Annotated in this window: 59 protein-coding genes and 2 pseudogenes (1 of these 61 only partly in view); 39 read left to right on the top strand and 22 right to left on the bottom strand. The window is 63.0% G+C overall.

The genetic code is table 11. The annotated features are described in order from the left end of the window. On the top strand, window positions 1–633 hold the final stretch of the coding sequence (gene ligA, locus BLR34_RS13720; protein WP_092704012.1) for an NAD-dependent DNA ligase LigA. The gene continues 1,437 nt to the left of window position 1, outside the view; 633 of the gene's 2,070 nt are visible here — the last part of the coding sequence; its start codon lies off the left edge, out of view; the stop codon is at window positions 631–633. Here the strand turns inward: ligA and BLR34_RS13715 are convergent, their stop codons facing one another. Next, window positions 634–903, bottom strand: coding sequence for a DUF7967 family protein (locus BLR34_RS13715; RefSeq protein ID WP_092704010.1), 270 nt, complete (start codon window positions 901–903; stop codon window positions 634–636). 111 nt (window positions 904–1,014) lie between these two features. Here BLR34_RS13715 and BLR34_RS13710 point away from each other — a divergent pair, with 111 nt between their 5' ends. After that, the gene (locus BLR34_RS13710; protein ID WP_092704008.1) at window positions 1,015–1,698 is read left to right on the top strand and encodes a TIGR00266 family protein; all 684 of its coding nucleotides are present in this window, start codon (window positions 1,015–1,017) and stop codon (window positions 1,696–1,698) included. Between the two features lie 75 nt (window positions 1,699–1,773). Next, complete coding sequence (locus BLR34_RS13705) at window positions 1,774–2,424, top strand: hypothetical protein (RefSeq protein WP_092704006.1); 651 nt, start codon at window positions 1,774–1,776, stop codon at window positions 2,422–2,424. Here the strand turns inward: BLR34_RS13705 and BLR34_RS13700 are convergent, their stop codons facing one another. After that, on the bottom strand, window positions 2,425–3,135 hold the full coding sequence (locus tag BLR34_RS13700) for an alpha/beta fold hydrolase (protein ID WP_092704004.1): 711 nt from the start codon (window positions 3,133–3,135) through the stop codon (window positions 2,425–2,427). 84 nt (window positions 3,136–3,219) lie between these two features. Here BLR34_RS13700 and BLR34_RS13695 point away from each other — a divergent pair, with 84 nt between their 5' ends. Further along, window positions 3,220–4,968, top strand: coding sequence for an excinuclease ABC subunit C (locus BLR34_RS13695; RefSeq protein WP_092704002.1), 1,749 nt, complete (start codon window positions 3,220–3,222; stop codon window positions 4,966–4,968). Between the two features lie 183 nt (window positions 4,969–5,151). Here the strand turns inward: BLR34_RS13695 and BLR34_RS13690 are convergent, their stop codons facing one another. Next, the gene (locus tag BLR34_RS13690) at window positions 5,152–5,613 is read right to left on the bottom strand and encodes a deoxyuridine 5'-triphosphate nucleotidohydrolase (protein WP_092704000.1); all 462 of its coding nucleotides are present in this window, start codon (window positions 5,611–5,613) and stop codon (window positions 5,152–5,154) included. 217 nt (window positions 5,614–5,830) lie between these two features. Between BLR34_RS13690 and BLR34_RS13685 the strand changes: the two genes are divergently transcribed. Beyond that, entirely contained in the window at window positions 5,831–7,795 is a 1,965-nt protein-coding gene (locus tag BLR34_RS13685) for an aconitate hydratase (protein WP_092703998.1), read from the top strand. A 122-nt stretch (window positions 7,796–7,917) separates the two neighbouring features. Here the strand turns inward: BLR34_RS13685 and BLR34_RS13680 are convergent, their stop codons facing one another. Continuing rightward, window positions 7,918–8,874 (bottom strand): cation diffusion facilitator family transporter, encoded by a 957-nt coding sequence (locus BLR34_RS13680; protein WP_092703996.1) that lies wholly within the window; start codon window positions 8,872–8,874, stop codon window positions 7,918–7,920. 91 nt (window positions 8,875–8,965) lie between these two features. Between BLR34_RS13680 and BLR34_RS13675 the strand changes: the two genes are divergently transcribed. The 4 genes from BLR34_RS13675 (at window position 8,966) to BLR34_RS13660 (ending at window position 12,454) form a co-directional block, all read left to right on the top strand. Then, window positions 8,966–10,354: a bifunctional metallophosphatase/5'-nucleotidase gene (locus BLR34_RS13675; RefSeq protein WP_092703994.1), complete on the top strand. Its 1,389-nt coding sequence runs from the start codon at window positions 8,966–8,968 to the stop codon at window positions 10,352–10,354. Window positions 10,355–10,425: 71 nt separating this feature from the next. Next, entirely contained in the window at window positions 10,426–11,406 is a 981-nt protein-coding gene (locus tag BLR34_RS13670) for a WD40/YVTN/BNR-like repeat-containing protein (protein ID WP_092703992.1), read from the top strand. A gap of 245 nt (window positions 11,407–11,651) precedes the next feature. After that, window positions 11,652–12,260 carry a XylR N-terminal domain-containing protein gene (locus BLR34_RS13665; RefSeq protein WP_092703990.1) on the top strand — a complete coding sequence of 203 codons (609 nt, stop codon included), beginning with the start codon at window positions 11,652–11,654 and terminating at the stop codon, window positions 12,258–12,260. Between the two features lie 2 nt (window positions 12,261–12,262). Next, entirely contained in the window at window positions 12,263–12,454 is a 192-nt protein-coding gene (locus BLR34_RS13660) for a hypothetical protein (RefSeq protein WP_092703988.1), read from the top strand. Window positions 12,455–12,489: 35 nt separating this feature from the next. Here BLR34_RS13660 and BLR34_RS17095 read toward each other — a convergent pair whose 3' ends face one another. The 3 genes from BLR34_RS17095 to BLR34_RS13645 form a co-directional block, all read right to left on the bottom strand. After that, window positions 12,490–12,666: a hypothetical protein gene (locus BLR34_RS17095; RefSeq protein ID WP_176765332.1), complete on the bottom strand. Its 177-nt coding sequence runs from the start codon at window positions 12,664–12,666 to the stop codon at window positions 12,490–12,492. A 57-nt stretch (window positions 12,667–12,723) separates the two neighbouring features. Then, window positions 12,724–13,041, bottom strand: a complete 318-nt coding sequence (locus tag BLR34_RS13650) for an RPA12/RPB9/RPC11 RNA polymerase family protein (protein WP_092703984.1) — start codon at window positions 13,039–13,041, stop codon at window positions 12,724–12,726. Window positions 13,042–13,172: 131 nt separating this feature from the next. Next, window positions 13,173–15,287, bottom strand: coding sequence for a (Fe-S)-binding protein (locus tag BLR34_RS13645; RefSeq protein ID WP_092703982.1), 2,115 nt, complete (start codon window positions 15,285–15,287; stop codon window positions 13,173–13,175). A gap of 130 nt (window positions 15,288–15,417) precedes the next feature. Between BLR34_RS13645 and BLR34_RS13640 the strand changes: the two genes are divergently transcribed. The 6 genes from BLR34_RS13640 (at window position 15,418) to BLR34_RS13615 (ending at window position 19,296) form a co-directional block, all read left to right on the top strand. Then, window positions 15,418–16,023 (top strand): hypothetical protein, encoded by a 606-nt coding sequence (locus tag BLR34_RS13640; protein WP_092703980.1) that lies wholly within the window; start codon window positions 15,418–15,420, stop codon window positions 16,021–16,023. Between the two features lie 63 nt (window positions 16,024–16,086). After that, window positions 16,087–16,662, top strand: a complete 576-nt coding sequence (locus BLR34_RS13635) for a DUF7504 family protein (RefSeq protein WP_092703978.1) — start codon at window positions 16,087–16,089, stop codon at window positions 16,660–16,662. A gap of 47 nt (window positions 16,663–16,709) precedes the next feature. Continuing rightward, window positions 16,710–17,057, top strand: a complete 348-nt coding sequence (locus BLR34_RS13630) for a DUF7855 family protein (RefSeq protein WP_092703976.1) — start codon at window positions 16,710–16,712, stop codon at window positions 17,055–17,057. Then, complete coding sequence (locus BLR34_RS13625; RefSeq protein WP_143414172.1) at window positions 17,038–17,874, top strand: DUF7856 family protein; 837 nt, start codon at window positions 17,038–17,040, stop codon at window positions 17,872–17,874. Before BLR34_RS13630 ends, BLR34_RS13625 begins: the two co-directional genes overlap by 20 nt. Before the next feature lie 25 nt (window positions 17,875–17,899). Next, window positions 17,900–18,628: a DUF7857 domain-containing protein gene (locus tag BLR34_RS13620; protein WP_092703971.1), complete on the top strand. Its 729-nt coding sequence runs from the start codon at window positions 17,900–17,902 to the stop codon at window positions 18,626–18,628. After that, entirely contained in the window at window positions 18,625–19,296 is a 672-nt protein-coding gene (locus BLR34_RS13615; RefSeq protein ID WP_092703969.1) for a nucleotide-binding protein, read from the top strand. The genes BLR34_RS13620 and BLR34_RS13615 overlap by 4 nt, the downstream gene beginning before the upstream one ends. On the opposite strand, the gene rnz is transcribed toward BLR34_RS13615, so the two are convergent. Together rnz and BLR34_RS13605 are read right to left on the bottom strand one after the other, a co-directional pair. Next, window positions 19,293–20,243 carry a ribonuclease Z gene (gene rnz, locus BLR34_RS13610; RefSeq protein WP_092703966.1) on the bottom strand — a complete coding sequence of 317 codons (951 nt, stop codon included), beginning with the start codon at window positions 20,241–20,243 and terminating at the stop codon, window positions 19,293–19,295. The two genes, BLR34_RS13615 and rnz, sit on opposite strands and share 4 nt — an antisense overlap. A 51-nt stretch (window positions 20,244–20,294) precedes the next feature. Then, a complete protein-coding gene (locus tag BLR34_RS13605) occupies window positions 20,295–21,539 on the bottom strand; it encodes an erythromycin esterase family protein (protein ID WP_092703964.1) in 1,245 nt (414 codons plus the stop codon). A gap of 101 nt (window positions 21,540–21,640) precedes the next feature. Here BLR34_RS13605 and BLR34_RS13600 point away from each other — a divergent pair, with 101 nt between their 5' ends. The 11 genes from BLR34_RS13600 (at window position 21,641) to cysS (ending at window position 32,881) form a co-directional block, all read left to right on the top strand. Further along, window positions 21,641–22,114, top strand: coding sequence for a DUF7523 family protein (locus BLR34_RS13600; RefSeq protein ID WP_092703962.1), 474 nt, complete (start codon window positions 21,641–21,643; stop codon window positions 22,112–22,114). A gap of 218 nt (window positions 22,115–22,332) precedes the next feature. Continuing rightward, window positions 22,333–23,526 (top strand): argininosuccinate synthase, encoded by a 1,194-nt coding sequence (locus tag BLR34_RS13595; RefSeq protein WP_092703960.1) that lies wholly within the window; start codon window positions 22,333–22,335, stop codon window positions 23,524–23,526. Between the two features lie 4 nt (window positions 23,527–23,530). Further along, a complete protein-coding gene (gene argH, locus BLR34_RS13590) occupies window positions 23,531–24,991 on the top strand; it encodes an argininosuccinate lyase (protein WP_092703958.1) in 1,461 nt (486 codons plus the stop codon). A gap of 247 nt (window positions 24,992–25,238) precedes the next feature. Continuing rightward, window positions 25,239–25,403, top strand: a complete 165-nt coding sequence (locus BLR34_RS13585; RefSeq protein WP_092703956.1) for a lysine biosynthesis protein LysW — start codon at window positions 25,239–25,241, stop codon at window positions 25,401–25,403. A gap of 33 nt (window positions 25,404–25,436) precedes the next feature. Continuing rightward, window positions 25,437–26,309 (top strand): lysine biosynthesis protein LysX, encoded by an 873-nt coding sequence (gene lysX, locus BLR34_RS13580; protein WP_092704075.1) that lies wholly within the window; start codon window positions 25,437–25,439, stop codon window positions 26,307–26,309. A gap of 1 nt (window position 26,310) precedes the next feature. Beyond that, the gene (gene argC / locus BLR34_RS13575; RefSeq protein ID WP_092703954.1) at window positions 26,311–27,345 is read left to right on the top strand and encodes an N-acetyl-gamma-glutamyl-phosphate reductase; all 1,035 of its coding nucleotides are present in this window, start codon (window positions 26,311–26,313) and stop codon (window positions 27,343–27,345) included. Between the two features lie 49 nt (window positions 27,346–27,394). Next, complete coding sequence (locus BLR34_RS13570; protein ID WP_092703952.1) at window positions 27,395–28,249, top strand: acetylglutamate/acetylaminoadipate kinase; 855 nt, start codon at window positions 27,395–27,397, stop codon at window positions 28,247–28,249. Beyond that, window positions 28,246–29,373, top strand: coding sequence for an aspartate aminotransferase family protein (locus tag BLR34_RS13565; protein ID WP_092703950.1), 1,128 nt, complete (start codon window positions 28,246–28,248; stop codon window positions 29,371–29,373). The genes BLR34_RS13570 and BLR34_RS13565 overlap by 4 nt, the downstream gene beginning before the upstream one ends. Continuing rightward, entirely contained in the window at window positions 29,370–30,416 is a 1,047-nt protein-coding gene (locus BLR34_RS13560) for a [LysW]-lysine hydrolase (protein ID WP_092703948.1), read from the top strand. The genes BLR34_RS13565 and BLR34_RS13560 overlap by 4 nt, the downstream gene beginning before the upstream one ends. A gap of 17 nt (window positions 30,417–30,433) precedes the next feature. After that, a complete protein-coding gene (argF, locus tag BLR34_RS13555; RefSeq protein WP_092703946.1) occupies window positions 30,434–31,345 on the top strand; it encodes an ornithine carbamoyltransferase in 912 nt (303 codons plus the stop codon). A gap of 45 nt (window positions 31,346–31,390) precedes the next feature. Then, a complete protein-coding gene (cysS, locus tag BLR34_RS13550) occupies window positions 31,391–32,881 on the top strand; it encodes a cysteine--tRNA ligase (protein ID WP_092703944.1) in 1,491 nt (496 codons plus the stop codon). Here the strand turns inward: cysS and BLR34_RS13545 are convergent. Then, a complete protein-coding gene (locus tag BLR34_RS13545; RefSeq protein WP_092703942.1) occupies window positions 32,878–33,729 on the bottom strand; it encodes a DUF6159 family protein in 852 nt (283 codons plus the stop codon). The two genes, cysS and BLR34_RS13545, sit on opposite strands and share 4 nt — an antisense overlap. Before the next feature lie 265 nt (window positions 33,730–33,994). Between BLR34_RS13545 and BLR34_RS13540 the strand changes: the two genes are divergently transcribed. The 4 genes from BLR34_RS13540 (at window position 33,995) to BLR34_RS13525 (ending at window position 37,871) form a co-directional block, all read left to right on the top strand. Next, the gene (locus BLR34_RS13540) at window positions 33,995–34,819 is read left to right on the top strand and encodes a transcriptional regulator TbsP domain-containing protein (protein ID WP_092703940.1); all 825 of its coding nucleotides are present in this window, start codon (window positions 33,995–33,997) and stop codon (window positions 34,817–34,819) included. 291 nt (window positions 34,820–35,110) lie between these two features. Continuing rightward, window positions 35,111–36,163 carry a metal ABC transporter substrate-binding protein gene (locus BLR34_RS13535; protein ID WP_092703938.1) on the top strand — a complete coding sequence of 351 codons (1,053 nt, stop codon included), beginning with the start codon at window positions 35,111–35,113 and terminating at the stop codon, window positions 36,161–36,163. Next, the gene (locus BLR34_RS13530; RefSeq protein ID WP_092703936.1) at window positions 36,163–36,918 is read left to right on the top strand and encodes a metal ABC transporter ATP-binding protein; all 756 of its coding nucleotides are present in this window, start codon (window positions 36,163–36,165) and stop codon (window positions 36,916–36,918) included. The genes BLR34_RS13535 and BLR34_RS13530 overlap by 1 nt, the downstream gene beginning before the upstream one ends. Then, window positions 36,915–37,871 carry a metal ABC transporter permease gene (locus tag BLR34_RS13525; RefSeq protein WP_092703934.1) on the top strand — a complete coding sequence of 319 codons (957 nt, stop codon included), beginning with the start codon at window positions 36,915–36,917 and terminating at the stop codon, window positions 37,869–37,871. Before BLR34_RS13530 ends, BLR34_RS13525 begins: the two co-directional genes overlap by 4 nt. Before the next feature lie 4 nt (window positions 37,872–37,875). On the opposite strand, the gene BLR34_RS13520 is transcribed toward BLR34_RS13525, so the two are convergent. Next, on the bottom strand, window positions 37,876–38,337 hold the full coding sequence (locus BLR34_RS13520; protein WP_218120893.1) for a pyruvoyl-dependent arginine decarboxylase: 462 nt from the start codon (window positions 38,335–38,337) through the stop codon (window positions 37,876–37,878). Window positions 38,338–39,199: 862 nt separating this feature from the next. Here BLR34_RS13520 and ilvA point away from each other — a divergent pair. Further along, window positions 39,200–40,444: a threonine ammonia-lyase gene (ilvA, locus tag BLR34_RS13515; RefSeq protein WP_092703932.1), complete on the top strand. Its 1,245-nt coding sequence runs from the start codon at window positions 39,200–39,202 to the stop codon at window positions 40,442–40,444. On the opposite strand, the gene BLR34_RS13510 is transcribed toward ilvA, so the two are convergent. The 3 genes from BLR34_RS13510 to BLR34_RS13500 form a co-directional block, all read right to left on the bottom strand. Beyond that, window positions 40,445–40,783 (bottom strand): glutaredoxin family protein, encoded by a 339-nt coding sequence (locus BLR34_RS13510; protein ID WP_092703930.1) that lies wholly within the window; start codon window positions 40,781–40,783, stop codon window positions 40,445–40,447. A gap of 55 nt (window positions 40,784–40,838) precedes the next feature. After that, a complete protein-coding gene (locus BLR34_RS13505) occupies window positions 40,839–42,392 on the bottom strand; it encodes a S41 family peptidase (RefSeq protein WP_092703928.1) in 1,554 nt (517 codons plus the stop codon). 105 nt (window positions 42,393–42,497) lie between these two features. Further along, window positions 42,498–42,743: a BolA family protein gene (locus BLR34_RS13500; protein WP_092704071.1), complete on the bottom strand. Its 246-nt coding sequence runs from the start codon at window positions 42,741–42,743 to the stop codon at window positions 42,498–42,500. Between the two features lie 85 nt (window positions 42,744–42,828). On the opposite strand from BLR34_RS13500, the gene BLR34_RS13495 reads away from it, so the two are divergent. From BLR34_RS13495 to BLR34_RS13485, 3 genes are all read left to right on the top strand, one after another. Next, entirely contained in the window at window positions 42,829–43,755 is a 927-nt protein-coding gene (locus tag BLR34_RS13495) for a WD40/YVTN/BNR-like repeat-containing protein (protein WP_092703926.1), read from the top strand. Window positions 43,756–43,809: 54 nt separating this feature from the next. Then, the gene (locus tag BLR34_RS13490; protein WP_092703924.1) at window positions 43,810–44,772 is read left to right on the top strand and encodes an NAD-dependent epimerase/dehydratase family protein; all 963 of its coding nucleotides are present in this window, start codon (window positions 43,810–43,812) and stop codon (window positions 44,770–44,772) included. A gap of 383 nt (window positions 44,773–45,155) precedes the next feature. Further along, complete coding sequence (locus BLR34_RS13485; protein ID WP_092703922.1) at window positions 45,156–45,746, top strand: hypothetical protein; 591 nt, start codon at window positions 45,156–45,158, stop codon at window positions 45,744–45,746. Window positions 45,747–45,918: 172 nt separating this feature from the next. On the opposite strand, the gene BLR34_RS13480 is transcribed toward BLR34_RS13485, so the two are convergent. From BLR34_RS13480 to BLR34_RS16695, 5 genes and pseudogenes are all read right to left on the bottom strand, one after another. Beyond that, complete coding sequence (locus BLR34_RS13480) at window positions 45,919–47,076, bottom strand: multicopper oxidase domain-containing protein (RefSeq protein ID WP_092703920.1); 1,158 nt, start codon at window positions 47,074–47,076, stop codon at window positions 45,919–45,921. Between the two features lie 192 nt (window positions 47,077–47,268). Continuing rightward, window positions 47,269–47,763 (bottom strand): hypothetical protein, encoded by a 495-nt coding sequence (locus BLR34_RS13475; RefSeq protein ID WP_143414171.1) that lies wholly within the window; start codon window positions 47,761–47,763, stop codon window positions 47,269–47,271. 90 nt (window positions 47,764–47,853) lie between these two features. Continuing rightward, a complete protein-coding gene (locus tag BLR34_RS13470; protein WP_092703916.1) occupies window positions 47,854–48,513 on the bottom strand; it encodes an SDR family oxidoreductase in 660 nt (219 codons plus the stop codon). Window positions 48,514–48,698: 185 nt separating this feature from the next. Beyond that, entirely contained in the window at window positions 48,699–49,544 is an 846-nt protein-coding gene (locus BLR34_RS13465; RefSeq protein WP_143414170.1) for a hypothetical protein, read from the bottom strand. Between the two features lie 332 nt (window positions 49,545–49,876). Further along, a pseudogene (locus tag BLR34_RS16695) lies at window positions 49,877–49,984 on the bottom strand (NAD(P)-dependent oxidoreductase); the annotation flags it as partial. A gap of 60 nt (window positions 49,985–50,044) precedes the next feature. Here BLR34_RS16695 and BLR34_RS13455 point away from each other — a divergent pair. Beyond that, on the top strand, window positions 50,045–51,082 hold the full coding sequence (locus tag BLR34_RS13455; RefSeq protein ID WP_092703910.1) for a tyrosine-type recombinase/integrase: 1,038 nt from the start codon (window positions 50,045–50,047) through the stop codon (window positions 51,080–51,082). A 160-nt stretch (window positions 51,083–51,242) separates the two neighbouring features. Here BLR34_RS13455 and BLR34_RS13450 read toward each other — a convergent pair whose 3' ends face one another. Beyond that, window positions 51,243–51,743, bottom strand: a complete 501-nt coding sequence (locus BLR34_RS13450) for a hypothetical protein (RefSeq protein WP_092703908.1) — start codon at window positions 51,741–51,743, stop codon at window positions 51,243–51,245. A gap of 186 nt (window positions 51,744–51,929) precedes the next feature. Here BLR34_RS13450 and BLR34_RS17090 point away from each other — a divergent pair, with 186 nt between their 5' ends. The 3 genes from BLR34_RS17090 (at window position 51,930) to BLR34_RS13445 (ending at window position 53,048) form a co-directional block, all read left to right on the top strand. Beyond that, window positions 51,930–52,088, top strand: coding sequence for a hypothetical protein (locus BLR34_RS17090; protein WP_176765331.1), 159 nt, complete (start codon window positions 51,930–51,932; stop codon window positions 52,086–52,088). Between the two features lie 336 nt (window positions 52,089–52,424). Beyond that, window positions 52,425–52,580, top strand: a complete 156-nt coding sequence (locus BLR34_RS17085) for a DUF7837 family putative zinc-binding protein (RefSeq protein WP_176765330.1) — start codon at window positions 52,425–52,427, stop codon at window positions 52,578–52,580. 54 nt (window positions 52,581–52,634) lie between these two features. Next, window positions 52,635–53,048, top strand: a complete 414-nt coding sequence (locus BLR34_RS13445) for a TRAM domain-containing protein (RefSeq protein WP_092703906.1) — start codon at window positions 52,635–52,637, stop codon at window positions 53,046–53,048. 9 nt (window positions 53,049–53,057) lie between these two features. On the opposite strand, the gene BLR34_RS16690 is transcribed toward BLR34_RS13445, so the two are convergent. Continuing rightward, the gene (locus tag BLR34_RS16690; protein ID WP_143414169.1) at window positions 53,058–53,291 is read right to left on the bottom strand and encodes a hypothetical protein; all 234 of its coding nucleotides are present in this window, start codon (window positions 53,289–53,291) and stop codon (window positions 53,058–53,060) included. Then, a complete protein-coding gene (locus BLR34_RS17080) occupies window positions 53,288–53,461 on the bottom strand; it encodes a hypothetical protein (protein ID WP_176765329.1) in 174 nt (57 codons plus the stop codon). Before BLR34_RS17080 ends, BLR34_RS16690 begins: the two co-directional genes overlap by 4 nt. 1,763 nt (window positions 53,462–55,224) lie before the next feature. On the opposite strand from BLR34_RS17080, the pseudogene BLR34_RS13440 reads away from it, so the two are divergent. Next, a pseudogene (locus tag BLR34_RS13440) lies at window positions 55,225–55,512 on the top strand (IS5/IS1182 family transposase); the annotation flags it as partial.

The following is a 55,512-nucleotide window of genomic DNA, read 5'->3' as shown; positions in this document are numbered from 1 at the left end:
GATGCCGGCCTGGTCGAAGACCTCGCGGACCTCTACGAGCTGACGGTTACAGACCTCGCCGCACTGGAGGGCTGGGGTGAGACGAGCGCCGAGAACCTCGTTACAGAGCTGGAGGCGACGCGTCAGCCGCCGCTGGCGGATTTCCTGACTGCACTGGGCATCCCCGAGGTCGGCTCCGCGACCGCCCGCGAACTCGCCACAGCGTTCGGTACCTTCGAGGCTGTCCGGACGGCAGACGAGACAGAGCTCGAGGCGGTGCCGGATGTCGGCCCGACGGTGGCAACAGCGATTCGTGACTTCTTCCTCGCCGAGGAAAACGCCGCGGTCATCGACCGACTGCTGGAGTACGTCGACCCACAGCCGGCAACGGCGACCGGCGGCGACGAACTCGCCGGGTCGACCTTCGTCTTCACGGGCTCGCTCGATGGGTTCACCCGGAGCGAGGCACAGGAGCTTGTCGAGCGCCACGGCGGCTCCGCGACGAGCAGCGTCTCCGGGAACACGGATTTCCTCGTCGTCGGCGACGACCCCGGCCAGCGAAAGCGAGACGACGCCGACGAGCACGATGTCGAGCCCCTCTCGGAATCGGCGTTCGTGGCGGAACTCGAACGCCGCGGCGTCGACATCGAGTGATTAGACCTCCTCGTCGGGGTCGTGGTTCTCGGCCATCTGGGCGGCCTCTTGACGGTAGCGCTCCCGCGTGTCGCCGTCAGCGACGGCTTCCAGGCGGTCGGGAGGAACGTCGCGTCCGGCGGTGACCTCCTTGTCGAACAGCATCCGATGAGAGAACTGCTGTTTCACGTGGCGCTCGCCGTCGCGTGTCGCGTACACCAGCGTGACGAGGTCTTCGCTCTGACCGTAGCTGCGCTCGACGAGCCACGTCTGGACAGTCTCGTCGTTCATACCCGGCGTTCGCACTCGTCGCTGTTGTATCCTCCGAGTACGAGTCTCTGCAGATGAAACAGTCCACAGAACATACTTATGTGGCGACAGAAGGCCCAATGAGTCTCTCCAATGGACTACGAGTTCACCCACAAGCCGTCGTACACACACCTGATTGTCACGCTCGAAGCCGGCGAGTCGATTGTCGCCGAGCCGGGCGCGATGGTCGGCCACTCGGAAAACGTCTCGATTTCTACCGGAACGAGCCGAGATGGCCTGCTCAGCTCAGCGAAGTCGCTGCTCGGCGGTGAGTCCGCCTTTGCAAACGAGTTTACCGCCGAGGGCAGTCGGGGCCAGGTGACGCTCGCGCCGCCGACGCCTGGCGACGTGAAGTCCCACGACCTGCACGACGAGACGCTGTACTCCACGGACGGCTCCTTCCTCGCGGCGACCGACGGCATCGACATCGACTCCGAAATCGGCGGTCTCAAGTCGATGCTCGGTGAGGCGAGTCTGACGCCGCTCGCGCTCAGGGGGACCGGGACGACCTTTATCGACGCCTACGGCGGCTTAGAAAAGCTGGAGCTAGCCGCCGGTGAATCCTACGTCCTCGACAACGAACACCTGATTGCCTGGGACGACGACATCGACTACTCGGTTCGGCGGGTCGGCGACCTCAAGTCGACGGTCCTGAGCGGCGAGGGACTCGTCTTCGAGTTCACCGGTCCCGGCAGTGCCTGGTACCAGACGCGGGACATGGACGCGTTCGCGTCCGTTATCGCACCGTACGTCCGGACAAACACAGACGACAGCTAGTAGATACCTGCGACGAGAGTCGCCGGGGTTTGCTGGACCCGAGAGTACTTTATTGCCCGTCACGTAGAGCGCGCCATGTCGCGCTGGCAGCGTCGTGTCGACGACCTGCTTTACGACGGAGAGACAGTTCGCGAGCAACTCGACGTTGGGACTGCCCGCGTTGTCGTCACCAGCCACCGCGTCATCGCGTTCACGCCGGCTCTCGACGGCGAGAACTTCAGACAGGCAGACCGCCCCAACGTCACCGGCGTCGAGGCCAGTGCACTCGCCTGGTCGGGGCTGCGCCGTCGCGGACTCGTCGCCGGCGCTGCCGGCGCTACCCTCCTGGTCGCCGGCCTCGCCTTCGACCCGAAATCGATATTCGGTGACAGTCTCGGGCTCGGCACCGGAACGGCCGGAAGTGTCGGTCTCGGGGGCATCATGGACGCCACCCGGTCGGTGTTCGCCCTCTTGCGGAACCTCGACACGCTGCTGGTGAACGTTGGCGCGCTCGCGCTGTTGCTGGCGATGGTCCTGCTCGGCGTCTACTGGTACCTGCGGACGCCAACGCTCGTCATCCGACTCGCAGGCGAAGAAGAGGACCTGCACGTGCCTCGGCCCGAGGACGCCGAGGACGCCGCCACCCGCCTCGAAGCGGCGATTTTCCCCGACCCGGACAGCCAGACGACGGCGGCAGACGGACGCGACGACGACAGTCAGGGATTCATCGAAGACGACCCCGTCTGATTACGCGTCGAGCGCGTCGCGGCCGTTCGCGACAGCATCGAGCAGCGTCTCGCGGTACGTGTCTCGTTTCTTCGAGGAAAACAGCTCGTGGCCGCCGTCGTAGAAGACGAGCTGGTCGAACGACGCTGCCTCCGCAATTGCGCGAACGCTGACGACGGTATCGCGGGGCGAACAGAAGACGACAGCGTCGGACGAGACCGGTGGCCGCTCGCTGTGAGCGCGCCGTATCTCACGGAGAAACGACGGCGCGGCCCGCGTCGGTCCCTCACGAAGCTGTTTCTCCGTCGCGCGGTCACCAATCGACTGGCGGTCGCTCTGACCGACAGGAACGAGCGGGCGACGCGTGGGAATCCGGGACAGTGCCGAGAGAACCGCCACGTCCAGCCCGGCAGGTCCGCTCGGAATGCCCCACCAGGGGCTGAGATACGTGTTGGTCTTGGCCCAATCGAGGAAGGCGGTGATGAGCCCGCCGGTGCTGTGGCCGACGAGCCGGACCGCCCCGAGTTCTGCGACGTACTCACGGACCGGCGCGAGGTACTCGCGCTCGAAGTCGTCGATAACGTCGGGTATCTGGAACGTGTGTGTCCGGTAGCCGGCCTCGGTAAGCTGGTCTGAGAGCCACTGGACGTTCTCGTGGTGGAGCCTGTTCCCCCACCCTAACACGATGACAACGTCTGGTCCGCTGGTTGGTCCGGCTTCGCGCAGGCGCATATCGCAGGTAGGGGAGCGGGCAGACTTACGCCCACTGAAACCGCGACCGACGCCGTCATAGTTGTCGAGCCGTACTCCCTGATGATGGACAGCGAGGCGGTCCGCCAGCGCGCAAACGACCTGCCCACCGAGCCGGGCGTCTACCAGTTTCTCGACGGCGACCGAGTGCTGTACGTGGGCAAGGCTGTCGACCTGCGCGACCGCGTCCGCTCGTACGCCGACCACGGCGACGTGAGCGGGAGTCGCAGCGAGCGCATCCGTCAGATGGTCGCTCACGCGCGGGAAATCGAGGTGGCGGTCACTGAAACCGAGTCACAGGCGCTCTTGCTCGAAGCGAACCTTATCAAGCGCCACCGCCCCCGGTATAACGTCCGCCTGAAAGACGACAAATCCTACCCGCTGGTCGAGCTGACCGGCCACGAGTTCCCTCAGATTCGGGTGACCAGAGACCCAGAGTCGGGCTCGACCGTCTTCGGACCGTTCACCGACCGCGGGCAAGTCGAGAGCGTCGTGAAGGCACTGCGAGACGTGTACGGCCTGCGCGGCTGTTCGGACCACAAGTACAGCACCCGCGACCGTCCCTGTCTCGACTACGACATCGGACTCTGTACCGCCCCCTGTACAGACGAAATAGACCGGGAGAGTTACGTCGCCGACGTCGGGGCGGTCGAGCGGTTTTTCGGCGGCGAGACGGGGGTGTTGACCGACCCGCTCCGGCGCGAGATGGAGGCCGCGGCCGAGGCCGAGCGCTTCGAGCGGGCAGCAAACCTCCGGGATACGCTGTCGGCCGTCGAGAGCTTCCAGGACGCCAGCGCGGCCGCGGTCAACACCGCCGACGGAACGCGCCGCCAGACCGACGTACTCGGCGTCTCCCTGGCCGGTGACGAGCCGACGGTCGCGGTGTTACGCGCCGAAGGAGGCCAACTCGTCGGGCGAGAGCAACACACCCTCGATGCACCCGAAGCAGTTCCCGAGCCAGCGACGGTTCTGGGGGCTTTCCTCCCGCAATACTACGCCGCGGCCGACCTGCCGGACGTGATACTCTGTCCGGAACAGCCCGCCGGCGGAGATATCGAGTCGTGGCTGGAGGGTGTCGGTGTCGCGTTGCGCGTCCCCGGTGCCGGCCGGGAGGCGACACTGGTCGACCTCGCGATGAAAAACGCCAGCCGACCTGCCCGTGACCGCGACGAGACGACAGCGCTTGCCGCCGCGCTCGGCATCGACGCGGCCACCCGCATCGAAGGCTTCGACGTGAGCCACACCCAGGGCCGTAGTGTGGTCGGCAGCAACGTCGTCTTCGTCGACGGCACGCCCGAAAAGAGCGCGTACCGCCGGCGCAGGCTCACAGAGACCAACGACGACTACGGCAATATGGCCGAACTCGTCGGCTGGCGGGCACAGCGCGCACAGGCAGGAAACGACGACCGCCCTCAGCCGGACCTCCTGCTCATCGACGGCGGCCACGGTCAACTCGACGCCGCCCGCGACGCACTCGATGGCTGGGACGTGCCCGTCATCGCACTGGCGAAAGCCGAGGAACGCGTCGTCACCCCCGACAGGACGTACAACTGGCCGAGTGACGACCCGAAATTACACCTGCTCCAGCGGGTCCGTGACGAGGCACATCGATTTGCAGTGCAGTACCACGAAACCGTCAGAGACGACGTCTCGACGCCGTTAGACGAGATTTCGGGCGTCGGCCCAGAGACGCGCAAACGGCTCCTCGGGCGGTTCGGGAGCGTCGAGGGTGTCCGGACGGCCTCGACAGACGAACTCACGAGCGTCGAGGGCGTCGGCGAGAAGACGGCAACACGTCTCACAGACCAGCTGTAGCTGTCGCGTGTAAAATCGCCGGTTGGGGGAAATCCGGTCAGAAGCTGTCAGAGGCACGGTCCGGGTTTCTCTCTCCCAACGCGGCTGTTTTCATTTTCGTGTGCGACCATATAACAGTACTGCTTCCGTCGGCCGATTACTGTCGGTTAACGGCCTGTGTTGTGCAAAAATGGGCAGAAACACTCACAGATTTTCGCCCTGGTACGACCCGTCGTAGCTGTCGACGTGTGCCGCGTCTGCGAAGACGAGCTGTGCGATACGAGCGCCGCGTTCGATGTCGATTTCGTGGAAGACTTCGAGCAGCCCTTCGCCTCGGCCCTCGTAGCCGGCGTCCCAGACTGCGGTATCGAGCATACAGGAGTTCCGCAACAGCGACGAGCGCGGATACAGAAAGCCGATGTGATCGGCTGGAATCGTAATCTGCTCGCCGTATCGAACGATGTACCCGCCCGATGGCAGGCTATAGTAGCCGTCCTCTGGGGCAAGCTCTCGCCGCTCGCCGACCGTCTTGCCGTCGCGGCCGATACGGCCCGGCTCAGTCTGTTCGAAGACCGCGTCGACAGTGAGGTCGACGCCGTTTGGCTGGACCTGGGTCTCCCGGAGTTCGCCGAGATGGTCGGCGACGAACTGGCCGCTTTTGAACATGAGGGTGGCTGGGACGAGCACCCGCAAAACGCTGACGATTCACCACATCTACGACCGTCGGCCGCGCCCATCGGTCGGCAACAGTGCCGACAGTCACCGAACCTGAGCGCGCGAATCGCCCCGAGACAACCACGAGACAGACTCCTCCGCCGGATTCTCAGTCAACGGGGTGTGAATAACATCTTTTATTGGCACGCATCGTCGATATCAAGACGCTATGGGAAAGACACTTACCGAAAAGATTCTCGATGACCACCTCGTCGAGGGCGAACTCGAGCCCGGCGAGGAAATCGGCATCGAGATTGACCAGGTGCTGACGCAGGATACGACCGGCACGCTCGTCTGGCTCCAGTTCGAGGCGCTCGGCCTCGACGAGGTCCAGACCGAACTTGCCGCCCAGTACTGCGACCACCAGACCTACCAGTTCGACTTCAAGAACACCGACGACCACCGCTTCCTTCGGTCGGCCGCAGGCACGTTCGGGGCCTATTTCTCCCGGCCGGGCAACGGTATCTGTCACAACGTCCACCGCGAGAACTTCGCCGCACCCGGCAAGACGCTGCTGGGCTCTGACTCGCACACGCCGACCCCTGGCGGGCTCGGTCAGCTCGCTATCGGCTCGGGCGGACTCGACGTGGCTGTCGCTATGGGCGGTGGCTCGTACTTCATCGAGATGCCCGAGGTCACCGAGGTCCGTCTCGAAGGCGAACTCCCCGAGTGGGCGACCGCCAAGGACATCATCCTCGAGATGCTCCGTCGTCTCTCCGTCAAGGGCGGCGTCGGCAAAATCTTCGAGTACACCGGTCCAGGCGTCGACTCCCTGACCGCTCCCGAGCGAATGACTATCACCAACATGGGGACCGAACTCGGCGCAACGTCGAGTATCTTCCCGTCCGACGAGCAGACCAAAGACTACCTCGAACGCGTCGGCCGCGGCGAGGAGTACGAACAGCTCCAGCCCGACGACGACGCCGAGTACCACGACTCACTCACCATCGACCTCTCGGAACTCGAACCGCTGATTGCCGAGCCGTCGATGCCAGACAACGTCGTCCCGGTCCGCGAGGCCGCGGGTGCCGATGTCGACCAGGTCATGGTCGGTTCCTGTACCAACGGTGCCTACGAGGACATCCTGCCCGCCGCGAAGATGCTCGAAGGCGAGACAATCGACCTCTCGACCGAGATGATTGTCGCGCCCGGTTCGAAGAAGGCAAGCGAGATGCTCGCCCGCGAGGGCTGGACGGCAGAGCTGATGGCCGCCGGCGTCAACTTCTCGGAGGCCACCTGTGGCGCGTGTATCGGTATCGGCCACGTGCCCGGCAGCGACTCCGTCTCCCTGCGGACGTTCAACCGCAACTTCGAGGGCCGCTCCGGTATCGAGGACGACAACGTCTATCTCTGCTCGCCCGAGGTGGCCGCAGCCTCCGCGATAGCCGGCGAAATCGTCGACCCGCGCGACCTCGACGAGGACGTCAGCGCGCCCGGCTTCGAGATGCCCGAGGCCTTCGAGGGTGCCGAGAACGACATCATCGAGCCCGACGAGGCCGTCGACGACGACCTCATCAAGGGGCCGAACATCGGCGATGTGCCGCTGAAAGACCCCCTCGGTGCGGACATCGAAGGCTCGGCCCTGCTGAAGATGGACGACAACATCACGACCGACCACATCATCCCGGCAACCCAGGACATCCTGATGTACCGGTCGAACATTCCGAAGCTGTCGGAGTTCACCCTCTCGCGTGTCGACGACACCTTCGCCGACCGCGCGCTCAACGCAGACGGTGGCTTCCTGGTCGCCGGCGAGAACTACGGCCAGGGCTCCTCGCGTGAGCACGCCGCGCTGTGTCCGATGTATCTCGGTATCGAGGGCGTCCTCGCCCAGAGCTTCGCGCGCATCCACCGTGCGAACCTCTTTAACTTCGGGCTGTTGCCGCTCGAAATCGACGAGGACACCTACGCGAACATCGACCAGGGCGACGACATCGAAATCGTCGACGACGTCGCCGAGGCCGTCCGCTCGGGCCAGGAAGAGTTCACCATCCGCGTCAACGACGACTGGGAAGCGACGGGCGTCCTCGATGCCTCCGAGCGCGAGCGCGACATCCTCGCGGCCGGCGGCAAGCTCTCACACACCAAACAGCAGTACGAGAACGAAGGCGGCGCTGCACCTGCTGACGACTGACGACGCTCTCGCGGTCGATATTCTCTCTTTTTTCAGGCGTGTTGAAGCCGGGCTCTTGTGACCTGAAACCGTCGACGACGGCCGTATTCAGGCGAAAGTCACGCAGTTGTGACCGGGACCGCTCACAGCTCCGGTTCGAGATAGATACGCTGGACGCGGTCGTCGGTCTCTTTGAGTGCGCGCTCGATTTGGTCGATGTCGCGTGTGGCCGACTCGCTCGACAGCCCCGAATCGAATGCCACCTCGCCGGTCACCAGCACGCGGCCGACGCCGACGTACATCGTCCGGAAGTCCTTGACCGCGGTCACCCCGTCGTGTGCCTCGACGACCGCGCGGAGGTCGGCTTCGACCGCCGCCGGCAGGCTCTCGCCGAGGAGGAGACGTTTGTTCTCGATAGCCAGTGCCACCGCGAAGGCCATGAGCAAGACGCCGATGAGAACGGCCGAAATCGAGTCGTACACCGGATTCCCCGTCACGCGCGTGGCGACGATACCGGCGAGCGCGGCGAACAGCCCGAGCAGTGCGACCGTGTCCTCGACGAAGGCGGTCAGCGTCGACAGGTCGCTCGTGCGCTCGAAGGCCTCCCGATAACCCGACCACCCGTACTTGCTCATCTGCCGGCGGAGTTCGCCCCGCGCTTTCAGGAACGCGTAGGTCTCGAAGGCGATGCCGCCGAGCAGGATAGCGACCGAGATGTAGAATGGGTCGACCGGCGCCTCCCAGCCAAGGGAGAAGCCGAGGAACTCGGCGGTCCCCTCCTCGTGTCCGCCGCCGCGTATCTTTTCGAGACCGTGTGTGAGGCTCTTCCAGCCAGCAACCCCGAACAACAACACCGACACCAGAAACGCATAGAAAAACTGGGACTTGCCGTATCCGAAGGGGTGTTGTTCCGAGGCGTCTTTCTGGCTGTACTTGATGCCGATCAACAGCAGGACCTGATTGCCGGTGTCGGAGACGGAGTGATAGGTTTCTGCGAGCATCGACGGACTCCCGGTCAACAGGAAGCCGACGAACTTCAGTATCGCAATCCCGCCGTTGGCAATCATCGCCGCTATCACGACGCCGGTGCTGCCAGCCATACGAGTGCATCACGAGGTATCAACTAACATGTTCTGGTGTCGAAGCGATACCAGGACTCTTTGAGACCGAGGCGATACGACCAGTATCGACATGGCCGTCCGCATCCTCCAGTACTCCGATATCGAGAACGCGACCGACGACCCAGGACGTATCGGCCGGCTCACGCAGGCCCTGCAGACACGCCGCGAAGAAGACACGCTCGTCTGTGGCACCGGGGACACCACCGCCCCGGGACTGCTCTCGATGGAGACCGACGGCGAGCATATCACTCCCTTCTTCGAGGCTATCGAGCCGGACTTCTCGGTCCCCGGCAACCACGACTTCGACAACGGCGTCGACGCCTTCCGTACCGTCGTCGCCGACTCGCCACAGCAGTGGCTGGTCGCCAACCTCCGTGACGGCGACCGCCCGCTCGCCCACGACCTCGGTGTCCGCGAGACGGCGACCGTCGGCGTCGACGGCGAGCGCATCGGACTGGTCGGCGTGACTGACCCGGTGACGCTGGGCGACCACGTCACCACAGGCGAGGTGACCGTGACCGACCCAGTCGCCGCCGCCGAGGCGGCCGTCACCGACCTGCCCGCCGACTGCGACCACGTGGTCGTTCTCTCCCATGCCGGCGGCCGGGACGACGAACTCGCCCGTATCGCGGGCGTCGACCTCGTGGTGGGCGGCCACGAACACGACCGCCGGGCCGACGCCGTCGCCGGCACGCCTGTCGCACACCCCGGCGAGCGCGGCGAGCGCCTCACCGAGGCAGAACTCGGCGACGAGGTGACGGTGACGCTGCACGACGTGACCGACGCTCCCGTCGAAGCGGAGATGGCGGAGACGTATCGCGACCTGTTCGCCGAGCTTGGCCTGAACGAAACGGTGACACGGGTCGACGATTCCATCGGCCGCACACAGACCGACCGGTATCCCGAAACGCCAATCGGGAACTTCGTCGTGGATGCGATCCGCTGGGTCGCCGACGCCGACGTTGGCGTCGTCCATCCGCTCATGTTGCGCAGTGGCCCACCGCTGACCGGCGACGTGTCGGTCGGTGACGTGCGCTCGACGACGCCGTTCGACAACGGCATCCACTCGACCCGTCTCGACGGCGAGGAACTCCTGGCGCTGTTCGAGAGCCTCGACTCCCCCGACTTTCTCGACCTCGACGGAGAGGTGTACGGTCACGTCAGCGGCGCGACCCTCTCGTGGCGACGGGACGACGGAGGACTCGACCTCGTCGACGCGACCGTCGGCGGACAACGACCTGCCCCGAGCGAGACCTACGTCGTCGCTGCACCCTCTCTCGAACTGTACAGTGACGAGCTCTACCCTGTTCTCGACGAAGACTACATCGAGGCCGACCACGGCTCACAACACGACGCACTCGTCGGTTACGCCCGCGAGCACGGCATCGACTCCGGGACTGATGGACGGATGCAGGTGATCGCGGACACCGCCGACGGCGAGTTTCGGTCGCTGCGGTAACTTCGGGTCCAGTGCAGTTACTGAATTTCAGTTCAGCGAATAGTTATACTGCTCTCGACTGAATAGGGCATATGGTCGAGTGTTCGTGCCGGTTGTATCTTGGAACCGAGGACGGCCTCCGAACAGTACGGGTCGACAGCGACCGCACGACCGAGATAGCGAGCGGGCTCGGCGGGAACGCAGTTCGGTCGCTCGACGTGTCGAGGACCGACCCCGACGACGTCCTCGTCGGCTGTGGCCTGCGCGGCTGGGGGCTGTACCGGACGACCGACGGCGGTGACTCGTTTGCGTCGCTCGGCTTCGAGGAGTCATGGGTCTGGGGCGTCTACAGACACCCCACGGACCCGGAGACGGTGTACGTCGGGACAGAGCCGCCGATGGTCTATCGCTCGACCGACGGCGGCGACTCCTTCGAGGCGCTGTCGGCTGTCGACGACCTCCCGAGTCGGCCGGACTGGTCGTTTTTCTTCGACCCGTTCGAAGCCGGTCACGTCCATGGCATCGCCGTCCATCCCGAGCGCCCAGAGCGCATCTTCGCGGGTGTCGAACACGGCGCTATCATCTACTCGACCGACGGCGGCGAGACGTGGGCGGAGACGATGGTCGGCGCAGACGCCCACCGGCTCGCGGTCCATCCCGAAGACCCGACCCTGGTGTTCGCGGCCACCGGGTCGGGGTTGTACCGGAGCAATGACGCCGGCACGGAGTGGACACAACTCCCCGCGCTCGCAGGCGAGTACGCCCACAGCATCGTCTTCGACCCCGACGACCCCCAGCGGCTGTTCGTCTACGCGGCGGACGACGGCCCGGTGCTCTACCGGAGTGCAGACGGCGGTGACTCCTGGCGTGCCCTCGGTAGGGACCTCCCCGAATCCGGAGCCGCCGACGCGCTCGCGGTCCATCCCGACCGACCCGAGGTACTCTTTTATGCCGGTGAAATCGACGGAGAGAGTCGGCTGTTCGTGAGCCGCGACGCCGGCGAGTCCTGGCAGCGACTGGACGCCGGGCTTCCCAGGACGTGGCGGCTGGCGGCCACCAACGCACAGCCGTAGCCGGGAGCGTCGACTCGGACAGCAACGGCCCGGAACGAAGGTGCTACAGAAAACAGCCACCGAACGTGATAACGTATGTCACCCAACTCCGTTCAAACGAGAGAGAAATAAACACATAGATTATATATTGTTGTGAATGTTTATTCACAGACGACAAAACAGGACGCTGTGGGCGTTTCGTGCTTTTCAATTTTTGATACGCTGGAAGTAACATACTTGTCTGTTCCAGCATAGTAGAACGTGCGATGCAAGCATCGGATTTCGACCTCGAGGCAGATCTCGAATACGGGGCACAACAGGGCGTCAATACGTTCAAGAACAACCGGATGGTAACGTTCAACGCCGACGCAATCGGGTTACTCCGCCAGCAGATAATCGAAGCCGTCGGCACGGAGACCGCACGCGAGTTGCTCCTCCGGTTTGGGTTTCAGTCTGGATACGCCGATTTCCTCCAGATGAAGACCAGCTACGACTTCGACACCGAAGACGACCTCCTGCAGGTGGGACCAGCGATGCACACCCAGGAGGGAATCGTGGCAGTCGAGCCAATCGAAATGGAGTACGACAGAGACGAAGGGGAGTTCTATTTCAGGGGGCTGTGGCACAACTCCTACGAAGCCCAGCAACACCTGATACACAACGGCGAGAGCGACCATCCAGTCTGCTGGAGTCAGATGGGATACGGCTCTGCCTGGTGTAGCGGCTTCATGGGCAAACCGGTCTTAGAGCTGGAATCGCGGTGTGTCGGCATGGGTGACGACGTCTGTGAGTGGGAAATCAAGCCGCTTGAGGAGTGGGACGAGCGGGCCGAACCGTACGTCGATGCGCTCGAAGACTTCTTCGCGGAGGTGTGACAATGGGAGAGAAACTAATGGAATACTACAGCTTCGTCGAAGAGCGCGAAGGGCTGGACGGCAAAATCGAGCTGGCAAAGCAGACGAACCTGCCGGGGACGAAAGCCGCCACCGAGCCCGATTCCGACGCGAACATCCAGCGGTTCCGCGAGGCAGTCGAAGAGATTACCGGCGAACAGCCGCCGCAGTTCTGAGGCTGACGACCTCTCCGTTCACGGCGCGGAGGATGTCACTCAGAGTTAAATCCGATAACCAACCCACAGCCACTGCACTGGTACACTTCGGTTGTCTCGGTAAACATCTCGAATGTCTCTACATCAATCTTTGGCACACCGGTAGCGACCTGAATGTCGTCGTGGCCTAGTTCTTTCCCGCAATCCTCACAGAAGAATGGGTCATCGTCCATACATCGAAGTTCGACTCCCAGTTGCATAGACGTTGTGTTCGTGTAAAATTAGTTATGTCAAGAATCTCGCCACTTGTTGCCACACTCGACGCAGGTGAACAGCCGAACCTCGTAGGAGCCGCCCGGCTTGGGCATCATCTCGTAGTATGCCTGGTCGCTGTCGCAGTCCTCCGCCGGACAGGGCTCTTCCATCGTCTCGCCCGAGCCCTGGGTCGCGTCGGCCACGGCGGGTGCTCCGTCGTCTCGCTGGCCGTCCTGGGTCGTCATCGCCGCCTCTGCCTGCGAGTCACGCGGGTCCTCGTTCTCACAGGAGCGACACACCCACGTGTCGCCTTCCGTGTGCATCATCGAACTGCACTCGTCACAGAATTGCATACGAAGCGGCTACGCCGTCGTCGGATATATGTATTAACTTCCGGTTCACCGTCAGTTTCCCGGAGCTGTGTCAACTGGCCGAATCGGACAGCCAGAGAGGCTGCCCCTGGAAAAGAACAACCGCACTCGGCTTACGCGGCCTGGACAGACTCCGCGAGCAGTTCGGTCAGGCCGACAACGTCGATATCGTCCTCGAAGTCGCCGGTCTTGCGGCCGTCCTCGTACATCGTCATACACATCGGGCAGGCGACGACGAACTTCTCGACCGCGTCGCCGGCGTCGGTGTCTTCGAGCGCCTCCCGGAGGCGTTCCTCACTCGGTTTGGTCTCTTCCTCGTAGTCCATCCAGAGGCCACCGCCGCCGCCGCCACAACAGAACGAGTCGGCGCGGTTGCGGGGCATCTCGTGGAGGTCACAGCCCGTCTCGACGACCAACTCACGGGGCGCCTCGAAGATATCGTTGTACCGGCCGAGGTGACACGGGTCGTGGTAGGTAACGGTGTAATCGAGCGCACCGGGCACCGAGAGCGTTCCGGACTCGACGAGGTCGGCGACGACCTGCGTGTAGTGTTTCACGTCGTAGGTGCCGTCTGCGTTCCAGTATCCCTCGACGGGCACCTCCATCATCGGGTCGTCGGCGTACTCGCCAAAGTCGATTTCGGGGTACTCGTTGGTGATGGTGTTAAACGAGTGGGGGTCAGTACAGACGACAGTCTCGAACTCACACGCTTCGAAGGCACCGATAAGCTGGGATGCCTGGTCGACATAGAGCAGTTCCTCGCCCATGCGACGAACGTCGTTTGCGTCGTAAACCTCGTCCTCGTAGAGGATGCCGTACTCTACGTCGGCGGCTTCGAAGACTCGTGCGAGGCTCTTTGCGACCTCCTGGTTGCGCTCGTCGTAACTCGGGTAGTCGCCGACATACCAGAGGAACTCGACAGGTTCCTCGCGGGCGTCGGGCACCTCGAAGTCGAGCTCTTCGGTCCAGTCCGGGCGGTTGCGCGCCGGGTCGCCGAACGTGTTGCCCTGCTGCATCACGTTCTGGAAGACGTCCTGGACGTTCGAGTCCACGTCGGCCTGCTCGACGAGCTGGCGGTTCATGTCGGTGAAATGCGTGAGATGCTCGATTTCGACCGGGCAGGCGTCCATACAGGCCATACAGGACATACAGGACTCCATCGTCGAGCTGTCGATGACGCTCGTCCCGCCGTCGGCGATGATGGGGATATCCTCCTCGCCGGCGTCGTGTTCCTCTCGGTACCCCTTCAAATCGAGGATGACGTCACGGGGGTCGAGCGGTCGCCCCGAGGCTTTGGCCGGACAGACAGACGAACACCGGCCACATTTCGTACAGGCGTCCTGGTCGAGAATCTGTTTCCAGGAGAAGTCGTCTATCTCTTCGGTCGCGGTGTCGGCCGCGGGGTCGGCCGGGACACCCGGCAGTCGTGCGCCCGCCTTCGGGTCCCGCGTGACGACGTTTGCGAACGACGAGAGCATGTGGAACGGCTTGGCGTAGGGAATCCAGGCGATGAACCACAGCGCGACCAGCGAGTGTCCCCACCAGACCGCCGGGTAGATGGCCTCGGCCTGGCTCGCCGTGACACCGAGCCACTCGTAGCTGCTTGCAAGGAAATAGCTCACGAAACTCACCTGCTCGAAGTCCTGTGGACCGCCCTGCCAGCCCAGAACCCGGACAGATTCGAGCGCGAAGCCACCGACACCGAGGACGAACAGCGACCAGACGAACAGGTCGTCCTCGTATCCGGTGTGTTTGCCCCACAGTCGCTCGTTGCGGACGACATAGCGCCGGTAGATAGCGATGGAGATGCCACAGACAAAGAGCAGGCCCATCAGGTCCATGACAAACGAATACGAGAGGAAGAAATCGCCGACGTAGAACGACTCGCCCACGAGGGGCTTGTAGGCGTATTTATCGACAGACAGAATAGTCGTTCCGATGAGAAGCGTCAGAAAGCCCCAGAGAATAAACGAGTGCATCAGTCCGCCGACGAGGTCGCGGTTGAACTGTTTCTCATTCGAGAAGGCGATACGCGACGCCTCTCTGATTCGCGTCCCGATGTCGTCGAGTCGCGGGAACGGGTCTTCACGTCCCCGTGCATAGCGTGCAAAGCGGCTGTAGACGCCGTAGACGAAGACCAGTATCGTGACTGCCGTCAGGAAATAAAAGATAATCTCCCCGACGGAGGTTATCTGCCAGAACGTCTCCCGTGTGGGCTCGCTGCTCATAGTATATAATCCCGAGAAGGCAATTTGCTTAAACCTTTTCTCCACCCTGTGCCCGTTGTTCTCGGTTGCCTGCCCGCGCGTGCAATGGTGGGTCAGATTTTTATGGCCGACCGATAGATTTCTGTGTCACATGGACGAGAAGACCGAGGAACTCCGGGATATCTTTCTCGATGTGTCGGAGGAGGAGTCCGTAACAGAGTCACAGGAGGAGTTACGCGGGTCTGTGGCCGACAGCGGCGAGGTCGACAGAGAGCGTCTTGTGGCGACAATCGAGGAGATGCAACAGAAATTCGACATCGAATCCGACTGCTCAACCGAGGAGCTACAGACCCTCGTCGAGCGGTTCTACGGGGGGGCCGACGACGAAACGCTGGCGGCTGAGCTGTCGGTCTCGGCGGAGACGGTGTTCGAGACGCGCATGGCATTTCACCTCGTTCGTGACGACGACCCGCCGGGCGTCACGGCCGACGAGCCCGCGTGGGAACAACTGCGCGAGCGAGTCGACGACGACCCCGAGACAGTCGCCGAGGCGGTCGACCTCCCGACTGCCGATGTCGAGCGTCTCCTGGCGGTCGTCCGCGCAAACGCCCGCTCGCGGCGCGTCAGCAACCGGTTTCAGACGACGTTCGAGGAGTGCCTGACCGATATCGAGTTGAGTACACAACTCGCGGTCGACACCCAGCGTGACGGCCTCGACGAGGCGACAGAGGACGCCGAGGTCGACGTGGATTTCTGAACAGACGACCAAAGCGGTTTATATCTCAAGGCCACAGTATCAGCCAACGGATACGAGGCGACGATGGAGAATATACACGACCAACTCGACGGGACGACGAACGTCTTACTCGCGGAGCCACCGATGGGGCAGGGGCGAGATGTCTGTACCTCGTTGCTGTGTGACCGCCGGGAGACGCCGAGTGTGCTGTTTGTAAGCTATACCCGCTCGGCGAGAGATTGTGTTGCCCAACTCGACGAGCACGGCGACCTCGACACGGTCGGCGTCATCACTGTCGGCGACACCTCGGCAGACGCCCGTGATGGCGTCGTCACGGAGACGGTGTCATCACCGAGTGACCTGACCGGCCTGGGTATCGCAATCGGACAGTTCCTCTCCGAGTGGGACGGACCCGTCGTTGTCTGTTTCGACTCGCTCACGTCGATGCTTCAGTACGTCGACCTCAAGACCGCATACGAGTTTCTGCACGCGATAACCGGCCAGATTCACGCCGCCGGGGCACGGTCTCATTTTCACATCGACCCCGACGCACACGACGAGCGACACGTCGCGTCGATTACCTCGCTGTTCGACGCGAAAGTCTCGCTCGGCGGCGGCCCAAGTGTCCGTACCCGGGAACTGCTCGCGGCCAGCGAGTGACACGAAAATAGATACGTTTAGGTAGCCGACAGCCGCCATCGTTCGCTGTGCTGCTGGTCATCGCGTACTCGCGGGAGGCGCGACAGAGCCTGCGAAACGTCTGCCGGAGCCACGACGAGAGCGTTATCCGTCGGTTCGGACGCGTCGCTCTGTTCGAGGCGACCGAGTTTGGCGCGTTCCAGGCGCTTCGGCTCCGAGAGAAACACGGTGAGGCAATCCAGCTCGAACAGACGGTTCCATTCAACGAGTTCGAGTCTGTGAGGCCAGACGTGCGTGAGGCTGTAGCCGCCTACGAAGACCGCGAGACACCGTTCCTTCCGTACGAACAGTTCCAGACCGGGTCAGACCTCCCCTCACCGACGGAGATGAAAGAGCGTGATTTGCCGTCTGGGTGATGCCGTCTGGCGTGGCGAGGCGGTGTCGGTCGCGATGGATGTCGACCCGAGAGCGGTCGCCGCCGCGGTCAGACGAACCGACAGCGCGTCCGACGAGCGAATCGCCGTCGACTGCCCGGAGCCGTCGCCGCTACACGACGCTGTCGGCTGTATCCGTCCCGAGATGGGCCTGCGAACCCGGACGGCACTCGCCCGGGCCGGCCGAACGCGGGGTCTTGAGACGCCGTACGACGAGGAACTACGGGAGACACGGCGCGAGCTCGATGCGATAGCTGTCGAGACGGAGCCACTGGAGAGCCACCGCGAGCGAGTCACAGAGGCCGAGGCCGCCGTCGAGCAGGCGCGGATTCGCGCGGCGGAGGCGCGCGGACGCGTCCGCGAACGAAGCGAAAGCGGTCTGGATCCAGCCCCGGCCGAGTCCGAACTCGACGATGCGTTACAGACACTCTCCGAGGCCGAGACCGACGCTATCGCCGCCAGACAGGCCTACGAACGAGACCGACGCCGCCAACGCGAGCGCCGCGACCGCCGTGAACGCCGGTTCCGGCTCGAAGAGCGGGTCGCCAACCTCGAACGGCAGGCTCGCTCTCACCTTGTCGACCGCCTTCGTGACGAGTTCCGCGGAGTCTTATCGAGAGTGCCGGGCGCGACAGTCACCGACGAGCCGGCGGAACCGTTCGAAGTCGACTCTGTCACCGCGGCGCTCGCGGTCGCGCATCTGGGCGACATATCTGCGCCAGTCGTCGTCGGTATCGACCGATTTGGCTCTGCTGTGGCGGCCAGCGCGTGGCTGGAGGCACCCGTCCTCTACATTTAAATACGAGCGGGCGACCAGACCGCCCATGGCGACGCTCGACTGGCAACTCAGACGCATGGACGGGGTGACACTCGTCGAACTTTCGGTCCGAGCCGACCACGCGACACGGGTGTGTATCGAGAGCCACCTACAGCCTGTCTGGCCACCGAGAGAGTGCGGCGTGCCGGCGCGTGGCTGGCAAGAGAACAGTTTCGAGGGAACAGTCCCCGCGGACGCGCCACTCGTCGTCGGCTACGCGACACCTGCACCGCCACAGGAGCCACCCGTCGAGATAGCCACGACCGGAGGTCCGGAGGAATCGGGGCCGACACCGCGCCGTCTCGTCCGCGCACTCGGCGATGCCCGGCCGCCTCGGGATGTGCTACCGGCGACACCACCACCCGACACAAACACAGAGCCCCGAGCAGCCACCGTGAATAGAGTGGAACAGGATCCGGGAGACAGCACAGGAGCCGCCGCTCGGAAGCGACAGGCGACCCCAGCCGCGGCAGGCGCAGAGACAGAGCCGACAGCGTGGTTCGAGGCTGTCGAAGACCGGCTCGCCGAAACGGAGCGACTGGCAGCGGCGACAGACGCCGCCGAGGTGCGCGAGGCGGTCGAAGCGGCTGGCGGCATCGAAGAAGTCCGGGCGCTCCAGGCACAGCTCGACGTCGACAGGCAACAGCTTCAGGACGTTCGCCAGCGCGCAGAGACACTCGCCGATGAGCTCGCGGCCGCCGACCTGCCGCTGGCGACACTCGAACGAGTCGTATGAAGCTGGCTGTCACCGGGGGGAAAGGCGGCGTCGGCAAGTCGACGGTCGCGTACAACTTGGGAGCCGAACTCGACGGGGTCGTCGTCGACGGCGATCTGGGGATGGCAGACCTGCCCACGCGGCGCGGCCCCGACCTCCACGACGTGCTCGCCGGCCGCGCGACGCCAGCCGAGGCAGTCTCCGAAGCGGGTCCCGTCGCACTCTTGCCGTGTGGCCGGTCGTTGGCGGGTAGTCGCGGCGCGGACCCGACCGCGCTCGTCGAGACCATCGACGCCGTCGAGCGACAGTACGGGACCGTCATCATCGACGCCCCGGCCGGTCTCCGGTGTGATGTCGGCGTCGCCTTGCTGGCTGCACAGGCGTGTCTGCTCGTCACCCGTCCGACGAGACCGGCGGTCGCAGACGCACTCCGAGCCCGCGAACTCGCCCGTGCCGTCGAGACGCCGCTCGCACAGGTGGTCCTCAACCGCGTCGACGGCGCGTTCTCGGAGCGACGACTCGACCGGCTTGCCGGGACGCTCGAAGGGCCGGTCACACAGATTCCGGACTCCGTGGCGGTCCGTCGCGCACAGCGTGCCGGGCTCCCGGTCCGCGCGGTCGAGACAGCGGCGGAGGCGACGGAAGCGTTTGCGACCCTCGCAAAGCAGGTACAGACGGGGGTGGGTTAATCGAGTTGTTCGACCTGGAACTCGCGGTCTGCGTCCGGGTACGGCACCGTCACCCGTGTCCCGTCGTCGGGCACGAAGACGGTACCGTCGAAACGGTCGGCAGCCTGGGCTTCGAGTTCGGCCCCGCGGCCGGTGTACCGCGTCGAGATGTGTGTCAACGCGAGCCGCTTCGCGCCGGCGTCGCTGGCGACCTGACCGGCCTCCCGAGCCGTCGAATGTGCCGTTTCGAGCGCACGCTCGCGGTGGTCCTCGCCGAAGGTGCCGTCGTGGACGAGCAGGTCAGCGTCTGCAGCAGCCTCGACGACACCGTCAGTTGGCCGGGTGTCGCCCGTATAGACGAGCCGCCGGCCGGGACGGGCCGGGCCGACGACCTCCTCGGGCTGGACCGTCCGGCCGTCGTGTTCGACCGGCTCACCGGCGTGGAGCTTCGAGTACTTCGGTCCCGGAGACATCCCCAGCTCCTGCTCGGCTTTCTCGCGGTCGAACTCGCCCTTCCGGTCGTCTTCGACGAGCGCGTAGCCGACGGCGTTCGTCCGGTGGTTGACACCGACTGCCCGGACCTCATAGTCCTCACGGTCTACCACCACGTCGCCGGCAGACACCTGTGTGATGCGGACCGGATAGGACGGGCTATCGCCCGTTGCCGACAGCAGGTGTTCGATGCGTTCGCGCGTCCCGGCAGGGGCATGCACCGCCAGCGGCGCGTCACGGTCCTGGAAATCCCACGTCTGGGTGAGCCCTGGCAGCCCGAAGATGTGGTCGCCGTGCATGTGTGTCAGAAAGACGTGTTCCACATCGAAGCCCGTCCCGTAACGCATCATCTGGCGCTGGGTCCCCTCGCCACAGTCAAAGAGCAGCCGGTCGCCTTCCCGTTCGACCAACAGCCCGCTCGGGTTCCGGACCGTCGTCGGCACTGCACCGCTCGTCCCGAGGAACGTTACTCTCATCGTTCCAGTGTCACCGACCGACGGCTAAACGCGTATCGACTCGGGACGACCCTACAGGGGAACCGACGGCTCCGTCGTCTCGACAGCGAACAGGCCGTCGAACGACGCTGCCAGGTCCGTCTCCGTGCGCCGCCGACTGGGGCCGGCGTCGGGGTCGACTAGCGCGGCGACGGCCCGAAGTTCCCTGTCCCGCTCGAACCAGGAATCGAGCCGCGGGTCGGCGGCCGCGCTCTCGATATCGAGGAAGCCGGCCTGCGCGTCGACGGCCTCGAGCGTCGCGGCCGTCACCGCGGTCGGTGGGCCGCTGGCCGCGAACGTCTCGCTGTCAGTCCCGTCGGCGACGGCACGGTATCTCCCCTCTGTGAAGTCGGTCGCGTAGGGTCGGTACGCCGACCCGTGGTCCTGTGCAATGACCTCTCCCATCGTCTCGCCAGCCGCCCAGTCCTGAGGTATGTCAAACGAACCGCGTTTGACGTGGGTGTTGTGCGCCCAGACGGCCACGCCGTCGCCGGGGTCCGTCTCGCGACACCAGCCGACGGTCTCGGCCATGTGTCGGTCCCGCTGTTCGAAGGCCTCGGGGTCGAACCCCTCGGTCGCGAGGCGCAGCCGGTTCCACTCGCAGGTCTGTTCGAGGTGGCGACAGAGCCGTCTGGCGAGCGTCCATTCTCGCGAGGAGCGTGTATCGACGACAGCCGGGCGATAGGTGTCGAGTCGGTCGCGGAGGCTCTCGGCAACGGCGACACCGCTGTCGAGAAACGACTCGCGAGCGGCGGCGTCGTCGGGAACCGGGTCGTCGGCGAGCGCGTCGAGTCGGCCCGGAACCGGTATCTCGGCGACCTCACGGAGCAGCGCCCGGAGTCTGCTCGCTGGCGCGCTCGGGTCCGAGAGGCTGACCCCGACTGCGCGGACCCGGTCGCCGGGCGGTCGTCCCTCGTTGAACGTGCGTAGCCACTCGACGGTCGCCCGTATCGACTCGACGCGCCAGACCCAGAGAACCAGGTTGTCGAGCGCGCCGACCGCCGACCCGTTGCCGGTGCGGATGTACTCATCGAGTGCGAGTGTCGTCGCAAAGTCCGTCTCGAGGGCAACCGTCCGGACGCCACAGTCGGCGACGAGGTGACGCAGGACGGCGCCTTTCAGCTCGAAGAACTCGCGTGTCCCGTGTGTCGCCTCACCCAGACCGACGATAGCCGCGTCCTCGACGGTGTCGGTAAACGGCCGGAGCGTCTCGCTGTCCGGTCGCATCGATGCGAGGGGGTAGCTGTAGCGCCCCAGTCCGGCGGCGTCCTCAGACATACCTACGTCTCGGAGCCGCGTTCTGAAATAGCCAGCCACTCCAGCGCTGTCGGCGCGGTCGATAGGTGGCGATTTATACGGTCAGCGTCTCACCACCACGCATGTCGACTGCCGAGCGAGCCAGGGAAGCCGTCCGAGAACACCCGTTTCTCTACGAGGCACTACGGTCGGGCGTCGTCAACTACACCGCCGCGGCGGAGTTTCTCGATGTCGGGGACAGCGATGCCGTTGCCGCTGCGCTCCGGCGGTATGCAGACGAACTCGACGGGCCATCCCCAGCGTGCGGGTCGGCCCGAGTCCGGATGACGAGTGGCCTAGAACGTGTCAGCGAGCGTCGCGGTGTGCTGGTCGTCGGCGACACAGGATTCGTGCCCGGCGACGGGTCGCTGACAGCGATTCTGGCGACCGGAGATGTCGGTCCCGCGGCCGCACAGCGGGTGCTTGGCCGGTGTGGCGTCGCGGGCGTAGACGTGACCGCAGCCGCCGTGACCGACGAGATGCTCGCGGTCGTCGTCGGTCGCCGGGACGGGCCCGACGCGCTCCGTCTCGTCGAGGCGGTCGTCGATGCCGGATAACTGGGCAAACGACCGGAAACTATTAATACGGCAGTCGGATTAACAATAGACAGATGCGCTGGACTCACCACGCAGGCGTCGGTTCGCCACACAGTGAGTCCGTCGACCGCCGACCACGACCGGGCCGTTAGGCCCGCACTTATTTTCCATCCGTCGACCGGTATCGTGTTGCAGTTTCCGCCCGACAGTCGGGCGGTCACATCCATGACACACAAGCTATGACAGACACCACGCGTGTCGCGCTCGCCTTCTCTGGCGGGCTCGACACCACAGTATGCGTTCCGCTGCTCGAAGAGGAGTACGACTACGACGAGGTTATCGGCGTCACCGTCGACGTCGGCCAGCCAGCGGCCGAGTTCGAGGAAGCCGCCGAGACGGCCGCTGCCCTGGGTTTGAAACATCACGTCGTCGACGCCCGGGAAGCCTTTGCTGACCTCTGCCTGGAGTCAGTACAGGCAAACGCCACCTATCAGGGGTATCCGCTGGGAACGGCGCTGGCTCGGCCGGTCATCGCCGAGGCGATTCTCGACGTGGCCCTCGACGAAGGCTGTACGGCGCTGGCCCACGGCTGTACCGGGAAGGGGAACGACCAGCTCCGGTTCGAGGCGGTCTGGCGCGACTCCGACCTCGACGTGATTGCGCCGGTCCGCGAACTCGGACTCACCCGCGAGTGGGAAACCGAGTACGCCGCCGAACGCGACCTCTCTGTCGAGGGCGGGTCACAAGGCCAGTACAGCGTCGACACGAACCTCTGGAGCCGGTCGGTCGAAGGCTCGGAACTCGAAGACCCGGCGACGATTCCCGACGACGACATCTACGAGTGGACGACCACACCCGAAGAGAGTGACCCGGCGTTCGTCACAATCGAGTTCGAAGACGGCACCCCGGTCGCGCTGGACGGCGAAGCGACTGACGCCGTGGCGCTCATCGAGACGCTAAACGAGACCGCCGGCGCGTACGGCATCGGGCGGACCGACATGATGGAAGACCGCATGCTCGGCCTGAAGGTGCGCGAGAACTACGAACACCCGGCAGCGACAGTTCTCCTGACGGCACACGAGGCACTGGAGGGACTCGTGCTGACTGCAGACGAGCGACAGTTCAAAAACCACGTCGACCAGCAGTGGGCCGAGAAGGCCTACGAGGGTCTCGTCGACGCACCGCTCGTGGCGGCACTCGATGGATTCATCGACGAGACACAGACGCGCGTAACCGGGACCGTGACGGTCAAACTCGAGAACGGGCACTGCCGTGCAGTCGCCCGCGAGAGTCCACACGCGGTCTACAGCGAGCGCGCGGCCTCGTTCAACGAAGCAGACGTGGGCGGCGGCATCGAGCAGGCCGACGCCACCGGCGTCGCGAAGTATCACGGCTTCCAGGCCCGCCTCGCGGACGGGGACCCCACAGCGTGACACCATGACCGACGACCACGCCGAGAGCGTCGTTCGCCGCGACCGGTTCAGCGGCGGCCCCGCCCGGGAGTTTCTCTCCTCGCTGTCGGCCGATGAACGCATCTTCGCGGCAGACCTGGCCGTCGACCGCGCCCACGTCGTCATGCTCGCCGAGGAGGGGATTGTCGCGGCCGAGGACGCCGGTGCGATTCTCGACGCACTCGCGGATATCGAGCGCGCGGGACACGGCGCTCTTCCCGACGGCGAGGACGTTCACGAGGCAATCGAGACGGCCGTCATCGAGCGCGTCGGACCGACCGGCGGACGGATGCACACGGCCCGCTCGCGCAACGACGAGGTGGCAGCCTGTCTCCGGTACCGCCTTCGCGAGGACGTGCTCGGCACCGTCGAAACGGTCGTCGGCGCGCGTGCGACGTTGCTCGACGCCGCGGGCGAGCACACCGAGACGGTGATGCCGGGGTACACGCACCTTCAGCCGGCACAGCCGACGACAGTCGCCCACTGGCTGTGTTCCTACGAGGGGGCGCTGGCCCGGGACACCGAGCGGCTACTCGACGCATACGGCCGCCTCAACCGCTCGCCGCTTGGCGGCGCTGCCTTCGCAGGGACACCATTCGAAGTCGACCGCGAGCGTACCGCCGAGCTGCTGGGATTCGACGGCCTGGTCGAAAACGCGATGGACGCCGTCTCGGCCCGGGACTTCCTGGTCGAGACGACTGCCGCCGTCGCGGGACTGGGAACGACCCTGTCTGGACTGGCCGAGGACAGCGTCCTCTTTGCCAACAAAGGGTACCTGACACTTGCCGACGAGTACGCTTCCACGTCGAGCATCATGCCCCAGAAGAAAAACCCCGACACGCTCGAACTCGTTCGGGGTCGGGTCGGTGACGCGACCGCTGGACTCGACGGGCTCCTGACGACCCTGAAGGGGCTTCCTCGTGCGTACAACCGCGACCTCCAGCGCGCGAGCGGGCACGCCTTCGATGCCATCGATTCTGTGACCGCGGCCACCGAGGTTGCCGTCGGCGCGCTCACGACCGCCGAGTGGGAGACCGACGCGCTCGATTCGGCCGCCGGCGAGGGGTTCTCGACGGCGACCGGCGTCGCAGACCTGCTCGCACAGGCTGGGGTCCCGTTCCGGACGGCACACGAGGTCGTCGCGCAGGCGGCCGAGCGCGCGGACGGCACACCGTCGGTCGAAACCCTCGACGCGACTGCAGAGACAGTGCTGGGCGAACCGCTGTCGGCGGTCGTCGACATCGACGCCCTCCGCCGCGTCCTCGACCCGGCGGGCAGTGTCGCGAGTCGTGACTCCCGGGGTGGGTCTGCACCCGAAACGGTGGCCGCTCACCTCGACCGCACCAAAAGTACGCTCGACGACCACCGCAGCACGCTCGTCACACACCACGAATCGCTCGAAGACGCACACCAGAAACGCGACACGGCAGTCTCGAACTATGTCTGATACCCACACTCCCGGCGCGACGCTCGCCGCCAGCCGTCCGAGAGCCGACGCCACCGTTTCGCCTGGAACGGCGCGGCGACGACTGCCACGACCATCCCCGTCTGGGGATGGTGACATACTTCTGATGTTGGAGTCAGAACACGCGTTTTTTGGACGGATTCGGCGCGTTTAGCGGCGCCTGCAGTAATGTAATTTATTTTGTATTTTCAAAAGTATTAAGTCAATCCGTCGCCGAGTAGAAGCTACAATGGTAGACTGCATCGAGTGCGGGGGCGAGCTGTCCCTGTACGACGATATCGAAGCCGGAGAGATACTCGACTGTTCGACCTGCGGTGCCGAGCTGGAAGTGCTCGAGGTCGACCCCGTCGAGGTAGACAAGGCACCCGAGCTACAGCAAGACTGGGGTGAGTGACGTGCACACAGGTGGGCTCGGGAGGTGGTGTCAGTGAAAGTCGGGCTCTGCTACTCGCGGATTCGCCACGACGAGAAGCTGTTGCTCTCGGCGCTGCGCGAGCGCGGTCACGCCGTCGAGAAAATCGACGTGCGCGACCAGCAGTTCGACCTCGCCGACCCGCCGGCGGCGCTGGCCGAAGTCGACGTACTGCTCGACCGCTGTCTGGCGACCAGCCGGAGCACCTACCTCACGCAGTTCGCCGCCGCCTACGGGATTCCAGTGGTCAACAGCGCCGAGACGGCAACGACCTGTGCCGACAAAGTCGAGACGAGCCTCGCCTTGGAGGCCGCAGGTGTCCCGACCCCCGAGACAAAAGTGGCCTTCACGACGGGGGCGGCACTAGAGGCAATCGAGGCGTTTGGCTACCCCTGTGTCTTAAAGCCCGTCGTCGGCTCGTGGGGTCGCCTGCTGGCAAAAATCGACTCCCGGTCGGCCGCGGAGGCGATACTCGAACACAAGGAGACGCTGGGCCACTACGAGCACAGCGTCTTCTACGTGCAAGCGTTCGTCGACAAGCCGGGCCGGGACATCCGCGTGCTGGCCTGTGACGGCGAGCCCGTCGCCGCGATGTGTCGCTCTGGCGAGCACTGGGTGACCAACGCCGCCAACGGGGCAAAAACCCAGGAGTTCGCGGTCGAGGACGACCTCGCTGCCCTCGTCGCGCAGGCGAGTGCGGCCGTCGGCGGCGGCCTGCTCGGTATCGACCTGATGGAGACCGGGACGGGCTACACCGTCCACGAAATCAACCACACCGTCGAGTTCAAGGCGTTGAACGACGCGGTGGCAGTCGACGTTCCCGGTGCGGTGGTCGACTGGCTCGAATCGACCGTCGAGACAGCCGCGGTTCCGGCGGGAGGTGACTGAGATGGGCTACACTGCGAGTGTCGTCGGCGCGAGCGGGTTCGCCGGCGGCGAGCTCTGTCGCCTGCTGGTCGAGCACCCGGCCGTCGAGTTGGTGCAGGCCACCAGCCGCAAGAAAGAAAACCGCACCCTCGGCCACGCCCACCCGAACCTCCGGGACGTGGACCTCCGGTTTTCGACTCCCGAGGACCTGGCGAGCGTCGACCTCCTGTTCGCGGCGACGCCTCACGGCGTCTCGATGGCGGAAATCGACCGCTTCCGGGACGCCGCCGGGACCGTGGTCGACCTCTCAGCGGATTTCAGACTCCCCGAGGTCGGGCTGTACGAGGAGTACTACGACGGCCACAGCCGCCCGGAACTGCTCGAATCCGCGGTGTACGGCCTGCCGGAACTCAACCGGGAGGCCCTGCCGGGTGCCGACCTCGTCGCTGCCGGGGGCTGTAACGCGACGGCCTCGATACTCGGATTGTTGCCTCTTGTTGTGGACATCCTCGACGGCGACGAACAGGTCGTCGTCGACGTGAAAGTCGGGTCGAGCGAGGGCGGCACGGGCGGCGGCGACGCCGCCTCTCACCCCGAGCGGTCCGGCGTCGTCCGGCCGTACGCACCGGCCGGCCACCGCCACGAGGCCGAGATTGCGGCCTATCTCGGCCTCGATGTGGCCTTCAGCGCACACGCCGTCGATATGGTTCGCGGGGCGTCTGCGACCTGTCACGTCTTCCCCGACGAGCCCGTCTCGGAGGCCGACCTCTGGCAGGCCTACCGCGAACGCTACGAGGACGAACCCTTCGTCGACCTCGTCGCGGGCGGGAGCGGCGTCTATCGCTACCCCGAACCCAAGTCGGTTGCCGGCACCAACCGCGCCGAGGTCGGGTTCGCGCTCGACCAATCGAGTGAACGCGTCGTCGTCATCTCGGCGCTAGATAACGTAATGAAAGGCGCGGCGGGTCAGGCCGTCCACGCCGCAAACGTCGCACTCGGCATCGAGGAGACGGCCGGACTCGACGCTCGGGGACTCCACCCGGTGGGTTCGCCATGACTGCACCGGGGCGGTGCTGTGACCTGTCTCGCTACTGGAGGTGGCTCGCGTGACCGTCGTCGTCAAGGTCGGCGGAGCCCGGGCAGTCGACCCGGCGGGCGCACTCGAGGACGTGGCCGAGCTGGTCGCAGACGGCCGGGATGTCGTCGTCACCCACGGCGGGTCGACGGCCGTCGACGACACGCTCGACGCGCTGGGTATGACTCCCGAGTACGTCGAGACGCCCGACGGCGTCGTCGGTCGGTTCACAGATACGGAGACGATGGAGGTCTTCGAGATGGTCCTTCCCGGCCTGGTGAACACGGAGCTGGTCGCCTCGCTCCGGTCGGCCGGTGTCGATGCGGTCGGTCTCTCGGGAGTCGACGGCGGCCTCCTCTCCGGGCCGCGCACCTCGGCCGTGCGCGTCCTCGACGACGGGAAACGGAAGATACGCCGGGGCGACCACGCCGGCCGCCTGGAGTCGGTCGATACCGACCTGCTCGACTTGCTGCTGGCAGACGGGTACACGCCGGTCGTCTGCCCGCCGATGGCGGGTGCCGACGACGGCGACGTGACGCCGGTCAACACGGACGCCGACGGCGTGGCGGCGGCGATTGCCGGCGCGCTCTCGGCGACTGTCGTTTTCCTGACCGACGTGCCCGGCGTCTTCGATAGCGAGGGAACCCTCATCGAGCGTGTCGAGACGCCGGCCGAATGGCGTACCGTAGAGACGGTCGCCGACGGTGGGATGGGCCGAAAGGTGATGGCTATCGAAGATGCACTCTCTGACGGTGCGCCGTCGGCGGTCATCGCCGACGCGGGTGCCGACCAGCCGGTGTGTAGTGCCCTCGACGGCGGCGGCACCCACGTCGCGCCGAGCGCAGTGACAGCTGACAGCGACGCTCCGGAGGTGGACGCGACATGAGTGATTTCGTCTACTCACAGAAGCCGATACAGATCGAATCGGGCGACGGCCTCGACCTCACCGACAGCGCGGGCACCGACTACCTGGATTTCGGCGCGAGCTACGCCTGCGTGCCGCTCGGTCACGGCCACGAGGCCGTGGGGGCCGCAGCCGTCGACCAGCTCTCGGCGCTCACCTACGTCCAGGCGTCCTATCCCGTCGCGGTCCGTGACCGGCTCTACGGGACGCTGGCCGGGGCCGCGCCGGACGGTATCGACAACGTCTGGCTCTGTAACTCCGGGACGGAAGCCGTCGAGGCGGCGCTCAAGTTCGCCCGCGCGGCGACGGGCAACACGAAAATCGTCTCGACGATGCAGGCGTTCCACGGGCGGACGATGGGCGCGCTCGCGACGACCTGGAAGTCGACGTACAAATCGCCCTACGAGCCGCTGATGCCGGGTGTCGAGTTCGTGCCGTACAACGACAGCGAGGCCATTACCGAGGCTGTCGACGACGACACCGCGGCGGTCATCCTCGAACCCATCCAGGGGGAAGGTGGCATCAACCCCGCCTCGGCCGAGTTCATGACGGCCGCACGCGAGGCAACTGAGGAGGCGGGCGCGGCGCTGGTCTGTGACGAGATACAGACCGGGCTCGGCCGGACCGGCGAGCTGTGGGCCTGCGAGCGTGCCGGCGTCGTCCCCGACATGGTGACGAGCGCGAAAGGCCTGGCAAACGGCCTCCCGATTGGGGCGACGCTGTGTCGGGACTGGATTGCCGAGGGGTACGGCGACCACGCTTCGACCTTCGGCGGCAACCCCGTCGTCGCCGCCGCGGCCGAGGCGACCGTCTCGGCGCTCCAAGAAGAGTCGATTCCGGCACACGCCGACGAGATGGGAACGTACCTGCGCGAGGCACTCGAAGCCGAACTCGGGGACAGCGTCCGGGACATCCGCGGCGACGGGCTGATGGTCGGCGTCGAGGTGAAAGGCAACGCCGGTGCCGTCGCCCGCGAGCTGGCGATGGACCACCGGGTGCTCGTGTTGACCGCGGGCCGGACCGTCGTTCGCCTCCTCCCGCCGCTTGTCGCGACCGAGGCCGAGATAGACCGGGCCGTCGACGCGCTCGGGACGGTGGTAGGATGACCGCAGCGATGGAGACAGCCGTTCGCGACCTGCTCGTCGAACTCTGTGAGACGCCGTCTGTGAGCGGCGACGAAGCGGCGTGCGCACAGCGCCTCCTCGCGTTTTTCGAGGAACACGGCCGCGAGGCCTGGACCGACGAGGTCGGCAACGTCCACGCGCCCGCAGACGACGGCGCGTTGCTCACCTCGCATCTCGACACCGTCCCCGGCGAGATTCCCGTCCGCGTCGAGCCGACCGAGGCGGGCGAGCCGGCGCTGTGGGGCCGTGGGAGCGTCGACGCGAAGGGCTCGCTGGCCGCGATGGCCGTCGCCGCCGTCGAGACCGGCGCGAGCTTTCTGGGCGTCGTCGGCGAGGAGACCGACTCGCGGGGGGCACGCCACGCGGTCAAGACCCGCGAGGCACCCGAGGCGGTCATCAACGGCGAGCCCTCGGGCTGGGACGCCGTCGCGCTGGGCTATCGCGGTATCCTGACCGCGACCTACGAGACCGAGACGGACTCGGCACACGCGGCCGGCCCGTCGAGCAACGCAATCGAGGCGGCGCTGGCGTGGTACGACCGCATCGAGGCGGCGCTCGCCTCGTCCGACGGCGAGACATTCGACCGCGTGACCTGCAAGCCGTTGGCCGTCGACGGCGGGCCGACCGACGACGGGATGGCGGTCGCGGCGACGATGGAGGTGGAGGTCCGGATTCCGCCCGGCAACTCCGTCGCCGACATCCGCGAGCGCGTCCGCGCCGAGACGACGACTGGGAATGTCAGCTTCTCTGACGGTATCGAGCCGGTTATGGCGAGCCCGCGGACGCCGGTCGCCCGGGCCTTTCGCGTCGCTATCCGCGAGGCGGGCGGCGAGCCGTGCCTGCTCCGCAAGACCGGAACCAGCGACATGAACGTCTTCGCGGCGGCGTGGGAGTGTCCGATGGTTACCTACGGGCCGGGTGACTCGGCACTCGACCACGCGCCGAACGAACACCTCCTCTTGTCCGAACTGGACAGGGCACGCGACGTACTGACGACAGCGACCGAACAGCTACTGAACCCATGAGTCTGGCAAATTCCACGATGAACGACCCACAGAGCGACGAGCACCGCAATCTGGTCACTATCGACGACCTCACGCCCGAGGCGCTGGGGGCGATTCTCGACGGTGCCGCCACGCGAAAGGCGGCCGCGCCGGCCGAGCGAGACCGGCCGCTTGCGGGCCAGACGATGGCGATGCTGTTCGAGAAGCCCTCGACGCGTACTCGCGTCTCCTTCGAGACGGGGATGACACAGCTCGGCGGCCACGCCATCTTCCTCGGTCCGGAGGACATCCACCTCGGGCACGGGGAGCCAATCCGTGACACCGCCCGGGCGCTGTCGGGCTACGTGGATTTCATCATCGCCCGCGTGTTCGCCCACGACGACGTACTCGACCTCGCCGAGTACGCGAGCGTGCCGGTCATCAACGCGTTGACCGACGACGCCCATCCCTGCCAGACGCTCGCGGACCTGCTGACGATTCGCGAGCAGTTCGGCGGCTTCGACGCCAGCGTCGCCTGGGTCGGGGACGGGAACAACGTCTGTCAGTCCTTCGCCCTCGGCGCGGCGATGACGGGACTGGACCTGACGATTGCCACCCCCGAGGGGTACGGAATCGACGACGACGTGCGCGAGCGGGCGGCGGCGCTGGGCGAGGCCCCGACCGAGACGAACGACCCAGCGGCCGCCGTCGAGGACGCCGACCTCGTCTACACCGACGTGTGGGTCAGCATGGGCCAGGGCGACGAGCGCGGCCAGCGTCTCGACGATTTCGCGGGCTTTCAGGTGACTCCCTCGCTTGTCGGCGACCGCCCGGTGATGCACTGTCTGCCGGCCCATCGCGGCGAGGAGATTACCGACGAAGCCCTCGAAAGCGAGACCGCCATCGTCTGGAAACAGGCCGAGAACCGCCTGCACGCCCAGAACGGGCTGTTGGCCTGGCTGGCGGAGTGAGGTAGTTCCACAGGCTTCAAGCGCTGGCCCACGTAGAGACGGGTAATGACGCTCCGAGTGACGAATTCGCTCACCGGCGAACGCGAGGCGTTCGAGCCACAGGACCCCGACTCCGTCTTGCTGTATTACTGTGGCCTGACGACCTCGGACCCGGCCCATCTCGGCCACGCCCGCGGGTGGGTCCACGTCGACGTGATGCACCGCTGGCTGGAGTGGCTCGGGTACGACGTTCGCCACGTCGAGAACTTCACCGACGTGAACGAGAAAATCGTCGCCCGGGTCGGCGAGAATGGCGACGACGAACGCGAGGTCGCCCGGTCGTACATCGAAGACATCATCCGGGACATGCGCGCGCTGAACCTCCGCCGGGCGGAGGTCTACCCCCGCGTCTCCGAGCACGTCCCCGAGATTATCGACCTCGTCGAGCAACTGGTCGAGGCCGGCTACGCCTACGAGTCGAACGGCTCGGTCTACTTCGACGTGACCGCCTTCGATGAGTACGGTAAGCTCTCGAACCAGGACCCCGCGGAGATGGAGGCCCAGGGCACCGACGCCGAGCGAGCCGAGAAGCGCAACCCGGCGGATTTCGCGCTCTGGAAGGCCGACGGAGTCGACCCCGACGAAATCGCCGGTCACCAACACGAGGGGGCGGCCGACCCCGAGACGGCCGCCGCGGCCGCACAGACCTGGGACTCGCCGTGGGGCGAGGGGCGACCGGGCTGGCACATCGAGTGCTCTGCCATGTCGATGACCCATCTCGACGACACAATCGACATCCACGTCGGCGGGCAGGACCTCGTCTTCCCTCACCACGAAAACGAAATCGCCCAGAGCGAGGCTGCCACCGGCGAGACGTTCGCTCGCTACTGGCTGCACGTCCGCCTGCTCGATGCCCCCGACGACGAGAAGATGTCCTCCTCGCTGGGCAACTTCGAGACCGTCGCCGAGGCAATCGAGGCGTACGGGCCGAACGTCGTCCGGACGTTCCTGCTGTCGACGGCATACCACAGTCCGGCGACCTACAGCAGCAACACTATCGAGGAGGCAATCGAGCGCTGGGAGCGGCTCGAACGCGGCTACGAACGAGCCGTCGAGACCGCCGACTCCGTCGACGCGACCACGACCGTCACCGACGACCAGCTCAGCGCGGCCGTCGACGCCGCCCGCGAGGGCTTCGAGACGGCGATGAACGACGACTTCAACACCCGGAAGGCGACCGCACGATTGCTCGAACTCGTGGGCGCCGTTCACGCTCACGTCGACGGACACGCGGCATACGACTACCAGAACCTGCGGCGCGCTATCGAGACATTCGAGGAGTTCGGAGGCGGCGTCCTGGGGCTTGCCCTTGGCGAGGCGACTGACGAGGGAACCGTCTCAGTCGCCGACGACCTCGTCGAACTGGTTCTCAACGTGCGCGAACAGGAGCGCGACGACGGCAACTACGAGCGCGCCGACGCCCTGCGTGACGAACTCGACGCGCTGGGCATTGAGGTCCAGGACACCGGCGACGGGACCGAGTACCGCCTCCCCTAGCGGAATCCGCCGCTCATCGGTGAGCGACGGCCCGTCCCCTGGCGCTGGCTTGCCAGCCCGTCGAAGTCGACGTTATCGAACTCCTCGGGACGCGTGCCGTCACTGGCGTAGAGATACAGCGTCGTCTTTACCACGCCCTGGAGTGTCTGTGCGATCAAAAACGACAGTAGTGCGCCGACAAACAACAGTCCAATGCCGGTGAGAGCGAATCCAGCGTCGAACAAGTAGATGCCGGGGAGAGCAAACGGGAGCGCCACGACGGCCGAGACGACGTTGATACCGAGGAGGCTAATCGGCGTCTCACCCCAGGTCTGTTTGAACGTGCCGGCGCTGCGCGTGAACATCTCTTTCGTCGAGACGCGCTCGAAGACGATGACGGGAACGACGAAAAACGTCATCAGCGTCCAGGCGACCCCAAAGACGGCACCGACGAGGCGCCCGAGTCGTGAGTCCGAGTTCTCGATAGCGTTGATGAGGATGCCGACAGTCGCGCTGATGAGCGACCAAACCAACAGCGACCCTTTCACCTCCCAGGCCGCGGCCATCCCTTCCCGGAGCGAAGCGTCGCTGCCGGCGAGGACCTCGCGCGTCTGGTGGACCATCGCAGCGGCGAAAAACGACGAGACGAACGTCAGCACGAGATAGGTCACGAACAGACCGACGAGAGCGAGAGCGTCCAGGCTGGCCGCCAGCAGGCCGAACGTCACGCCGAGAAACACCACGAGAAAACCAAGCCCGGCCAGACCACTGACTGCCGGGAAAAGAAACAGTTCCGGATTGTGCCGCATGACGAGCAGGCTGTCCTTGGTCAGGACGAACCCTGTTTTGAGACGCCGGAGAAGTTGCATGCACGAGAGTGTATCCCGCTTCGTATATAAACCCGGGGCAGGTTTCCGGCTCTGAGAGGCGTGCGTCCATGCACACGAACATGGCGACTGTCAGCTGGCGCAGCGATGACAGCAATGTGTAACTACCACAATATAGAAACAATCACAAAATAAGGAGAATAAAACGAACATTCATTCAATAAAATGCGGTTGTAAAAGTAGATATTGGACGATACCAGTCACTCACATCGTCACATTTATTCGAGTAAATCCGTCTAACATAGATATGGATTCTATCGGGATAAGTACGTATTCCGACTGCGTAACTGACCATATCATCGGGGCATCAGCACAGCAGTGGCGTATCAGAAGCGCAAACAGCGCGTTTCTCGTTGCGGTTATCGACACACTACAAGAAGCCGAGGACAACGAGACGACCGTCGAATGGCTCTGTGACTCCGCGACGCTCAAGCAACTCGAAAAAGACTTTCTCGTCGCCACGAAGGCGAGCGAATTGGCTGCAGACGGTCAACTGTCGATACGGTCGGGGACCGACGAAGCGGGGACCACGCCGACGTTGCTGGTGAGTCCCGAGAAAGCAGTCTCGCTGCTTCCGCTGTCGGGCGAGGAAGTGGTCCAGACCGAGATTGTCGACGAGGAGATTGTCAGCCGGCTGTGGGAGACATACGACACCGAGTGGGAGATGGGGATTCCCGAATCCGTCGACACGCCGCCGTACTCGCGGCTGCTGACGCTGGCTGAACACAAACTGGGGACGAACGTCAGCGAGGACCTCGACGACGCGTACGCCGCGGTCGGGACTCGGGCGCCGGACAACAGGCCTGAGCCGGTGACTGTCGGCCTGCTGGTCGGGGCGAAACATGACTTGCTGTTACGCGATGTCGTCGAGTGGGCCGAGACCACGACGCTCGCGACCCAGGGCACGGTCTCGAAGCTGAAACAGCAACTCGAAGATGTCGGCGTCGTGGCGACCGAAAGCGAGAACATCGGTGTCGGACGGCCGCGCCAGCGACTCACGCTTGCCGACGACACCTTCGAATCGCTGTCGGCTGGTGAACTCGTCGCGAACGTACAGAGCGTTCTCGTCTGAGGACGGGCACCCGTACGCTGCAGGCAGCGCCCTGCCGTTTCAGGGGCCGTGGCCAGCATATCTGTTGACACGCGGTATGTATCTGGCCGACGGGCTGGACCGTCGGTTCTGCCGCCAGGATACGTTTTTTCGATAGCGTGACTCGACTGCAGAGAGTCGTTTTCGATACGCGAGAAGAGGTCAATCGAATAGTCGCGACAGTTCGTCCCTGACCTGCACAAAATTTTGACGCCTCTAAATAATAGATTTGAGTCCAAAAATTGAAGTATTAGCTCTTGCGAATAGCAGGTAATGAAACACAATTCAATCGACGAGCGGTGGTCTCCGACACTGAGTCGGCGCCAGCTGGTCGCGGCTGCCGGCGGCGCGGTCGCGGGGTCGCTTGCTGGCTGTGTCGGTGACGACGACGGCGACGGCCGGGTCGCGGCAGACGACGGCGCGACCGTCGTCGCATCGTTCTTTACGTTCTACGATTTTGGACGGAAAGTCGCGGACGGAACACCGGTTACAGTCGAGAATCTCGTTCCGACGGGACTCCACGGCCACGGTTGGGACCCGGACCCATCGATTACGCGACGGATTATCGACGCAGACGCGTTCATCACCGTCGGCCCGGGCTTTCAGCCCTGGGCAGACCGGGCACTCAGGACGGTCCGCGACGACGACGCCGGCACCAGCGAAATCAACGCCCGCGAAGATATCGACCTCCTCGGCCTCGCGGCCAGTCTCGACCCCGAGGAGGAGGGAGTCGGTGACAGCCAGGGGAAAGACCCCCACTTCTGGCTCGACCCACACCGTGCGAAGGCGGCCGTCGACAACATCGTCGAGGGACTGGTGGCAGTCGCACCCGAGCACGAGTCTACTCTCCGGTCGAACGCCGAGGACGTGCGCGCTGAACTAGACGACATCGACGACGAATGGGCCGAAATATTCGACAGCGCCGACAGAGATGTCGTCTTTCTGGCCGCTCACAACGCATTCCAGTACGTCGGCGAGCGCTACGGTGCGACGATACAGCCACTCGTCGCGAACCTAGCGGCCGGCAACGATGTGCCCCCGAAAGCCAGACAGCGCGCACAGGAGACGATTGCCGACTACGATATCGAGTACATCGGCGCGGCCGTCTTCGAGCCGCGACAGCCGGCCAGACAGCTCCGGGACGAGACAGACGTGACGGCGTACTACCCCGTGACGCCGTACGCCGGGACCACAGAGGAGTGGGTCGAGCGCGGCTGGGGCTACGTCGAGATTGCGAGAAATATCAACATGCCGACGTTCGAAATCGTACTCGGCGTCGACGAGCCGTCGACGGAATTTGCCGAAAACTGGCGAAACTTCGACTGATGACAGCGACACAGACACTCATCGAACTGGAGGACGTGACGTTCGGGTACACCGCAAGCTCCGTCTTGACCGATATCTCGCTGGACGTCGAGAGCGGCGAGTACGTCGGCATCATCGGCCCAAACGGCTCAGGAAAGAGTACGCTGATGCAGCTCATGCTCGGCTTGCATACCCCCGACAGTGGAACGGTACGGCTGTTCGGCCAGTCGCCGCGAGCATTCGTCGAGCGCGAGCGGGTCGGCTACGTCGCACAGGACGTGACCGAGAATACCAAAGAGATGCCGATAACCGTCTTCGAGGTCGTTCTCATGGGGCGGTTTCCACATGCCGGCTTCGGCCGGCTGACCGAGGCCGACAGAGACCACGCCCGCGAGGCGCTCCGGACAGTGGGCATCGAACACCTCGCCGACAGGCGCATCACGAAGCTCTCTGGCGGGCAGCGCCAGCGCGCCTACATCGCGCGAGCGCTCGCGGGCGAGGCCGACCTGCTGGTGCTCGACGAGCCGACCGTCGGCGTCGACGCCGAGTCTGTCGAAGCGTTTTTCGACCTGCTCGATGGGCTCAACGACGACGGGATGACCGTGTTGCTCGTCGAACACGACATCGGCGCGGTCCTCGAACACGCCGACCGAGTGGTCTGTCTCAACCGCCAACTGTACTTCGATGGTCCGCCAGAGCGGTTCGTCGAAACCGACGCACTCGACAAGGCATACGGTACCAACATCAGGCGCGGCGAGGAGGTGACGCTTGCATGACCGGCATCGTCGGGCTTCCCTACGCCGGGGTGGAGTGGCTCCTCGAACGCTGGAGCGACTTGCTCGGTGCGGTCGGCGAAGAACTCGGCATCAAGATGCTCCAGTACGGGTTCATGCACCGGGCTTTTCTGGTCGGGATGCTCATCGCGGTGATGGCGCCGCTCATCGGTACCTTCCTCGTCCACCGCCAGCTCGCACTCATCGGCGACGCCCTCGCACATACTGCCTTTGCCGGTGTCGCCGTCGGGCTGTTCGTCAACTCGGTTCTCGGAACGGGTGTCTCCCCGTATCTGACGGCCGTCGTCGTCGGGATGCTCGCGGCGCTGGCTATCGAACTCATCTCGGAGGTGACAGACGCATACAACGACGTGTCGATGGCGATTGTCCTTTCGACTGGGTTCGCGCTCGGGTCGGTGCTCATCAGCATCAACGCCGGTGGGCTCGCTGTCGGTGTCAATCAGTACCTTTTCGGAAACCTCTCGACGGTCACCAGCCAGAGCGCTATCCTCCTCGTCGGACTGTTCGTCGTCATCTCGCTGGTGGTCGGTATCACATACAAGCAGTTGCTCTATGTCACCTTCGACGAAACTGCCGCACGCGTCGCCGGCATCAACGTCCGCTGGTACAACCGTATCATGGTCATGCTGACGGCGCTCGTGGTCGTAGGCGCGATGCAGATTATGGGCGTCATCCTCGTTGCCGCGATGCTCGTCGTTCCGGTCGCAGGAGCCACCCAACTCGCCCGGAGCTTTCGGGAGGCACTACTCGCCTCTGTCGTCCTCGCAGAACTCGCGGTCCTCATGGGGATTACACTCTCGTATCAGTACAACGCGACCGCCGGCGGCACAATCGTCCTCGTCGCAGTCGGCATCTACGTCGTCGCCGTGTTACTCGGCAAACTCCAGTCCAGACGAGCAACAGTCGAGGACCCGGCCGAGCAAGCAGCGGACTAGGCGGTCACACGAGTGGCTCGCTCTCGCCGTAGACCGCGAGCACGGCAGCAGTCGTATACTGCTCTGTCGGCCCGGCGGTGACGATGTGGGTCTCGATGTCGGCGTCGATGTCGCGCAGTGCACAGCCGTGTTCGATACCCTGAGAGAGTCGGTCGCGGACCGACGCCGGGTCGGTTCCGTCTGCCTCGTAGAAGATACCCGACCCGTCGTCGGTCTGTGCCCACGCGAGCCCGGCGGCTGCACGGGTGTCGGGCGGACTCGTCTGCCGTGCTAACACGACATTGAGCGCGTTACCCGTCGCACCCAACTCCGGCGCGGTCCCGCTGGACTCGACGGGCACGGACGCAGGAATAACCGACGAGAGTTCACGGAGGTTGTACTGGTGGACGTTTGCCGCCGCCAGCGCCTCGTCGAACGACGCCTTCTGCGTGCCGGCGGTGCCAGTCCCCCAGACGATACGAATCATGCTCGAAGGGCTCGTTGCGACGGACAAGAGCATTGTGTCTCGTCGTCTGGCTCGCATCTCACGCTGGTTCTGTATAGCAGCAAGCGATATATTATATATAGTGGGGCGTTACCCCGGCGACATTCCGGAGTACAGATACTATCTACCAGCTACGCAACCGGCCGGCGGACGACAACAGGAGAAACCACCCGAGCTAGACATAAGACGCGCCGGTTGTGAGCGAATTGAGCGACGCGAGGACGGCAAGCGGTAGTGAGTATTGCGAGTCGTTACGGCCGTAGCAACAGACGCATTTCACACGATGTGACACGGCCAGTCATGTGACATGGTCACGAGACGTACCGCAACAATCACCACGACCGAATTCGTATTTCGTCGAATCGCCACCACGCCGACCAGAGGGTAGACCACTGGTCGCGCAGTCCCCGCTGCGCGCGCGAGGACCGAGCTCTGTCGCGGGGTGTGTCGTCTCGTATCTACGCCGTCAGCGACGAATCCGCGACGACAGCGCGTTTCGTGCCCCGAGAGACGCGAATCAGTTGGTGAGCTTGAACCCATAGATACCGATTGTGGCGATTGATAAATTATTTATCGCGATATAGAATGCGGCTGGTCGACCTGAAGTACACCCGGAACGACAGCACGGCCGCTGCCCTCTGTTTATATATCAGACAGGCGTCGTCTCACCGTCAGACGGGCGGCATATCCGGTTTCCTTCTTGTGGTTTTGATTCTGATACGGTCATTAGGTTTTAAGTATCCCGAGGGCAACCCTACGGTTGCAGTCGCGACTGCATGTCACACGTTCCGCTTTCTTTCCGGTCCCGATACCACTAACACGCACCGACGCAAACGGGCAGGATATGCTTGAGTTAGCTGATGTTCTCGCGGCACAGGACCGGGTGGCCGAAACCTCTCGGGACACGCCGCTCGTCTACTCGAACACCTTCTCGGACATGACAGGTGCAGACGTCCACCTAAAACAGGAGATGCTCCAGCGAACTGGGTCGTTCAAGATTCGCGGCGCGACAAACCGGATTGCAACCCTTCCCGAGTCAGACCGGGAGCCAGGTGTCGTGACCGCGAGCGCGGGCAACCACGCTCAAGGTGTTGCTCTCGCAGCGTCCCGGATGGGAGTCGACTCGAAGGTGGTGATGCCAGAGGGTGCCCCGATTTCGAAGATACAGGCGACCGAGGATTACGGCGCAGAGGTGATTCTCCACGGCGTCGACTACGATGCCGCTGCCGAACACGCCCGCAAACTCGAACGCGAGGAGGGGCGGTACTACCTGCCTGCCTTCGACGACTGGGAGGTGATGGCCGGCCAGGGGACCATCGGTCTCGAAATCTACGAGGAACTGCCTGAGGTCGACACTGTGGTCGTTCCTATCGGTGGTGGCGGCCTCATCTCCGGCGTTGCGACGGCGCTCAAGGGAAAAAACTCCGACGTTCGCGTTGTCGGCGTCCAGGCCGAGGGTGCATCGAGTGTCGCGCCCTCGCTCGATAAGGGCGAGCGCATCGAGTTAGACAGTGTCGAGACGATTGCAGACGGTATCGCGACTCGGACGACCGGCAAGAAGACCTACCAGGTCATCGAAGAGCGCGTTGACGAGGTCGTGACGGTCTCGGACGCCGAGATTGCCGTCGCTGTGACGACGCTGCTCGAACGAAGCAAGACACTCACCGAGGGAGCCGGCGCGGTTGGACTCGCCGCACTGCTCGCTGATACCTTCGAGTACGACGAGGGTGAGACCATTGTCCCGACGCTGTGTGGCGGTAATATCGACATGAACATGCTCACGACGGTCATCATGCGCGGTCTGGTCGAGACCGGCCGCTACCTCCGTATCCGGACCGTTCTTCCGGACCGGCCGGGAGCGCTCGACGGATTGCTTGATATCGTCTCCGGGAAGGAGGCCAACATCTACGCTATCAAGCATGACCGCACGTCCCGTGATATCTCGATGTCCTCGACAGAGGTGGAAATCGACCTCGAAATGCGCGGTGACGACCACGTCACGGAGGTTCTCGAGGCACTGGAGAGTGCAGGCTACGAAATCGAAGTGCTGGAAGGCGGTGAGGACGCCGGAACCAATATGTTACCCTAATCAGGCGACCGTCGCTTCGAGTTCATCGCGCTCGTCAAGTTCCGCGAGCACGTCGCTACCGCCGACAAACTCGCCGTCGACGAACGTCTGTGGAATCGTCTCCCAGCCGCTGCGCTCCTCGAGAGCGGCCCGGAACTCGTCGAGAGAGTCCAGTACATCGACGACCTCGAAGTCGTCGCGGTACTGGCCGACCAGCCGCAGCGCGCGGTCGGAGTACCCACACTGTGGCATGTGTTTCGTGCCCTTGATAAACAGGACGACGTCGTTGTCTTCGATAGCTGTCTCGACGGTCTCCTCGACTTCTTCCTGGGGAAGACTCTGGTTGGGGTCGAAGGTCATCAGCCACTGTTAGTGGCGGAACACAAAAAGGGCTTCTGGACAGCGTCTCCGACGGCTACAGCGGCAACTCCCCACGGGCGTACGAAACGGCGAGTTCGAGGCTCGCGTCGGCGCGACGGTCGAGTAGGTCGAATCGCTCTGGAGTGAGCAACACGTCTGGCTCCAGAACGGCACCGTCTTCGGCCGGCTGAAAGACGTGATAGCGGTTAGAAAGCCGAACCTCGAGCCCAGTGTTCGGGAGTTCCGCAAGCACCGTATCCCGTGGCCCATTCGGTGACTGGCTGGAGGGGACACCCACGATGTCGGCCCCGAGATGCGAGAGGAGCATCGGTATCTCCATGCCAGCCGAAAACGTCTCGGGGCCAGTCACCACAACCACAGAGTCGGGGCAGTACCGCGCCTCGTGTTCCCCGCTCTCTACTTCCGCGCTGAAGGTCGGGCTCAGCTGTGAGAGCTGTGTCCGGATCTCCTCGACGCGCTGGTCCGTCCCGGCGAAGTACGTCGAGAAATCGTACCCCGTCGCGCCGTCGCTGTCGGCGTCGTGACCGAACTCGCCGAGTTGGTCCTGTGAGAGGGGCGAAACTCGCGCGGCATCGTACTGGTTCTCGGCGGCCGTCGCGATGCCGTCCCAGCCATAGAGGACGTAGATGAGGAGGTACGGGAGCAAGGACATGCCGCCGGTGTTGTGTCGCGTATCGACGACGAGTGTTTCTGTCTCCGCGTCGGCCATCTCCGTGACCAGCGTGGTCAGTCGCTCCGTCGCCGACGGGAGGTCGGCTACCTGCTCGTCGTGGCTCTCGGGAACGGGGTCGCCGACGAGTCGGCGGTATGTCTCCTCAGTGTCATAGATGTCTTCGGCTGGTCCACCGGGTGCCGCAGCAACTTCGTGGACCTCCCGGTGGGAGGCACAATCAGGTAATGTGAGCAACACCGTATCCTCGTCGAGGAACGTGTAGGCGGGTTCGCCGGCGGTCGAGGGTTGGTCGACGGCCTGTTCAAGCGTGGCCACTGGCGTTTCAGCAGCGACTGGCTCCAGCGTCACCGTCCGGGCGGTTCCGTCTGGACAGTCGACGGTAGCTGACGGCTCTATCGTCGACGAGTCGAGTAGTTGCTGAAGCCGTTCCTGGTCTGACGCGAGCGTACGACCGAGATAGTTCAGGTCGCCGTACCGGTTGTCGGCGCTCTCGAGCCGCGAGTGTCGTCGTCGAAGCTCTGGGACCTCGATATCCCCGACGGACAACAGCCGGCCGCCGAGCAGTTCGGCGTCCTCACTGTAGACCTCCGAGACGTAGAGTTGGTCGCCGACGACGCGAAACCCGAGCGGGAGTCGCTCCTCGCTGTCCGAATCCAGAGACGCCGGCGCTAACACCGTCGTGTGTCCGTCACGGAGTGCAGCGGCAAAGCTCTGTACTCGGTAGTAGAACGATTCGAGGGATTCGCCTTCCTCAGGAATCTCGCGAACCAGTTCTTCCAGTGTGCGGTAGTACGCGACCCGGTTCCTGTGACCTGTAAAGGGCGAGGGATGGCTGTCGGCGAGCGTCTGAGCGAGGAATCGCGCATCGTCCGCGAGTTCCTCTCGAGAGTACGCACCGGTCGGTGACTCTGTCATGTGTCACCAGTTCTGAACGTCGGTGTAAGTAGCTTTGGTGAACAGATATTCGGTACGCAAAGTATCACTCACAACGCGTGACAGCCAGTTCGAGTCGTCTGTGACTTACGCGTCGTGCTGTTCGGGCGTGTAAGTCTTCAATTCCAGGGCGTGAATCTCGTCGGTCATATACTCCTCTAACGCATCGTAGACCATCTCGTGTTGGTCGACGAGCGTCTCTCCCTCGAAGGCCGGCGAGACGACCCTCGCCGCGAGGTGGTCGTCGTCCTCGGGGCCGCGTGGCTGTGTCACCGTCGCCTCGGCGTCGTCGATTTCGCGCTCGATTCGGGTCTCGATGTCGGATAGGTCGATGTTCATACATGGACTCTGGGGGTGCACTCTCAAAAGTTGCCTGTTGGGCGACGACTATTTTCCGCTCGTCTCTGTAAGTGCCGGCATGGTCTTCGCTGGAACACCTGGGGGCGTCTATCGCGTCGCCGAACAGTCCGGACGCACCGAACGAGTCTTCGATGCATCGGTCAGACAGCTACAGACAGACGGCGACGCAGTGCTCGCGGCGACAGATGCGGGCGTGGTTCGATCGAGCGACGGTGGTGAGAGCTGGGTCAACCTCGGACTGACAGACGTGCACGCACTCTGTTGTACTCCCGACGCCATCTACGCCGGCGGTCGACCGGCCGCGCTGTACCGCTCTGTGGACGACGGCAGAACCTGGACACGACACGCGCAGTTCCAGCGGGTCGCCGACGGGGCCGACTGGCCGACGAATCCTCACCGAGAGGAGGCCTGGGTCCGGACCGTCGCCGCGAGCGAGGGCGGGGCGGTGCTTCTCGTGGGCATCGAAGTCGGGGGGTTCCTCGCAAGCACTGACGGGGGCGACTCCTGGCAGCAGTTCGACGCCGTCCCCGACGACGTGCACGACGCCGTCCCGGTTTCGAGCGAGCGGTGGGTCCTCAGTTGTGGAGTCGGCGGCCCCGAAAAGCGGGGCGGGGTCTTCGAGACGACCGACGGCGGCGAGACCTGGACTGAGCGTGACCTCGGCCCCTACGAGTACGTCCGTGCGTCCTGTTATCAGGGCCAGCTCTACACTGCGGGCAACCGGAGTGCGCCGCCGTGGAGGCCACCGGAAGCCGGGCTGTTCGTCGAACACGACGGGAAACTCGACCGCGTGAGTTACCCCGGCGAACCGGAGTCGTTTGTCATTTCGTGGGCGACCAGCGGCGAAGCCGTGTTCGCAGGGACCAACGACGGTACAGTGCTCCGCGGCCACAGCAGACAGTGGGAACAACTCGGGACCGTTCCCGTCACAGCAGAGGCCCAGCGGGCCTGGGGTGTTCGGTCGCTGGCGGTGCCCGAGCCCTGACAGCCCCGGTGAGATATCGATGCACTAACCACGGATGCCTGTGGATGTGTGGGTATGAGCGACAGTACTGTCCTCGTCACTGGTGGTACCGGCTTCATCGGCTCGTATGTCGTCAAAGACCTGCTGGACCAGGGTCACGACGTGGTTGCCTACGACATCTCGACCGACACCGACATCCTCGAAGAACTCGGGGCCGCCGAGGAGACCGAAATCCGGCGGGGCGACATCGCCGACTCGACGGACGTGATTCGGGCCGTCAAAGAGACGGGGACGACCCACATCGTCCACCTGGCTGCACTGTTGACGACGACTGCCCGCGAGAACCCGCGGATGGCCGCCGACGTCAATATCACCGGCACGAACAACATCTTCGAGGCCGCGCGCACCCTCGACGACCAGGTCGAACGCGTCGCCTGGGCCTCCTCTGCCGCAGTGTACGCCCCGCCACACAACTACGACGCCGAGTGGATCGACGAAGAGCAACTCGTCTACCCCGACACCCTCTATGGCGCGACCAAGGAATACAACGAACACCAGGCCCGTATCTACGAAGAGGACTACGGTCTCGACCACGTCGCGCTGCGCCCGACGGTCGCCTACGGCCCTTACCGCGAGACGGGTGGCTCCGCGTTCCTGGCGAACATCATCGAAAAGCCCGCCCTCGGCGAGCCCTACAGCGTCGAGTACGGCGACCAAGCCATCGACTGGCAACACGTCGAGGACATCGCCCAGGCGTTCCGCAAGGGCGCGTTCACCCCCGAGTCCGAGCTGAGCCAGCGTGTGTACAACGTCCGTGGCGTGCTAGCGACGGTCCGAGAAGCCGCCGAAACTGTCGAGGACATCATGCCCGACGCCGACATCGAGGTCTCCGACGAGGGCGAGCTACCCTGGACCCAGAATCTCGATATGACCAAAGCACAGGACGACCTCGGCTACGACCCCGAGTACGACCTCGAAGCCGGCTTCCGCAAGTACATCAACGTCCTCCGGGAAGACGCCGGGATGGACCCGGTCTGAGGCCAGACAGAACGCTCAGCGGCGAGTCCTATTTTTCTATCTTCGCAGCTGTCGACAGAACGTAGCATAAAAACGCTACATGGTTACAACAGCGGTCAGTAGATGCGAGGAAGAGACCGGCCAGTGTACTGTGTTATTTAGAATATAGCAGAGATGATGTGAAAGACCCAGAGAGTAGATTCAGCAGTTGGTCGTCGTTGGTGTCACATCGCTCCGGGTGAACTGTCCGTCGAGAGACCTATTCAGTTAGTAAGATACGAGACTGTGAGATAGAGTACGTTCGTCGATTAAGTATATTTCAATCTAGATATGATTCGAAAGGCTGTTACCGAGCTGAAACATTCGACCGAATATTTTATCTACATATTTGGCAAACAGCGTGCATGGACCGGCGGACAGCAATCAAGACAACAGTAGCAAGTGCCTCACTAGCGGTGTGTGGGTGTCTCTCTGGTGGAACGTCTGAGACCGAAGACAACACACAGTCCGAAGAGACAAATCAGTCTTATAACAGGACAACGGTAACCGGTTCCAACGGTCCAGAGGGTGGTAGCAGTACAAATCAAGAAACGGGGAATATCACGATCAGTGTCGCAGCCGATGAAAAGACAGTAGAAAATTTCACCCAGCTTGAGTTGGGGATAGGGAAAGTCACTCTCAACAGTGAAGCCGACTCCAGTGAACACAGAATAGTAGATACTATCGATATATCAGGAGAACCTATCAAAGTAGTCAACGCAGAGCAGATAGCACCAGGAGAGTACAATCAACTTAGTCTCACAGCTAGTATCGGGAGACGAAAGTTAAAAAATGGAGACTCACCGTATATATCGGAGGGTAGCCTCAGCACTGCAGTCACCAATCTGAGGATAACAGCCGACTCGGAGGCCAAGCTAACAATCTTTTTCACTGTGTCCAAAGACGGAGACGGTGATTATAACCTGACAGTCCAGCGGGCCGAGGCAGACGACTGAAACGAGCAATTCTGACACGTCTCTGGAGGGTTACTCTGTGTCACTGTCTTCAATAAGAGCATGTACAGATAGAATTGCCAGAGAACGGGTTCATTCGGGTGTTCTCTGACACGCTGGTCGGCAGTCAAACACGAGACAGCCAAAGAATCCTGCGGACTCGTAAACCGCCGGTCTACCCGGAGTAGCCCGCGTACTCCATGAGCTGTTTGAACACGTCCGTGTCCATCACGGACTTGTAGACGACGCCGGTAATCATTCCGCCAGGGTAGAATGAGCCGTTCAGGACGTGATTGACCTTGTGACAGTGCATGAGATAGATACCGGGGTCAACGTCGGCCGTGAACTCAATCGTGTGTCGTTCGCCGGGCGCGATGTTCGTGACATCCATATCGTGTCGGGCGACCTCCGGAACGGGAGCGCCGTCTTTCTCGACGCGCTGGAAGCGGTGGTTGTGGAGGTGAATCGGGTGTGACATGTACCCGCCGTTGACGAGATGAACCCGGACCGTGTCGCCTTCCTCGACGATAATCGGCGACCCCTGTTCCGGGTGAAGCGTTCGGGGTGCACTCTTGCCGTTGACGGTGAACACGTCTGGGTTTCGCGATGTCGTGTCGAAGGTAAAGTCAGCTTCGCCGGCCCATTTCTTCGGGATGCGAGAGTCCCAGTCTTTGATTGTCATGAAGTGCTCGCGGTCGGCGGGCTCGTACCCCTCGGGGTCGACCCGGAGGATGCCGTACATCCCCATGTCGATGTGACGGTGGGTCTGGTAGTGGCAGTGATAGAGATGCGTGCCCGGGACGTTGGCCGGGATTTCGTACGTGTGTTTTTCTCCTGGCGGGACCTCGATGCCGGTCGTCGTCGGAACGCCGTCGTTCTCCCAGGTCTTCGTGACCCCGTGGAAGTGGATTGTATGCGGGTGGCGGCCGTCGGTGTTGTCGAGTGTCACCTCCATCGCGTTGCCCGCTGTCGTCCGGAGAATCGGGCCCGGAACGCTGGGGTCGTTATCGTCGGCCTGGAACGCCCAGACGCGCGGGAACTCGATGGGACCACCCATCGTGTCGTTGGGGTGGACTGCGTGTCGAGCAGGCAGCGTCCGCATCGTTACACTCCCGCCCTGCTCGTCGACGTTGATTACCTTCGGGGGACTGGTGTACGGGAGCGAGTCCGACTGGGACTGAGACTGCGTTTGGGTTTGCATCGGCGTCTCTGTCGGGTCGGACGAGCCGCCGCCGAGACACCCCGCCAGCGCCGAGATACTGGTCGCGCCGGTCGCTGCGAGAAATTCTCGTCGTGACACGCCAGTTCCGGGGGCGCCAATATGGTCTGTCATAGTACATGCGAGGCTTTGGAGTACGCGGGGATAAGCTGTCGACGGGTTATTACGCCGTAAGAAGCGCCCGTTAGCTTTTGTCAGTCGAGGCGTAGTGGACAGGTAACCACGTTGTCCCGAATATGTTCACAACCAGTCGTCGAAAATGAGTGACGGGAGCAGTCGCCCGGTCAGTGTGTCAGTTGCGAGCGCTCAGTCGGTTCCGACCGTCCAGCAGTCCTCGGAGAGCGTTCGGCCGGCGGCGTACCCCTGGTGTTTGCGCAGCAGGTGGTCGCTCGACAGCCGATAGGTCGCACGGTGGGAGGTTGCATCCGCGGGCTGGGGCGTCTCGTTTTCTCCCGGCGTCTCGGCGCGACCCTCGACGGCGAGCGCGACCCGGTAGCCGTCGCCGGTCTCCTCTACTGTCGTGACGCTGATGTCCGCGACGGCGTCGTAGCTGTCGTCGGTCGCCACGACGTAGGTCCGCTCGAACTCGGTTACGTAGTCGACAACGCGCTCGCTGGTCCGCGTTTCGGGAGGGTCGGGCAGTTCGTCGGTGTCGGGGGCTGTGTCACAGTTCGCTGATACCCATTCTGGGGTAGCGTCCGCGGTCGATTCGGTCGGGTCTGGCGTCGATGTCGGCGTCTCTGGAGGGTTAGAATTGCCGCCAAGACAGCCTGCGAGCGCCCCGCCTGCGAGGGTGGCCATGGTCGCGAGGAGCCGTCGACGATTCATACCACTGGCTACAGCCGTCATAAAAAAGTCAGTGATGACGAGTAAAGTCACTCTTTGACTGGGTCACTCCCGGAGCAAAACGTCCATGCTCCGTGTTACTGCTCGGTCGCGCTCGATGAGCTGCTGGTAGAGTCTCGCCAGTTCGTCTGCCTCAAGGCTTCGCTGTGTGTCTGTTCCGGCCGGTGTGACACTGGTGCCGATGCTGACGTACGTGACCTGTACCTGTGCAAGCGCGGCGTCGAGGGTGGCCGCAAGTCCCTGCGTAGCCGGCGCGACGGCACCCCATTCGACCTGTTCGGGCGCGGTTTTCTCGGCGTAGGTCGTGCCGCTGAATACGACAGTTCCGTCGGTCTCCCGGAGGTCTGGAAGCGCGGCCTGGACACAGGCGAGCGACCCCGCGACCCGGACGTCGAACATCGACCGGAGGCGCTCGACGCTTGCATCCTCGACCGGCCGGCCGCCGCCGGCGGTCGCGTTGAGAATAACTGCATCGAGTTGGCCGAGTTCCTCGCGCAGACGCTCGACACCAGCCTCGACCGCCGCCGTATCGGTGATATCGGTCGGGATTGCGACCGCGCCAGCACCGAGGTCGGCGGCGAGACCTTCGATAAGCGGTGCTGACCTGGCGAACAGACCAACGCCGTAGCCGGCGTCGTGTAGGTGGCGTGCTGTTGCCTCGCCGATTGTCTCGCCGACGTCCGCAATCAAGACGGTATCGCTCATACTGAGAGGGAGGGGAAACACGTACAAAAGCAATGTCTGAATCGCAGTTCAGGAAGCCCTGCGCTCCTGAAGCGACCTTTAGCGGCGACAGACCGCCAGCCAACTCACGGGTGGGACACTCCGGTGAGAGTAAACGTGCAGCGGATACTATGGCTTGCAAATCGTTCCTGTCACCGTACCGTCGGTCACAGATAGCCGACATAGCCCATGAGCGCGCTGAATAGCAGGACAATACCGCCGACGCCGTAGAGAGCCAGCCAGTATCCCCACCGGTAGCGGCGGGCGAGCGCCGCCGGGCCGAGGCGCGTGACAAGCAGTTGCCCGGTATCTGGCGGAGTGAGTGTCGGAGCGTCGCCTGGCGCGTCGGGTGCGGTCACTGTTCCGAAGACGGTGACTGTCTCACCGGGCTCAATCGCCGTTTCGACATACCGCCGTGCACCGTCGTGACGCATGATATCTACGACCGAGTGTTTCTCCGCAGGGTCGAGGCCAACTCGCCGCTCAAACTCGGCGATGTGCTCTGGCAACGAGTCGCCCGGGTTGTACTCGACATCGGTGCCGTGGTCCGTCGTTTCGAATCGCACCCTGTCGGTTGCGACGCTACGGTCCGTTATATCGCTGAGTCGTGTCCCCCGCAGGACCCCATCGACCTCGGTGTTCGTGTGAATCGTCGGGAGCGCAACTGCTGTCGCCTCGCCTTCCAGACGAGCGTCGCCAATCGTCGCTCCTCGCATTTTGTACGTCCACCCGTTGCTGGTGTTCATGTATTCCGAGACTTGCCAGGCGGTCACTGCGACGTCCTCACCAGAGAGAGGACTCGTCGTCTCACTATCTGTGTAGACAGGTGCTCTGACGAGCGCCGTTTCGCCGTGGCTGGCGGTATCTGGCGACTCGACGGTCGCTCGGGTGATTCGCTGATACCACTGTCGGCGACGGTACCCCTTATAGAAGTATACTGAGGCTGGGAGGCAGAGTACTAGACACGTTAGCACGGCGAAGATAGCACCGGTGACAAACCCACTACTGCTCACGAGTCTACCGTAGACCGTCGTGTTTATACTCGTTACAGGGTAGTTTCCGTCCCAGAAACGTCGACGAACTGGCGTCTCGAGCCAATACACACCACGCGTTGCTCGCGCGGCAACGGACTACGACAACGCAAGCGAATCCACCCGGCGAAGCGGTGTCGTTGACAGCCACCCCCGACAGCTGACAAACGGTCTCGAATCGTCACGTCGCCGTCGGTCGTCGCCAGTAATACCGTTCTCCACGGTAATACACGCAGTGTCAGCAGGGTTTCGTGCTGGTAGTACAGACAGCGAACGACGAAACTGCGGTATACACGCCGTCATAGACGGTGCGATTACGCGACTTTCTCCGCGCCGTCCCACTCCGCGGAGTTATCGCGTGGCTCGTAGCCGAGTACGTCCTTGGCGCGTTCGAGCGAGTAGTACTTCCGGTCGTTGTCGGAGAAGAATACGGCGGGCTTGCCGGGTCTGACGCCGCTGTACGGCTGGTTCGGAGAATCACAATGAACGCCCGAACCGACGCCTCGAACTCGCATGGACAGCGCCTCGAACCACTCGCACCGGCCCGTGCAAAATCCCTCTATCTCAAGTCACGAAAAGACGAACTTGCGGAGCGGTCGCTCGAACTCCATGACAAGCACGTCGGGTCGTTTGTCGAGTTCTGTGACGAGAACGGTATCGACAACATGAACGACGTGACCGCTCGAACGGTCAACGAATATCGCCTCGAAATTGGGGAAGATTACCAGCAGTCCACCATGAGTATCTACCTTTCGACCGTCCGCCAATTCGTTCGGCTTTGTGAGGGGATGAACGCGGTCGCGCCAAACGTCTCCGAGCGGATTGTGTTGCCTGACCGCGACCGGAATGCCTGTACAGAAGCACTCGAAGCCGACGACGCGAGACCAATCCTCTCGTACCTTCGGAAGTACCACTACGCGAGTCGTACCCACGCGCTCATGGCTTTGCTTTGGCACACCGGAATCAGGACGGGCACCGCTCGTGGACTTGACGTAGAAGACCTTGACGCCGAGCGTGACCGGCTCCGCATACGGCACCGACCAGAAACCGATACGCCACTCAAGAACGGCGAGAACGCGGAGCGCTACATCGCGCTCTCCGAAGAGGTATCAGATGTGCTGGCGGCCTACGTCGAGGAACACAGGCACCACGTAACGGATGATTACGGGCGAAAGCCACTGTTCACGACGAAGAGAGGGCGACCAGCGAAGAACTCCATACGACGGAACATCTACGCCGCCACGCGTCCATGTGCGGTTGGCCAGGACTGCCCCCACGGTCGGGAACCGAAGACGTGCGAAGCGGCACAACGGACGAACGACGCTTGTAAGTGTCCCTCGACTGTCTCCGGCCACCCTGTCCGTAGGGGGGCTATCACATTCCACCTTCGACGGGATATACCACAGCAAGCAGTGAGCGACCGGATGGATGTATCGAAGAAGGTGCTGTCAGAACACTATGATATTCGGACAGAAGACGAGAAAGCGGAGCAACGTCGGAAGTTCCTGACGAATCTATAACTACCATACCTCTCGCCGGCCACGTAGACGCGACCTGCCCGCACTACGCCGACGACAGCGACGTATGGCTGTTCGAGAAGGACGAACCGACCATTGTCAAGTAGTGATTCTCTTCTACGATTTCTCTCCGAGGGCAACTCCATTCAATGCGTACTGATGTTCACTTTCCCCACCGCTCGTATGCACCTGTCACTTTGGTTTCCACCTGTTCAATCACATCCGACGGTTCAGTGTGGTCGTGAGTGTCACGATGCCTGCCGAATTTTGGGTTCTCACTGTTTGATGAATACCACCCTCGACCACAGTCCTTCATTTCGCCGTTCTGTCCGCGATATTGGACTTGGAAGTACCGCTCGTCAAAGGAGATACGGGATACAACTCTCCCTGACTTTGTGCTGATAAACTCAAGAACTTCCCTATTCCGCTCTTCTGTTACTTCCTCGTCAAACTGGCCGATACCCCTAATTGTCTCCACTACGCTCTGAACCGTTTCTTTAACGTCTTCCTGAAGGAAAGCCGCCAACTCGTCTACCTCGGGTTTCGAGATAATATCCAACTCGTGACGGAGAACTTCGTTGAAAGTCTCTACCCCGTATTCTCGTTTCAGTTCCTCTAACCGTTGGTGTACTGCTTCATCGACTTTGACTGTCTTTTCTGCCATATTTTCTACCTCGTGTATCGTATTACACCCTGTGTATTGAGTGTATTCTAGTGTAGATAATACACCACAATAAAACTTGTGCGACTGTCTACCCCCCTGCTTCCTACGCAACCTGCGTCCACCGTAACGGTAATCGGCAGTCCAATCAGCGAAAGAAGTTCACGTATCCCGGTTGATATTACGGCTATGAGCCACGACAAATCTCCACCTGCCCGCGTTCCCGAAAGTCAAGAGGCCGCCGAGAACCTCGCTTCTGAAGCCGACGAGGAAGAACCCAGAGTAACCGAACAACAGAGGCACAATATCGCCGTTACATGCGCGAAGTTGATTGGCGATATTGACTGATTGCGTCCCGACGACCTACCCCGAAATCCGATAACGACCTATCTCTTCTGACCCGCAGTCCGGACACTCGTCCGCGTCCGGGGAAAGATTCGTTCCGCACTGGCGGCACTCCACGACTACCTCTGTGTCGTCACCGGAGAGTAGCCGAGCGAGTACCGCGCGGACACTCATGGGTTTTCGAGGTTCTGCCGACAGTGAATTAATCCTACTGGTGGCCCCTATCCACCGGAAATCCGGTGTGTTCGACCCACAAACCCCGCCAAAGGCTTACGTTCGAGGGCGATTGAATTTCGCTTGGAAGGAACACTGTCACACGCTCCTTCCATCCCCCTTTCCATGACGCCCGACGACACGCAGATACTCGGTCGCTGTCCGGACTGCGGCGAACGTATCCCTACTGCGTGGCTTCTGGTCAAGTACGAGAAAGACGACGGTGAGACCGGCATTTGGGCGGAGTGTCCCGACTGTGCGGACGTTGTAGCACCGGAGTAGCGGAGACAGCAGAGTCAAGTGTTCTTCGTCGTGTATCAGATGTAAGGTCTACAAATGGAGATTTCCGACCAACTTCGGTGTCTGTATTCTGCTACTGTTGAAGAGCGCGACGGGTCGTATGTGGTCGAGGTGCCGGAGCAAGAGATTCAACTTGGCGACCTTCAGGAAGGCGAGACGTATCGCGTGGCTGTTCTGCCGTCTCCGTCTAACGACGACGCCAGCGACACCGACACTGAACCAGAGCGCGAACGTGGGCCGCCGAAGCCACCCGTCGAAGAGGGAGAACAGCGCACCGTCGAAATCGAAAACCTTGGCGACCAAGGCGACGGTATCACGCGTGTCGAACGTGGATTCGTCGTCATTGTTCCCGACACCGAGCAAGGAGAGCGCGTCACCGTTGAGATTACTGATGTGCGAGAGAACGTTGCCTTCGCAGAAGTTGTCGAACGCGTGAGTTACTACGACTGACGCCCTTCTTCAGAATCCGCCGTCTGAAATCAAACCGAGTAGCCAACCAACAGCGACCAGCAGACCACCGCCGAGAAGAGCCAGTGCAACAGCACCGGTCACACCAACTGCCGAAAGAATACCGGAGAAAGGGCCACCCGGGTCGTAACGAGTGGCCCATCGGTAGACAACACCGACGACAGCAACCATGATAGCCACGCCAGCAATCCCGCCAAGGACTTCTTTCAGCGGTAGGCCGGTCATTGCACGTCGTGGTCGCCGTCCAAGACAGGGCGGTACAGGTCGCCGTCAACGAGAACGCCGTCTTCCGTCCGCCCTATCTCGCCGCCTTCCTTCCACCCGTAGCGGGCCATCTGCTCCCACCGCAACACTCGACCATCGTCGTTCCGGTATTTCGAATCAGGGTTCGGCATTGGTGGCGACTCCCTTGATGTAGGATTGCCGCTACGTGGGCATAAGCGTAGGTGCGAGTCAAGGCGCTTCAAGCAGACTAATGTCATGAAAATTAACATTCTCGTAGGTGGCACAGAATTAACAACCTCACCTAAAAAATTAATAAAACACACCTCACGTTCGGTGGCCGAGATTCGCCCAAATTTCGAGCGCTTCGCTTGTTTCCTATCAACGAACAAAGGTGCCCCTTCGACCGGGGCGACAGACGGACATTCAGAGAGCCGGAGCCGCTGAAATGTTTCGCCACCGCTTGAACCCCACCCCGGCTGTCCCGGCCCGACTCCCGTCCCCCACCAGCCGGGCCAGTCCCGGCGGCCCGGCCACCAGTCCCGCCACCCCGACGGTCGTCCCCCGGTACCCGGTGGGTATGTGATATGGTGTCACGCGCTCTGGTGGTGTCTGTGCCTGCTGTACGCCTACGCAGGTCGGGTGGCCTACGGGTCGGGCTAGCCCCACCAGAGACAGTCCCACAGGCCCGTAGCGACTCGCTATGGCCTTCTCTAATACTCCTGAACAGGCATTAGAACGTCTGAAATGCCGGTTTTCTTCCGCGAGACGGTGGGGTTAATCGGCAAGGACACCGAGATAGCCGTCGCCGCGCTGAAATCGAGCAACCCCATATATCAAATATTTGTCTATTATAGCATGGGGGTGCCAAATTCAGAAGTCGCGTATGAGTCCCACAAAATTCAATCTGAAGCACCTTCCGGGACAATTCATCCCCGAATAGGGAATGAAAAAGAGACTCCGGATTCAGCCAGTTGTCCTACGACTCTTCAGGTGGCGGGTTCTATTCGAGTTCGTCTTTGGCTTGACCCGGCACTACCACAAAATATCATATAACACGGTATACTGGTATTGTTATACTTTTGATTAAGTTCCGAATCCGAACTGGTCAAGTCAGTACCTCGTCCTGATACCCCTATCAGCAGAGCGGCGTTACAGTCTCTTATAGCGTTATAGATTCTTAACTCGATTCTAAGAAACTCTCTGAGCAACGCGCTAAGAGCGTTCGTTGTTCTATGCCCCATACCACTCGGTCACGAAAGCAATCGCTTGTGACCCACGTCAGGGCGCTCTAAGCGGCGCTGGCTCCTTCGGCAGTAGTGGCAGATTCGTTTCGCAAGTATTGGTCAGCATTCTATAGATTTATAAAATCTCTTAGGTCTCCTGAGCGGCTTTCTGAGCGCGTTCAGATTTCCGTGGGCCATACCACTCGGAATTAAAAGAAATCGCTCTCGGCCCGTCTCACGCTCTTCTGAACGGCCTGTGGTGTAGGTGGAGTTATTCACGCTTCTGTGGCTTTAGATAGGCTCTACTTGTCGTTTCGAGGTTTGGAATGAGTGGGGCTACTGGTGCTGAAGCCGCTACCTCTTCGGCGGTGGCTACGGTGCTGGTTGTCTCTGTAGTAGTCGTTGGTCTACTATGGTGGTACTATGTATTATATAATATATTTCATATTAAAATAGTTTAGAGTACGAGAGAAGAGAAAGGGGACTATAGGGGATAGAGTAGAGAGTACTGTAGTAGTATGTATAGAACGAACGAATCACCGTGTAATATTATAGTACAACGAGTAGGTAGTGTACGAACGAACCGTAGTAGTATAGACAGTACAAATAGTACAACGAACGAAAACAGCACCACACAGTACACTGCTTACAGTGTTGTCCAGAGCGTGTCATAGAAAGCCTCCCAAGGGAGGCCGCAGGATTTGGAAACTGTGTCCAGCAGCACCAAAACCCTGCAAGACGTAGCTTCGGTCGACGACTTCTTGAATGTCGCGGCTACGGAGACAGCACCGTTGTTCGAGTACTTGGAGTTCGAGTTTCTGCTGGAGTACGACGTGTTCGCCCCCGCTGCGAGGGGGCGAACACGAGTGCACAAGCCACCAGAACTCTTCAAAGGCTTCCTGCACTGCTACTACAAAGGCATCTACGGCACACGCCCCGTCACACGAGAACTCCGAAATACACTGACTTGGCTGTCCTGTGGTTTCGAGAAACCACCT

The sequence above is a fragment of the Halovenus aranensis genome (assembly GCF_900100385.1).
GTDB classification, from domain to species: Archaea; Halobacteriota; Halobacteria; order Halobacteriales; family Haloarculaceae; genus Halovenus; species Halovenus aranensis.
The sequence above is the reverse complement of the archived record's forward strand: the minus strand, read 5'-3'. Positions and strand labels throughout refer to the sequence as shown.

Excerpts from the sequence above, each read along its gene's own strand:
- BLR34_RS13715 (WP_092704010.1), bottom strand. The coding sequence starts at position 903 with ATGAACGACGAGACTGTCCAGACGTGGCTCGTCGAGCGCAGCTACGGT.
- BLR34_RS13710 (WP_092704008.1), top strand. The coding sequence starts at position 1,015 with ATGGACTACGAGTTCACCCACAAGCCGTCGTACACACACCTGATTGTC.
- BLR34_RS13705 (WP_092704006.1), top strand. The coding sequence starts at position 1,774 with ATGTCGCGCTGGCAGCGTCGTGTCGACGACCTGCTTTACGACGGAGAG.
- BLR34_RS13700 (WP_092704004.1), bottom strand. The coding sequence starts at position 3,135 with ATGCGCCTGCGCGAAGCCGGACCAACCAGCGGACCAGACGTTGTCATC.
- BLR34_RS13695 (WP_092704002.1), top strand. The coding sequence starts at position 3,220 with ATGGACAGCGAGGCGGTCCGCCAGCGCGCAAACGACCTGCCCACCGAG.
- BLR34_RS13690 (WP_092704000.1), bottom strand. The coding sequence starts at position 5,613 with ATGTTCAAAAGCGGCCAGTTCGTCGCCGACCATCTCGGCGAACTCCGG.
- BLR34_RS13685 (WP_092703998.1), top strand. The coding sequence starts at position 5,831 with ATGGGAAAGACACTTACCGAAAAGATTCTCGATGACCACCTCGTCGAG.
- BLR34_RS13680 (WP_092703996.1), bottom strand. The coding sequence starts at position 8,874 with ATGGCTGGCAGCACCGGCGTCGTGATAGCGGCGATGATTGCCAACGGC.
- BLR34_RS13675 (WP_092703994.1), top strand. The coding sequence starts at position 8,966 with ATGGCCGTCCGCATCCTCCAGTACTCCGATATCGAGAACGCGACCGAC.
- BLR34_RS13670 (WP_092703992.1), top strand. The coding sequence starts at position 10,426 with ATGGTCGAGTGTTCGTGCCGGTTGTATCTTGGAACCGAGGACGGCCTC.
- BLR34_RS13665 (WP_092703990.1), top strand. The coding sequence starts at position 11,652 with ATGCAAGCATCGGATTTCGACCTCGAGGCAGATCTCGAATACGGGGCA.
- BLR34_RS13660 (WP_092703988.1), top strand. The coding sequence starts at position 12,263 with ATGGGAGAGAAACTAATGGAATACTACAGCTTCGTCGAAGAGCGCGAA.
- BLR34_RS17095 (WP_176765332.1), bottom strand. The coding sequence starts at position 12,666 with ATGGACGATGACCCATTCTTCTGTGAGGATTGCGGGAAAGAACTAGGC.
- BLR34_RS13650 (WP_092703984.1), bottom strand. The coding sequence starts at position 13,041 with ATGCAATTCTGTGACGAGTGCAGTTCGATGATGCACACGGAAGGCGAC.
- BLR34_RS13645 (WP_092703982.1), bottom strand. The coding sequence starts at position 15,287 with ATGAGCAGCGAGCCCACACGGGAGACGTTCTGGCAGATAACCTCCGTC.
- BLR34_RS13640 (WP_092703980.1), top strand. The coding sequence starts at position 15,418 with ATGGACGAGAAGACCGAGGAACTCCGGGATATCTTTCTCGATGTGTCG.
- BLR34_RS13635 (WP_092703978.1), top strand. The coding sequence starts at position 16,087 with ATGGAGAATATACACGACCAACTCGACGGGACGACGAACGTCTTACTC.
- BLR34_RS13620 (WP_092703971.1), top strand. The coding sequence starts at position 17,900 with ATGGCGACGCTCGACTGGCAACTCAGACGCATGGACGGGGTGACACTC.
- BLR34_RS13615 (WP_092703969.1), top strand. The coding sequence starts at position 18,625 with ATGAAGCTGGCTGTCACCGGGGGGAAAGGCGGCGTCGGCAAGTCGACG.
- rnz (WP_092703966.1), bottom strand. The coding sequence starts at position 20,243 with ATGAGAGTAACGTTCCTCGGGACGAGCGGTGCAGTGCCGACGACGGTC.
- BLR34_RS13605 (WP_092703964.1), bottom strand. The coding sequence starts at position 21,539 with ATGTCTGAGGACGCCGCCGGACTGGGGCGCTACAGCTACCCCCTCGCA.
- BLR34_RS13600 (WP_092703962.1), top strand. The coding sequence starts at position 21,641 with ATGTCGACTGCCGAGCGAGCCAGGGAAGCCGTCCGAGAACACCCGTTT.
- BLR34_RS13595 (WP_092703960.1), top strand. The coding sequence starts at position 22,333 with ATGACAGACACCACGCGTGTCGCGCTCGCCTTCTCTGGCGGGCTCGAC.
- argH (WP_092703958.1), top strand. The coding sequence starts at position 23,531 with ATGACCGACGACCACGCCGAGAGCGTCGTTCGCCGCGACCGGTTCAGC.
- BLR34_RS13585 (WP_092703956.1), top strand. The coding sequence starts at position 25,239 with ATGGTAGACTGCATCGAGTGCGGGGGCGAGCTGTCCCTGTACGACGAT.
- argC (WP_092703954.1), top strand. The coding sequence starts at position 26,311 with ATGGGCTACACTGCGAGTGTCGTCGGCGCGAGCGGGTTCGCCGGCGGC.
- BLR34_RS13565 (WP_092703950.1), top strand. The coding sequence starts at position 28,246 with ATGAGTGATTTCGTCTACTCACAGAAGCCGATACAGATCGAATCGGGC.
- BLR34_RS13560 (WP_092703948.1), top strand. The coding sequence starts at position 29,370 with ATGACCGCAGCGATGGAGACAGCCGTTCGCGACCTGCTCGTCGAACTC.
- argF (WP_092703946.1), top strand. The coding sequence starts at position 30,434 with ATGAACGACCCACAGAGCGACGAGCACCGCAATCTGGTCACTATCGAC.
- cysS (WP_092703944.1), top strand. The coding sequence starts at position 31,391 with ATGACGCTCCGAGTGACGAATTCGCTCACCGGCGAACGCGAGGCGTTC.
- BLR34_RS13545 (WP_092703942.1), bottom strand. The coding sequence starts at position 33,729 with ATGCAACTTCTCCGGCGTCTCAAAACAGGGTTCGTCCTGACCAAGGAC.
- BLR34_RS13540 (WP_092703940.1), top strand. The coding sequence starts at position 33,995 with ATGGATTCTATCGGGATAAGTACGTATTCCGACTGCGTAACTGACCAT.
- BLR34_RS13535 (WP_092703938.1), top strand. The coding sequence starts at position 35,111 with ATGAAACACAATTCAATCGACGAGCGGTGGTCTCCGACACTGAGTCGG.
- BLR34_RS13530 (WP_092703936.1), top strand. The coding sequence starts at position 36,163 with ATGACAGCGACACAGACACTCATCGAACTGGAGGACGTGACGTTCGGG.
- BLR34_RS13525 (WP_092703934.1), top strand. The coding sequence starts at position 36,915 with ATGACCGGCATCGTCGGGCTTCCCTACGCCGGGGTGGAGTGGCTCCTC.
- BLR34_RS13520 (WP_218120893.1), bottom strand. The coding sequence starts at position 38,337 with ATGATTCGTATCGTCTGGGGGACTGGCACCGCCGGCACGCAGAAGGCG.
- ilvA (WP_092703932.1), top strand. The coding sequence starts at position 39,200 with ATGCTTGAGTTAGCTGATGTTCTCGCGGCACAGGACCGGGTGGCCGAA.
- BLR34_RS13510 (WP_092703930.1), bottom strand. The coding sequence starts at position 40,783 with ATGACCTTCGACCCCAACCAGAGTCTTCCCCAGGAAGAAGTCGAGGAG.
- BLR34_RS13505 (WP_092703928.1), bottom strand. The coding sequence starts at position 42,392 with ATGACAGAGTCACCGACCGGTGCGTACTCTCGAGAGGAACTCGCGGAC.
- BLR34_RS13495 (WP_092703926.1), top strand. The coding sequence starts at position 42,829 with ATGGTCTTCGCTGGAACACCTGGGGGCGTCTATCGCGTCGCCGAACAG.
- BLR34_RS13490 (WP_092703924.1), top strand. The coding sequence starts at position 43,810 with ATGAGCGACAGTACTGTCCTCGTCACTGGTGGTACCGGCTTCATCGGC.
- BLR34_RS13485 (WP_092703922.1), top strand. The coding sequence starts at position 45,156 with ATGGACCGGCGGACAGCAATCAAGACAACAGTAGCAAGTGCCTCACTA.
- BLR34_RS13480 (WP_092703920.1), bottom strand. The coding sequence starts at position 47,076 with ATGACAGACCATATTGGCGCCCCCGGAACTGGCGTGTCACGACGAGAA.
- BLR34_RS13475 (WP_143414171.1), bottom strand. The coding sequence starts at position 47,763 with ATGGCCACCCTCGCAGGCGGGGCGCTCGCAGGCTGTCTTGGCGGCAAT.
- BLR34_RS13470 (WP_092703916.1), bottom strand. The coding sequence starts at position 48,513 with ATGAGCGATACCGTCTTGATTGCGGACGTCGGCGAGACAATCGGCGAG.
- BLR34_RS13455 (WP_092703910.1), top strand. The coding sequence starts at position 50,045 with ATGAACGCCCGAACCGACGCCTCGAACTCGCATGGACAGCGCCTCGAA.
- BLR34_RS13450 (WP_092703908.1), bottom strand. The coding sequence starts at position 51,743 with ATGGCAGAAAAGACAGTCAAAGTCGATGAAGCAGTACACCAACGGTTA.
- BLR34_RS17090 (WP_176765331.1), top strand. The coding sequence starts at position 51,930 with ATGAGCCACGACAAATCTCCACCTGCCCGCGTTCCCGAAAGTCAAGAG.
- BLR34_RS17085 (WP_176765330.1), top strand. The coding sequence starts at position 52,425 with ATGACGCCCGACGACACGCAGATACTCGGTCGCTGTCCGGACTGCGGC.
- BLR34_RS13445 (WP_092703906.1), top strand. The coding sequence starts at position 52,635 with ATGGAGATTTCCGACCAACTTCGGTGTCTGTATTCTGCTACTGTTGAA.
- BLR34_RS16690 (WP_143414169.1), bottom strand. The coding sequence starts at position 53,291 with ATGACCGGCCTACCGCTGAAAGAAGTCCTTGGCGGGATTGCTGGCGTG.
- BLR34_RS17080 (WP_176765329.1), bottom strand. The coding sequence starts at position 53,461 with ATGCCGAACCCTGATTCGAAATACCGGAACGACGATGGTCGAGTGTTG.